Here is a 56,060-nt window from a genome sequence, read left to right on the forward strand (position 1 = left end):
CTTCTTACCCTCCCCTGGAGGGGGAGGGTCGGCTCACATGGAGCGCAACGAAATGTGAGACGGGGTGGGGTGACGGTCTTTCCGCATCCAACGCCCGAGCGGAGAGATCACCCACCCCGCTCGCCTGTGCGCGATCGACCCTCCCCCTCCCAGGGGAGGGTGAAGCAACCTACATCGGCCGATACGTGCGCACATCCGCGGGCACGTTCACACCGAGCTTGATCTGGCCGACGGAGCGGATGATGTCATCGGCGAGGAGTTGGGCGAAGCATGCGTAGCCCCAATCGTTCATGTGCAGGCCGTCGGCGATAACGAAACTCTCGACCGGGATCGCCTGCTTCTCGTGCCAGTCGCGCATCACCTCGAAGCGCGGGAAGATGCCAACGTGACGGAGCTCGGCGACCTTGCCGAGCAGCTTCACCATCTTGCCGGCGCTCTCGGCGCGCTGGTTGACCGCCGGCGAATATTGCGGATCGACCAGCACGATGTCGGCGCCACCGGCGGCCTGGATGCGGCTGATGCCGTCCTCGACCAGTTTTGCGGTATCGGCGGGATCGAGATTGCGCAGCACGGCGTTGGTGCCGACCTGCCAGATCACGAGATCCGGATGCACGTCGATGACCTGCGTCTGGAGGCGCTTCATCATCTCGGGCGCATCCTCGCCACCGACGCCGGCATTGATGACGGTGATGTCAGCGGTCGGATAGTGCCGGCGCAGCTGTGCGGCGAGACGGTTCGGATAATTGAACTCCGGCGAGCTCGCACCGAATCCTGCGGTGGACGACGAGCCGAACGCGACGATGACGACGGGCTGGCCGGCGACGAGCTTGCTTGCGACACGCGGCAGCGAGCCCATCGCCTTCGAGCCGCCCTTCGGCGGCAGGCAGGGCACGCGGCTGAAGATGTCGCCGGCGGACTTTGCGACTTCCTTCACCTTGTCGATGGCGCGCGCCGTGACGCCGCGCTGCTCGGGGGACGTCGCGGCGACGGTGGTCTGGGAGGGCGGTGCGGCAGCGGAATCAGCCGGCTGCGCGGGCGTCGCCTGAGCGGCTTGCGTCTGCGCGCGCGGCTGCGAAGCGGGCATCAGCAGCAGCAGCGCCGCCGCCGCGGGCGCCAGCCATGACGTCAGGCAAAAAGGGCGGAGAGAACTCATTAACGCTAGACCTCAATTTTGCTGCTGGGCCGGCTCCAGATGGGCAGCATCAATCACGAACTGTGCCAACGCCCGGCCAAGGCAATCATGGACCTGTTTCGCCAGTTCAGGCCCGCGGGACGGGTTGAACAAGTCGAACTGGCCCTGATCATTCCACTGTCGCATGATCGCGAAACGGTCGAACAGTGGGACGTCGTGCTCCTGCGCCACCACACGCATATTATCGAGAAAAGGCTGCGCCGAGATCATGGTTTCGGTACGCGGACTGTACTGCAAATTCATCAAGACGACGTCAGCCCCTGCCTTTTGCAACGCGGTAACCCCTTCGGTTACCGCGCCGCGAAAATCGTCGGGATCGATGGATCGGATAGCATCCACGGTCCCGGTCTGCCAGATGACCAAAGTAGGCATTTTTGCTTCCATCAGCTTAATGAAAGTGGACGCGGTCTCCCCTGCCGTTTTCTTGCTCTGTATTTCTACGGAGACGTGCACCACTTCGGACGCGGGCAGCTTCTCCTTGAGGATCGTCTCCATGCGCGCCGGATATGAGCTGCTCTCCGAGGATGGAATCGTGGTCGAGCGGCTTCCGATGACCAGAATCTCGAGCGGCTTGCCGGACTTGATGGCATCGGCGACTTTGGGAAGCTGGCTTTCGCTGGTAAGCAGATAGGACGGCAATTCGCAGGCCGGGGGCGCGGCCGAGGCAGCAGGCGCAGCATCGCCCGCGCGCGCCGTGGCCGCGGCGAGGCCACCGCATAGCAGGATCAGGCTCAGGAGAACCTTCGCCTTCATCAGCCCCCTCCCGCCAGATCGGCGTTGCCGACGGCGTTTTTGGTTTTCGCACCGCTCTTGTCAGCCACGCGCTTGTACCACGAAATCACCCACGCCACCCCCCACATGATCAGGATTCCGGAGAGACTAATCAACGCATGCATGGCTGCCCCGCCGGAAACTTCGGCCAGGATGAAATGGCCGGCGAAAGCCAGGAAGACGCCGAGACAGAAGATCTCGAGCGAATGCTGCCCGCATAGGATCAGCGGCCGCAGCCAGGGCGATTTCAGGCCCGGCCAGGTCCGCGGCAGGAAGCGCACGGTGAGCGCGGCCAGCGCCAGGAAATGTGTGAAGCGCAGCACGTCGAGATCGGTCTTGTCGATCGGATACATCCACTGCTCGATCCGCTTCGGCATGAAGTGGCCGAGCTGCGGCACGTACCAGGTCAGCGTCACGTAGAACGCCGCGGCGAGATAGGCGATCGAGATCCACATCGTCACGGGTGATGCCAGAATGCGCGACATGCGCCGCGCGCCTCCGAGCGCACACCATGCACCGAAGACGAAAAGCAATTGCCAGGCCAGCGGATTGAACGCCCAGAAGCCGTTCGGATAGGCCGAGAAGTAGAGGTCGTATTCCCACGTCACGGCGTAGAGCACGACCGAGAGGCCGAGCGTGACGTCGGGCTTCCACTTCATCGACCACAGGATCAACGGCAGCGCCAGCATCAGCACGATGTAGAGCGGCAGCACGTCCATGTTGACGGGCCGGAAGCGCAGCAGCAGCGCCTGCACGATGGTGACGTCGGGCTGCTTGAGGAAATCCATGATGCCCATCTCTTCGGTGTAGAGCGGGTTCTCGAAGCTGGTCGCCACATAGGAGATTTCGGCGAGGAAGATCGTGAACAGGAAGACGTGGGCGACGTAAATCTGCCAGACGCGGCGCAGGATGCGCGCGGTGGCGATGACGGCGCCGCTCTCCAGCATTGCCCGGCCGTAGACGAAGGCGGCGGTATAGCCGGAGATGAAGATGAAGATCTCGGTGGCGTCGCTGAAGCCGTAATTGCGAATGGTGAACCAGGTCAGCAGGCTGGTTGGCAGATGGTCGATGAAGATCAGCCACAGCGCCAGGCCGCGGAACAGATCGAGCCGGAGCTCGCGCTCGCCGATCGCCGGCAGCGTAATGGCTGGCGCGGCGGCGCGCGGCTTGGTCCCTGCGGGTTTGGCACCGGCGGTTCCCGCGATCGTCGATCCCGTCACTTGGTCGGCAATGGTCATCGGGGCCAAAAACCCTTCCGCAAATCGCGACGTTCAATGGAGTTTACCGGTCCGGCCGTCGTCTCGCAAAGCGGCCGGATCACATAAGGTTGTCTCCCCCTTGGGAGTCCCTTCCCCGCGAATTCTGGCGGGACGATGTCGCCAAAGCCGTCTCCGGCGTTTGGTTCCCCGGGCGGATTTCGCTATGATGGGCCATCATGTACCGCGCCGTGACCCGCCAGATCGAAGTGACCGTCGAGCCGAACTTTGTTCCGGAGCAGTCGTCGGCCGACCGCTCCCGCTATTTCTGGTCCTACACCATCGTCATCACCAATTCCGGTGACGAGACCGTGCAGCTGAAGACGCGGCACTGGATCATCACCGACGCCTCCGGCCGCCAGCAGGAGGTGAAGGGCGAGGGCGTCGTCGGTGAGCAGCCGATCCTGGCCCCCGGCGAGCGCTTCGAATACACCTCCGGCGTGCCGCTCACGACCGCCTCCGGCTTCATGACCGGCCGCTACCAGATGGTCAGCGAAAGCGGCGAGCGCTTCGAGATCGACGTGCCGACGTTCTCGCTGGACAGTCCGGACAACAAGCGGGTGTTGAACTAGCCTCCGATGTCATTCCCCGCGAAGGCGGAGAATCCAGCAAGCCGCGGCCTATCGGTTCAATCAGTGTTTGGCTCAATCACTGTCGTCTCGGAGTATTGGATCGCCCGATCACGGCCGGGCGATGACAGCGAGTATGTGCGAGCAGCCTCCCCAGCCTCGTCATTCCTAGCCTAGCTATGCGCGATGCCTAGGCGTCCTCCACGCCCGCCTCGTGCGGCGTGAACTGGTAGACCGACGAGCAGAACTCGCAGGTGACGACGACCTTGTCGTCCTTGACCATCGCGGCGCGATCGTCGGGCGAGAAGCTCTTGAGCATCGAGGCAACCGCATCGCGCGAGCAGGAGCACCGCGCTTCCAGAACCTGCGAATTGAACACGCGCACGCCGCGCTCGTGGAAGAGGCGAAACAGCAGCCGCTCGCCGGAGAGCTCGGGATCGATCAGCTCGACGTCCTCGACGGTCTCGATCAGCGAGCGCGCCTCGACCCAGGCGTCGTCTTCGGCGACGCTGTGCACCTCGCTGCCTTCGGGCGCATCCCCGGGATGCAGGTCCGCCTGCCGCGCGCGCTCCGGCGCCTTGGGCAGAAACTGCATCAACATGCCACCGGCGCGCCAGCGATGCTTGCCGCCGTCGCTACTGCGCCACTCCTCGCCGACCGCAAGACGCACGCGCGTCGGGATCTGCTCGGAGCGGAGGAAATATTCGTGAGCGGCCTCTTCCAGGCTGCCACCGTCGAGCGCGACCAGACCCTGGTAACGGCTCATGTCGGGGCCCTGGTCGATGGTCATGGCGAGATGACCGCGGCCGAGCAGCGTGCCGGAATCTTTGGCGTTACCGAGACGCGCGGCATCGAAACGCGCATAGGCGCGCAGGCGATCCGGCGCCATGTAGTCGACGACAAGGAACGACACCGGACCGTCGGTTTGGGCCTGGAGGATGAAGCGGCCCTCGAATTTCAGCGCCGAGCCGAGCAACGTCGTCAGCACGATGGCCTCGCCGAGCAGCTTGCCGACGGGAGCGGGATAATCGTGCTTGGTGAGAATGTCGTCGAGCGCCGGACCGAGCCGCACCAAGCGGCCGCGCACGTCGAGTGCGTCGACCTCGTAGGGCAGCACGGCGTCATCGATCGGAACCGGTGATGGCGCGCGAACCGGGCCTTCTGGCCCGGTTTTCATGTCAGGGGATTGGGAAACCATGGCCGTGTATCTGGGGTCGGAGGTGGGAAATGGAAGGGGGCGCGAGGGAGTGTTCCCGAGGCAGTTATGATCACACACGATACTGCTGGTTCGGCGTCGTCCCGGCTTCTCGCCAGGACGACGAACCAAACCCACTTCGCCTTCACCAGGCTGCGCTACTTCACCGCGTCAAAGCACCAGGCCAGAATGCCCTTCTGCGCGTGCAGGCGGTTTTCGGCCTCGTCGAACACGACCGATTGCGGGCCGTCGATCACTTCATCCGTGACCTCCTCGCCGCGATGGGCAGGCAGGCAGTGCATGAACAGCGCGTCGGGCTTGGCCAGCGACATCAGCTTGGCATTGACCTGGTAGGGCTTGAGCACGTTGTGGCGGTGCTCGCCTTCCTTGTCGCCCATCGACACCCAGGTGTCGGTGACGACGCAGTCGGCGCCCCTCACGGCGGCTTCCGGATCGGTGCCGAGCACGATCGGCGCATTGGTCATCTTGATCCAATCGCGCATCGCCTTTTTCGGCGCGAGCTCCGGCGGCGTTGCGACGTTGAGCTGGAACTTGAAGCGCTCGGCGGCGTGGGCCCAGGACGCCAGCACGTTGTTGTCGTCGCCTGTCCAGGCCACCGTCTTGCCCTCGATCGGGCCGCGATGCTCCTCATAGGTCATGAGGTCGGCCATCACCTGGCAAGGGTGCGAACGGCGCGTCAGGCCGTTGATGACGGGCACGGTCGCATGGGCCGCAAGCTCCAGCAGCGCCTCGTGATTGAGGATGCGGATCATGATGGCGTCGACATAGCGCGACAGCACGCGCGCGGTGTCGGCGATGGTCTCGCCCCGGCCGAGCTGCATTTCGGCGCCGGTGAGCATGATGGGCTCGCCGCCGAGCTGGCGCATGGCGACGTCGAACGACACCCGCGTCCGCGTCGAGGGGCGCTCGAAGATCATCGCCAGCGTCTTGCCTTCGAGCGGCCTGACCGGCTGATGCGCCTTCTGCTTCGCCTTCATGGCGGAGGATGCGGCGAGCATGCGCTTGAGCTCCGACAGCGGGAGCTCGTTGATGTCGAGGAAGTGCTTTGGCGAATTGCTCATCAGCTTGCCGCCCGCTTGGTCTGACTGCACGAGATCGCCGCGCAGGCGCGCTCGAGCCGCCCGACGCTGTCCTCGATCTCGGCTTCGGTGACGATCAGAGGCGGTAGGAAGCGCACCACATTGTCGCCGGCGCCGACGGTGAGCAGCTTTTCGTTGCGCAGGGCGGTAACGAGATCACCCGAAGGCACGACCGCCTTGATGCCGATCAGGAGCCCCTCACCACGGACTTCGCTGACGACATCAGGATAGCGATCGATCACCGAGGCGAGCTTCTGCTTGAGCAGCAGCGACATCCTCTGCACGTGATCGAAAAAGCCGGGCTCGAGCATGACGTCGAGCACGGCGTTCGCAGCGGAAATCGCGAGCGGATTGCCGCCGAAGGTCGAGCCGTGCGAGCCGGGCGTCATGCCGGAGGCCGCTTCCGCGGTGGCAAGACAAGCGCCGATCGGGAAGCCGCCACCGAGCGCTTTCGCCAGCGACATCACGTCGGGGGTGACGCCGAGACGGCGATGCGCGAACAGATCGCCGGTGCGGCCCATGCCGGTCTGCACCTCGTCGAACGCGAGCAACAGGCCCTTCTCGTCACAGAGCTGACGCAGCGCCTTGAGGAAGGCGGGTGTTGACGAACGCACACCGCCCTCGCCCTGGATCGGCTCGATCAGGATGCCGGCGGTCTGCGGACCGATCGCCTTCTTCACGGCCTCGATATCGCCATGCGGGACCTGGTCGAAGCCATCCATGGGCGGGCCGAAACCTTCAAGATATTTTGCCGAGCCCGTCGCCGCCAACGTCGCCAGCGTGCGGCCGTGGAAGGCGCCTTCGAAGGTGATCATGCGATAGCGATCGGGATGGCCTTTGGCGGCATGATAGCGCCGCACGACCTTGATCACGCATTCCAACGCTTCGGCGCCGGAATTGCAGAAGAACACGAAGTCCGCGAAACTTTCGTTGCACAAACGCGTTGCAAGCCGTTCGCCATCGGGACTCTGGAACAGGTTCGACATGTGCCAGAGCTTGGTCGCCTGCTCCTGCAATGCCTTGACCAACGCAGGATGGGCGTGGCCGAGCGCGTTCACGGCGACGCCCGAGGTGAAATCGAGATAGCGATCGCCATTGGTCGCGATCAGCCAGCAGCCTTCGCCGCGCTCGAAGCCAAGGTCCGCCCTGGCGAAAACGGGAAGCAGATGCGGCGCGGCGCTGTTGGTCATGACCATCACTTGGATGTTGCATTTGGACGTTGAGACCTGCCTGGCATGCCTTGCGCAGCGCACCATTGACCGGTCCGGAAAACGAAACGTGCCGCCTTTTAAGGGCGGCACGCGTCACCATCTTATGCCTGGCAAGACGGGTGTCAATGCCGCCCGGAAAGCCTCGCGAAACGCGAAATCCGTAGTCTTGCGGTGCCGATCTTGCGGGGTTTTCACCACGGAACATGTGGAAGCGAGTCGGCGGACTCTTGCGCGGGAGTCACGCCATATTGTAGCGTTTGGACTGTCAGATACGACATCTCGTGCAGCGGTTCTGATCCCAAGAGTCCTCATGTACCGGCGTAAACGTTCGGGCGTCAGTCACGCGCCCGGCGAGCCTTAAGGGATTCTGACGGCACGGGTTTTTCAAGGCTTAAGCATTCGCTGTGAGGCCCCAGGATGGCGGCGCGCAACGAGGGAAAGGGTGCAATGACGGTTTTGACCTGGTCCGACGATCGCGTCGAGCAGCTGAAAAAGCTCTGGGAGGCCGGACTTTCGGCCAGCCAGATCGCGGCCGAGCTCGGCAATGTGACCCGCAATGCCGTGATCGGCAAAGTGCACAGGCTCGGCCTGTCGGGCCGCGCCAAGAGCCCTTCATCGGCAGCGCCGCGGCCGCGCAAGGCGCGGCCCGCGCAGCATATGATGCGGGTGACCCGGCCGATCTCGCGCGGCAACACCGCGCTGGCGCAGGCCTTCGAGGTCGAGGTGGAGGCCGAACCGGTCACCTACGACAACGTGGTGCCGATGAGTCAGCGGCTGTCGCTGCTGGAATTGAACGAGGCGACGTGCCACTGGCCGGTCGGCGATCCCTCCAGCCCGGACTTCTTCTTCTGTGGCGGCAAGGCGCTGTCAGGCCTGCCCTACTGCGCCCAGCACTCGCGCGTCGCCTATCAGCCGGCAGCGGATCGCCGGCGGGCGGCACCGAAGCCGAGCACGCGGTGATTATTTCCTGAGATCGAACCGGCAGCCGTCACGCGGTGACGGCGCAACAAACCCGACGTCGTCCCGGACAAGCGAAGCGCCGGACCGGGACCGATAGCCACCGCAAGCCGTGGTTACGGGGACTCGGAGTTACCTTTTCGCGCAACAACCACGTCCTGTGGCTATGCGTCCGGATCGGCGCTTCGCTCCGGACAACGCTGCGCGTTGCCGGGAGCTACGCTTGTCCGGGACGACGACCGAGCTTGGTGACGCAGTTGGGCCTACGTCTGCTCCGCCTTTGCAAACCGATCATCCAGCGCATAACCCGCGCCGCGGACGGTGCGGATCGGGTCCTGCTCGCGGCCGAGATTGAGCAGCTTGCGCAGGCGGCCGATATGGACGTCGACGGTGCGCTCGTCGATGTAGATGTCGCGGCCCCAGACGCTGTCGAGCAGCTGCTCGCGCGAGAACACGCGGCCGGGATGCTCCAGGAAGAACTCCAGCAGGCGATATTCGGTCGGGCCGAGATCGATCGGCCGGCCCGAGCGCGCGACGCGGCGCTTGTCGCGATCGAGCTCGATGTCGCCATAGGCGAGCACGGTGGCGAGCCGCTCGGGGCTTGCGCGCCGCAGAAGGCCCTTCACGCGCGCGAGCAGCTCCGGCACCGAGAACGGCTTGACGATGTAGTCATCGGCGCCGGTCGCAAGACCCCGCACCCGCTCGCTTTCCTCGCCGCGCGCGGTCAGCATGATGATCGGGAGCTGCTTGGTCTCGGGACGGGTGCGCAGCCGCCGACACAACTCGATGCCGGACAGTCCCGGCAGCATCCAGTCGAGCACGATCAGATCGGGGATGTGTTCCTTGAGGCGGGTGTCGGCGTCGTCGCCGCGCATTACCGTCTCCACGTCATAGCCGTCGCCTTCGAGGTTGTAACGGAGAAGCTCGGTGAGAGCTTCCTCGTCCTCAACCACCATAATGCGTGCGCCCATGTTGTCGTCGCTCCCTAGGTATTCGGTACCGTCGTGGCGAAGGTCGTCATGTCGCCCTTCGGCCGCTTGTCGGTGATCGCCTGCCCCTCGATCATGTAGAACACGGTCTCGGCGATGTTGGTGGCGTGATCACCGATGCGCTCGATGTTCTTGGCGCAAAACATCAGATGGATGCAGAACGAGATGTTGCGCGGATCCTCCATCATATAGGTGAGGAGCTCGCGGAACAGAGAGGTGCAGATGGCGTCCACTTCCTCGTCGCCCTTCCACACCGCCATCGCCGCCGGCAAATCGTGCGCGGCATAGGCATCCAGCACCGACTTGACCTGCTGCTGCACGAGGTCGGTCATGTGCTCCAGGCCGCGGAACAGTTTCAGCGGATGGAAGTCCGTCTCCAGCGCCGCAACGCGCTTGCCCATGTTCTTGGCGAGGTCGCCGATGCGCTCGAGATCGGTGGCAACGCGCATGGCGCCGACGATCTCGCGTAAATCCACCGCCATCGGCTGGCGGCGGGCGATGGTGAGCACGGCGCGCTCCTCGATGCGCTTCTGAAGCGCGTCGAGCTCGGCATCGGTGGTGACGACGCGCTGGCCGAGCGCGACGTCGCGGCGGATCAGCGCGTCGACGGAATCGACGATCATGCGCTCGGCGATGCCGCCCATCTCGGCGACGAGGCGAGTGAGCTCCTGGAGGTCGGTATCGAAGGCCTTTGCGGTATGTTCAGTACCCATGTCCCGTCTCCTCAGCCGAACCGGCCGGTGATGTAATCCTGCGTACGCCGGTCGCTCGGCGACGTGAAGATCTTGCTGGTGTCGTCGAACTCGATCAGCTCGCCGAGATACATGAAGGCGGTTTTATCAGAGACGCGCGCCGCCTGCTGCATGTTGTGGGTGACGATCGCGATCGTGTAGTTCTCGGACAATTCCTGGATCAGCTCCTCGACCTTGGCGGTCGAGATCGGGTCGAGCGCCGAGCAGGGCTCATCGAACAAGATCACTTCGGGCCGCACCGCGACCGTGCGGGCGATGCAGAGGCGCTGCTGCTGGCCGCCGGAGAGCGACAAGCCGGACGCGTTGAGCTTATCCTTGACCTCGTTCCACAGCGCGCCGCCGCGCAGCGCCTTCTCGACGCGGTCGTCCATCTCGGACTTCGAGATCTTCTCGTAGAGGCGGATGCCGAAGGCGATGTTCTCGTAGATCGTCATCGGGAACGGCGTCGGTTTCTGGAACACCATGCCGACCCGGGCGCGCAGCAGGTTGAGGTCCAGCTTGGGATCGAGGATATTGGTCTGGTCGAGCAACAGCTGGCCGGTGGCGCGCTGGCCCGGATAGAGATCGTACATCCGGTTGAAGATGCGCAGCAGGGTCGACTTGCCGCAGCCCGACGGGCCGATGAAGGCCGTGACGCGGTTGGTGCCGAGGGCCAGATTGATGTTCTTCAGCGCGTGGTGCTCACCGTAGTAGAAATTGAGGTTGCGCGCGGTGACCTTGGCAGGCGCCTCGGGTAGCGGCTGTGAGCCGGGATGAACGGTCGGCGCACTTACGGAAACAGACATTTCACTCATTTTGCAGTCCTCTCGGCGCCAAGGATGCGCGCGCCAATGTTCAGGGCAAGCACGGTCAGGGTGATGAGCAGCGCCCCACTCCAGGCGAGCTGCTTCCAATAGGCGTAGGGGCTCTGCACGAAGTTGTTGATGGTGACAGGCAGGTTGGCCATCGTCTTGTCGAGGCCGAGGCTGAAGAACTGGTTCGACAGCGCCGTGAACAGCAGCGGCGCGGTCTCGCCGGCGACGCGCGCAGTCGCCAGCAGCACGCCGGTGATCAGGCCGGAGCGCGCGGCACGATAGGCGATCCGTTTGATCACCAGCGAGCGCGGCAGGCCGAGCGCGCTGGCAGCCTCACGCAGCGGGTTCGGCACCAGCAGCAACATGTCTTCGGTGGTGCGCACCACGACCGGGATCACGATCACGGCGAGCGCCAGCGCGCCGGCGATCGCCGAGAAGCCGCGCATCGGCACCACCACCGCGCCGTAGATGAACAGGCCGATGATGATCGAAGGCGCCGAGAGCAGGATGTCGTTGATGAAGCGGATCACCGAGGTCAGCTTGTCGTTGCGGCCGTACTCGGCGAGATAGGTGCCGGCGAACAGGCCGAGCGGCGCGCCGATGCCGACGCCGATCACGGTCATGATCAGCGAGCCGACGATGGCGTTGAGCAGGCCGCCCTCGTTCGATCCGGGCGGGGGCGTGTTCTCGGTGAAGACCTGGTAGTTGAGCCCGGCCAGGCCATTGTAAAGCAGCGTGATCAGAATCAGCGCGAGCCAAGTGACGCCGAAGGCGGCGGCTGCGATGCAGAGACCGCGGATGACGATGTCCCAGCGGCGACGGCGCGAATAGATCGGGTTCATGGCGTCACTTTCCGGCCTTGGTTTCCAGCCGCATCAGCATCAGCCGCGCGGCCGCGAGCACGAAGAACGTCAGCACGAACAGGAGCAGGCCGAGCAGGATCAGGCCGGACTGGTGCAGGCCGTCACTCTCGGCGAATTCGGAGGCGATCGCCGCCGAGATCGTGGTGCCCGGAGCGAAGATCGACGAGGAGATGCGGAACGAGTTGCCGATGATGAAGGTCACCGCCATCGTCTCGCCGAGCGCGCGACCGAGCGCCAGCATGACGCCGCCGATGATGCCGACGCGGGTGTAGGGGATCACCACGCTGCGGACGACTTCCCAGGTGGTGCAGCCGACGCCGTAGGCGGCTTCCTTCAGCACCGGCGGCACCGTCTTGAACACGTCGACCGAGATCGAGGTGATGAAGGGCAGCACCATGATGGCGAGGATCAGCGCGGCATTGAACAGGCTGAGATAGGACGGCGGACCTGCGAAGATCGCCCCCAGCACGGGGACGCCGTCGAAGACCCTGATCATGAACGGCTGGAAGGTGTTGGCCAGGAACGGGCCCAGCACGAAGAAGCCCCACATGCCGTAGATGATCGAGGGAATGCCGGCGAGCAGCTCGATCGCCATGCCGATCGGGCGGCGCAGCCATTGCGGGCAGAGCTCGGTGAGGAAGATCGCAATACCGAGACCGACCGGAATGGCGATCAGCATCGCGATGAAGGAGGTGACGAGCGTGCCGTACATCGGCCCGAGCGCGCCGAGCACGGGCGGATCGGCCGACGGCGCCCAGCGCTGCGTCCATAGGAACGAGAGGCCGTATTCCTTCATCGCGGGGAAGGCGCCAACGATCAGCGAAATGATGATGCCACCGAGGATCAGCAGCACCGAGATCGCGGAAAGTCGCGTGATCCAGTAGAAGGTGACGTCGCCGAGCTTGAACGCGCTCAAGGCCTTGGCGCGGTCATACGGTCCGGCGTCGTCGATTACGTCGCTCTGAACGGCCATCTCTGCCACGCCGATCCCCTGTACCCAGATTTATAGACGCTTGTTGCCGGTCCCGCGCCCCCGACACAGCACGACGCTGATCGGGGCCCGGTTGTTGTCCCGGCGCAGCGCAGCAGCATTTCACGCTGCTGCGCGTCCGGGACATGAGAGCCGTTCGCCTCAGCTCTTGATCTCGGCGGCCCAGGTCTTCTCGATCAGCTGGACGACGCTGTCCGGCATCGGGATGTAGTCGAGTTCTTCAGCCGCCTTGCCACCGTTCTTGAACGCCCAGCGGAAGAACTTGATGGCTTCCTGGGAGGCGGCCTTGTCGGTCGCAGACTTGTGCATCAGGATGAAGGTCGCCGCCGTGATCGGCCAGGACTTCTCGCCCGGCTGGTCGGTCAGGATGACGTAATAGCCGGGAGCCTTGGCCCAGTCGGCGTTGGAGGCGGCGGCCTGGAAGGCCTCGACGGTCGGCTGCACCGGCTTGCCGGCCTTGTTGACGAGACCGGTGTAGGTCAGCTTGTTCTGCTTGGCATAGGCGTACTCGACATAGCCGATCGAGTTCTTAGTCTGGCTGATGTTGCCCGACACGCCTTCGTTGCCCTTGGCGCCGACGCCGACCGGCCACTCCACCGCGGTGCCTTCGCCGACCTTGCTCTTCCAGTCCGCGCTGGCCTTGGAGAGATAGTTGGTGAAGTTGAAGGTGGTGCCCGAACCGTCGGAACGGCGGACCACGGTGATCGCCTCCGCCGGCAGCTTCACGTTCGGATTGAGCTTCTTGATCGCGGCGTCGTCCCATTTGGTGATCTTGCCGAGATAGATGTTGGCCAGCGTCTCGCCGTCGAACACCAGCTCGCCGGGCTTCACGCCCTCGAGGTTGACGACGGGGACGATGGCGCCCATCACCATCGGCCACTGCACGAGACCGTCCTTCTCGAGCTGCTCGGCCTTGAGCGGCGCGTCGCTGGCGCCGAAGGTCACGGTCTTAGCCAGGATCTGCTTGATACCGCCGCCCGAGCCGATCGACTGGTAATTCAGACCGTTGCCGGTCTCCTTCTTGTAGGCATCAGCCCACTTTGAATAGATCGGGAACGGGAACGTCGCACCGGCACCCGTGATATCGGCAGCAAAGGCCGCCGTCGCCGAGGCGGCGACCAAGCCGGCAGCGACGATCGTTTTGAGGAAATTCATGCTGGTCTCCATACAGGGGGAGCGAAGCGCCGTCCGCGCCCGATCGCGCTCCCCGCGCCGCCCCTTTAGGAGCGGTCGGCTGTGCTTTTACGAAGGTTTCGTGACAGCTGGATGACACCCTCAAGCAATTGGAATCGCTTGATTTTCAGGTCGCAGCCGAAGTCCTCGTCTGGGGAAAACAGGCGGTAAAAGTGGCGCCCTGCCGGGGGACGCTTTCGATCAGAAGCCGGCCGCGATGACGGTTAAGAATATGTTTCACCAGCGATAATCCGAGCCCGGTTCCGCCCTGCGCGCGGCTGTCGCCGACGTCGACCCGGTAGAAGCGCTCCGTCAGCCGGGGCAGGTGCTCCGGTGCGATGCCGGGGCCGAAATCCCGGACCATGACGCGGATTTCCTGAGCCCCATCAGTGACCGCGCTTGAGGTCAGCGACACAATGACGCGTCCGCCCGATGCGCCGTATTTGAGCGCGTTCTCGATCAGGTTCTCGAACAGGCGGAGCAGCTCCTCGCGGTCGCCCGCGATCATCACGGCGGCTTCCGGCAGATGGGTCTCGACATCGACCTGGCGCTCCCGCGCCAGCGGTTCGAGCCCGTCCGCGACCTGGCGGATGATCGGCAAGAGATCGACCAGGGTGTCGGGGCGGACATGGGCCGACAATTCGACCCGCGACAGCGACAGCAAATCGTCGATCAGGCGCGCCATGCGGGTGGCCTGGTTGTGCATGATGCCGAGGAAGCGCTCGCGCGCTTTTGGATCGTCCTTGGCCTGGCCCTGGAGTGTGTCGATGAAGCCCGACAGTGCGGCGAGCGGAGTGCGCAGCTCGTGGCTGGCATTGGCGACGAAATCGGCCCGCATCTCCTCGACCCGCCGCAGCGGCGTCTGGTCGTGGAAGGTCATCAGCATGCACTTGTCGGCGCCGCCGAAGGTGGTCGGCACCGGCACCGGCGTGATCATGAGCTCCATCCAGCGATCGACCGGAACATGATCGAGATAGGTCGCGCGCCGCGGCTCGGTGGTCGCGATCGCCTCGCGCAAGGCCGTGATAATCTCCGGCGAGCGCAACGCGAACTGGGCAAGCTCGTTCCTGCGCAGCGCCGGCGCGAGCTGGGCGGCGGCGGCATTGAGGTGGATGACGCGGCCGGCGCGGTCGAGCAGCACCGCAGGATCCGGCATGCCGGCAACGACCGCGGCCACCGCCGCGCTCTCGACCGGATTGATGCGCCTGACGTCGTCGCGCGAGGCGGCGGGATCGTGCAGGCGCCAGGGAATCAGCGCCGCGGCTGCAATGCAGAGGAATACGGTGGCAGCGTGCAGCACCGACAATTCGCCGAGCGAAACCACGACGGACAGCGCCAGCGCCGCGGCGATCAGCACGATGGTCGAGTGTCGCAGCCGGTCGGACCAGGGCTGGCTGGAGGGAGAAGATGGGGCGTCGATCGCCATCGGGGAGGGCTTCTCCTAAAAGGCCTGCGTCGGTCAGGCGCCGCTGTCGCTGCGCTCTCTCACATAGGCGGCCTCACGCGCCGGACCGGGATCGAGCTTGAGCGCCGCCTGCTGCAAGCGCTTCGAACGTGCGCCGATTATAACTTCCCGAAACGTCAGCAAGATTACAGATATGACGAAGGGGGACAGATAATAGAGGACGCGGAACAGGAGCATTCCACCCAGAAGCTCCTCCCGGTCCATCTGCCAGAGGCCGACCAGCATGGCGGCGTCGAACACGCCAAGACCTCCGGGTGAATGGCTGGCAAAGCCGAGCAGTGTCGCCGAGACGAAGATCACTGCGACCACGACGAAGCCGAGATTGGGCTCGTCCGGGACCAGCACGTACATCGCGAGCGCGCAGAAACCGAGATCGACAATGCCGATCGCGATCTGGAGCAGCGTCAGCGGGCCGCCCGGCAGCACTACGGTCCAAGGCCCCCGGCCGACCACCCGCGGCTGGGTCCAGACCCATACCACATAAGCGACCAGCCCCACGATGATCATCAGCGCCAGCGTCCGGTTCAGCCAGGCCGGCAGTTGGTCGATCGCGGCGGCGGCCTCCGGATGGTAGGAGATGCCGAGGCCGAGCACGGCGGCATTGCCGAGCCAGAAGGTCAGGCCGGCGAGGAAGCAGATCTTGGCGACGTCGATCGCGTTCAGCCCATAGGCCGAATAGATGCGGTAGCGCACCGCACCGCCAGTGAAGACGCTGGCGCCGACATTGTGGCCGATCGAATAGCTGGTGAAGGCGGCAAGCGCGTTGATCCGGTAGGGCACATGGGCGTGCCCGATCGCACGCGTGGCGAACAGGTCGTAGAAGGTCAGGGTGAAATAGCCCGCAGCCACGAACAGCGCAGCCATCGCAATCTGGCTCGGCTCGGTACTTTTGATTGCCTCGATGACCTCGTTGCGATCGATGCCTCGCAGCATGTGGTAAAGCACATAGCAAGCGATGCCGATGACCGCGACGCTGATCACAACTCCAAGCTTATGCAGGACTTGCTTCTGGCGCAGAAACGTCGTCGCTCTGCGGATGGCTTCCAGCATCTAGACCTCGAACAACGCTTCAGCGGCCAGGGTGGCCGGCGGACAGGCGGACGACGCACGGGCACTCGACGAACCGGCTCCGGCATCGCGCATGCCCCCTGCCCCTCCACTAGCGCGTTTTCGGACGAAGTGGAATTCGCCAATTCGAACAAAAACACGTGCCTTCAATGTTTTAGGCAGGTTGGGGGCTCCTGATGCAAGGTTTGGCGCCTTCGGCGGCAAGGCTTAATGCGAATCTCCTTGGCAATCCTGCGCAGACGCCATGAAGTTTTGATGATTTCAACCGCACAATGTTCCGTCACGGCTTAAGCCGACGTCAATCTATGGGGCACGCCGGCCTGTTGAAAGAGGGGCCGACCCGGACATTGTTCACGGATTCGAATGCGCCGGAAGGGTGCTGGGCGCAGAATGGACTCAAGGCGCGGTTACATAGCCGCGGCGATGGGCACCGGCCTGATCCTCGAAAATCGCCATGGCCGTGGTCATCCGCCGGAAACCCAGACGTTCGTAAAAACCCTCTTTGCCGGGGACCGCGTAGAGGATGATTTTCCGGTGGGTCCGGCATCGCACAAGCAAGCGCTCGATGATCTCGCGGCCAAGGCCCTGTCCCTGACGATCAGGGTGCACGGCAACATCGCAGAGATAGGCGCAGTCGCGACCGTCGGCCAGCACGCGCCCGGCACCGATCAGCCGCCCCTCGTCACAAGCAAAGGTGCGAAACATGCTGTTGCCGAACACGAGCGCAAGATCGGTCGGCGTCTTGTGGCCGAGCGGCGCGATGCGATAGAGCTCGGAAAGCTCGTGCCAATCCACGGCGGCGAGATCGTCGGTCCAGGCAATCGACATTGGCAAAGCCCTCCCCGCGTCAGTGCCGCGCGGCCGCGACGATATCATCGGCGCCGGGAAAGTGCCCCTTGCTGCGGCTGGCGACGATCCGGTCGCCGAGCCTGATCTGGAAGATCTTGCCCTTGCCGGGGACGAGGTCCGACTCCAGCGCCAGTTGCCGGCGGAGCGCCGCAGCCACGTCTCTGGCGCGCTTCTCGTATCCGCACGGGCGGCAACAAATGATGGTCACGGCAGACATCTCGTCCTCCTTCAGGCCGCGAGTTGCGGACGCACCGCTTCGATGCCGGCGATCCAGCCGGCGACGGAGCGGCCAATCGCTTCCGCGTGATCCTCCTGAAGATAGTGCAGGCCCGGCCCGAGACGGACAAGCGCGCAGTGCTTGAGCGAGGCAGCGAACGTCTCGGCAAATTCCGGAGCGACGAGCGCACCCGGCTCGCCTGCAAACAGCAGCTTTGGATATGACGCTTCGGCGAGCGATGCATGCGCCGATTGCAGCGCTGCGTAGACATCGGCTGGCTCGCCTGCGATCGGCAGCTCACGGGGGAAGGCGAGGACGGGACGGCGGCTCTCCCGCGTCGGAAACGGCGCGCGATAGGGCGCCATCTCCTCCTCGCTCAGCGTGCGCATGATGCCGCCGGGCAGCACGCGCTCAACGAAGGCATTCGCCTCCAGAACCATCGCCTCGCCCTCGCCCTGCGTCCTGAACTTGCGGAAGGTCTGGCGCGCCGCGTCGGTCTGGTGAAAATCCTGCCAGCTCGGCATCGGTCGGATGAACTCCATGAAGGCGAGGCCGCGCACGAAGGTCGGACGGCGCGCGGCGAGATGAAATGCGAGCGCAGTGCCCCAATCCTGGGCAACGAGATAAGCCGAGGACAAGCCGAGCTGTTCAATCAACGCATCAAGGTAGCCGGCGTGATCAACGAAGCGGTAGGCGATGTCGGGCTTGCCGGACTCGCCGAAGCCGATGAGGTCGGGCGCGATGCAATGCGCGACCGGCGCCACCAGCGGCAGGATGTTGCGCCAGATGTGCGAGGAGGTGGGATTGCCGTGCAAGAACAACGCGACCGGCTGATCGCGCCCTCCTGTCGCGCGGTAAGCCATCGTGCTCCCAAGCACGGACGCGGTGCGCATTTCCATGTTGACTGGCTTGCTCATGTTGGCTCCCTGAACACAGTTTGAAATGCGATAGTCTTGAAACGTTCGAGCGCGTCCGGATTGCGGTCGACCTTCATGCGCAGGATCGCCCCCTGCCAGGACGCAAGCAGGAAGTCGGCAAGCTCCTCGGCCTCGAAATCGGACGCGATTTCGCCGCGCGTCTGTGCCCCGGCGATGCAGGCCGCGAAGGGCATGCGCCACTCGGCAAAAATTTCGGCAAGACGGGTGCGCAGCATCTCGCTGCTGCCGGCCGCTTCGAGACTGAGGTCCCCGATCAGGCAGCCGCGACCATAGCCGTCGGCCTCGAGCCGACCGGTGATGATGTCGAGATAGCGCCTGAGCCGAGCCCGCGGCGTCAGCGAGGTGTCGTCGAGGGCTTCCGCGACCAATCCCCTGGTGATGGCGAAGTAGCGGTCGAGCACCTCGGAGGCGAACGCCTCCTTGGAACGAAAATGATTGGTGAAGGACCCCTGCGGGGCGCCCGCCGCAGCGGTGACGTCACGTACGCTGGTACCGTGATAGCCGGTCCGGAACATGACTTTGAGGCCGGCGTCGAGGATGGCGTCTTTGAGCGAGGGCTTTGGCATTAAGCGATAATACGCACGTACGTATTATTGTCAACCAGACCTCCCGTTTCGGCAATATACTTGTTTGATCAATGTGTTATCGTAATGAAAGAGGCAAGCTCCGCCGATCAGTCAGAGCTTCAGGCTTCACACTGCTGGCGGCGTGCTTCGCGAGACTACCCGGTCGCGCAGCCAGGCACCGATGGTGCAACCCACGAGATAACACGCGAACATGATCAGGCCAAGGTCGAGCCAATAGCCGAAGCGGCCGGGGACCACGTGCGCAAACGACGCCGCGACCATGGCGGCGGCAAGCGCGGCGAGCCACCGCGCGGTCACCTTCGAGGTGCCGTTGCCACGCTGGACCACGGAGATCCAGCCCATGCAAAAGCCCAGCAGCAGCGAGCCGACCAGCCAACCCATATGGAACGAAGCCAGATAGGGCATCATCACCTCACCAGAAATTCGATGCGGCGGTTCTGCGCCTTGCCGTCGTCGGTGTCGTTGCCGGCGAGGGGCTGCGTGCTGCCGTGGCCGACCGCAGTGAAGCGGCTGGCGGGCAGGCCGGCCTTGACCAGATAATCGATCACCGCCTGCGCGCGCTTCTCCGAGAGAGCCAGGTTGAAGGAATCCTCGCCGTCGGCGTCGGTATGCCCGGCGACCTCGATATTGGCGGTGGGACAGCGCAACGCCGTCTCGATCAGATGGTCGAGAATGCCGGCGGAATCCGGATCGATATCGGCGCGCTTCGCCGTGAAGCGGATCTTGCCCTTGGCCAGGAGATCCGAGAACAATTGCTGGCACACGGTGCCGTCGACGGGGCCTGCCGCAGGCTTCACCGTAATCTCCGGCTTGTATTGCCAGTTCTTCGGGAAGTCCTTGCCCGGCCCTGCGCGGATGTCACTGGCGGCACCTTCATAGAGTGCATCGCCCGACAGCTTCACCTCGCGATCCGTGACCACGAGCGTGCCGGTGGACAGCCGCGACAGCGCGCCGAGCGCTGCGACAATGGCGGTGTTGAACGAGCCGGGCGCCCCGATGCTGGCCTTGAGATTGTCCACGACCTTCTCGTTGAAGAACTTTCGCGAGGCGCTGGTTGCGATCGCCGCGTGCACATTGCTGTCCGGGACATAGCCTGTCAGCGTCAGCGTCGCGGCCACCGGATCCTTGTAGGCCTGGAAGATGTAGGGCGGCGCCTTGACGTCGTTGGCGGCGATCGAAAAACCCTCCGGCAGGTTTTTCAGTGCGGCCGCAATCGCCTCGCGACCACCGAGTTCGCGCGCCATGCCCGACAGATTGACCTTGGTGTCGGTTATCGTGATCTTGCCGTCCTTGAGCTTGCCAATCTGATCGAGCAGCAATGTCGCGGCGGCCTCGAACCGTGGCGGCGCACCGCGCGCCAAGCCCATCTGATCGGTCACCTCGACGCCGGCGACTTCCTTGCGCGCCGCCTCGGTCAGACGCGCCCGCATCGAGGGCAGCGGCGCGGAGCCCGACAGGGTCACCCGCACCACGTCACGTTCGGCATTCCAGACGAAGGGTTTGGCCTCGGGAACAAGGCGGGTCCGGTCGTCGACCAGCCGCACACCGGGGACGGCTTCGACCGCCGTCACGGCATCGCGGCGTCCTTCCTCGGAGAACGCATCCGCCGCCAGGCTGACGTCGCGGCCGTCGACCGCGATCCGGGTCTTGTCCAGAACGGTATCCTTGAGCGCCGCCGCGCTGCGGGCCGACAGGTCCGCCTCGACCGGCAACGTGTTATTCCAGGCCGCAAATCCCCACATGACGACAAGGGGGATCAGCCCTGGCCACCATTTGCTGGCCCACCTGAAAAGCTTCTGCATTCGACGACCCGAACTCTGGAACCGGAGACAAAACAAACCCTTGGCAGGCTGTCAAACCGGAAATGGTGCCCTTCTGGAGGCCCGGCGTCGACAATTGGAATAACTTTTTGTTCAAGGGTTCTCCCGTAAGTTGAAGGCGGAATGCCAGAGTCCGCCAGCCGGCCATGAAGCAACTGCGTAACAACGTCATCCGCGCCGGGCTGGAAGCACTCTATTTCAGCGGGGCGCACCATCTGTTGCGCCCGCTTTTGTCGGGCGTCGGTGCCATTTTCATGCTGCACCATGTGCGGCCGGCCCGCGAGGCCGCATTCCAGCCGAACCGTCATCTCGAGGTCACGCCCGAATTCCTGCGCGCCACGCTGTGCCATCTGCGCGCGCGCGACATCGACATCATCGGCATGGACCAGCTGCATGAGCGGCTGGTGCATGGCCGGTTCGATCGCCGCTTCGCCGCCTTCACCCTCGACGACGGCTATCGCGACAATCTCGATCATGCGCTGCCGGTGCTGCGCGAATTTGACGCGCCTCTCGCGGTCTATGTCGCGAGCGATTTCGCCGAGGGCACCGGACGTCTGTGGTGGACGGCGCTGGAAGCGGTGATCGCCAAGGCCGAGCAGATCGACGTGAAAATCGGCCATTCCACGCTGCGGCTCGATGCGACGACGCCCGCCGCCAAGCAGGCGGCATTCGACCGTTTGCACGACTGGCTGCGCGCGCTACCGGGCGAACACGATCTCAAGCGCGAGATCGAAGGCCTCTGCACGAATTACGGCGTCGACATGGAAGCGCTGTGCCGCAGCCTCTGCCTGTCGTGGGACGAGGTGAAGACATTGGCCGCCGATCCCCTGGTCACGATCGGCGCACACAGCATCAGCCATTGCAATCTCGCTAAACAGGCGGAGGGGATCGCCGCGCACGAGATGGCGGCGAGCCGCGCGCGGATCGAGCAGGCCCTCGGCCGTCCCGTGCAGCACTTCGCCTATCCCTATGGCGACCGTGAAGCGGCGGGCGCGCGTGAATTCGCGCTCGCTGCGGCAGCCGGGTTCAAGACGGCGGTGACCACGCGGCCCGGCATGCTGTTCGCCGAAAACGCCGGCCATATGACCGCGCTGCCGCGCGTTTCGCTCAACGGCAACTACCAGGACACACGAATTCTGCCGGTGCTGACCTCGGGCGCCGCGACCGCGATGTGGAACGGCTTTCGCAGGATTGCGGCGGCTTAGCATCAACCGCATCGGTCGTCCGGACGGCGGCCCATGGGCCCTAGCCGGGACGACACCGAGTGGATCAATGCGCCCAGGCGCTCCGAGACGACAAGATTGACTCCCCTCCCGGCCGCGCCCACAACGCGTGACAACCGAACGGAGGCACCATGTTCAACGATCTGTTTTCGCTCAAAAGCCGCGTTGCGCTCGTGACCGGTGGCTCGCGCGGCATCGGCAAGATGATCGCGGCGGGCTTTCTCAGTGCAGGTGCTGCGAAGGTCTACATCACCGCGCGCAAGGCAGGGCCGTGCGAGCAGACCGCCAAGGAGCTCTCCGCGCGATATGGCGGCGAATGCATCGCGCTGCCGATTGACATCTCGACGGTCGAAGGCTGCGACAGGCTGGCCTCCGAGATCATCAAGCTGGAGCCGAAGCTCGACATCCTCGTCAACAATGCGGGCGCGGCCTGGGGTGCGGATTTCGACGAGTTTCCGGAGAGCGGCTGGGACAAAGTGATGGACCTCAACGTCAAGGCGCCGTTCTTCCTGACCAAGGCGCTGGCCGGCCCCTTGCGCGCGGCAGCCTCCGCCGAACGGCCGGCGAAGGTGATCAACATCGCCTCGATCGACGGCATCTTCGTCAATCCGATGGAGACCTATTCCTATGCCGCGAGCAAGGCCGCACTGATCCATCTGACCCGGCGCATGGCGGTGAAGCTGATCTCCGACCACGTCGTGGTCACGGCGATCGCGCCGGGGCCGTTCCAGTCCGACATGAACCGCGCCGCGCGCGACCATGGCGACGAGGTCGCAACGCGGGTGCCCGCGGGGCGCATCGGCACTGACGAGGACATGGCGGGCGCCGCGATCTATCTCGCCTCGCGCGCGGGGGATTACGTCGTGGGCGCGACCATCGCCGTCGACGGCGGCATCGTCTATGCGAATCCGGGGATCAAGGGGAGCGGATGGGATAGCTGAGGGGTTGCGGGGGTTCGATGCTTTCGCCTCACGCGCGCCGTCATGCCCAGCGAAGGCGGGGCATCCAGTACGCCGCGGCTTCTCGGCAAAGCCAGGACTACCTCTGGAATGCTGGATCACCCGCTTTCGCGGGTGATGACACCGTTTGTGTTGCGCGAGCCTCAGGCCCGACGCTTACGACTCGATCTTCACATACTCGAAATCGCCGGGCTTGTTGTCGATGCCGACCTTTGGCGGCGCAATCCAGGAGGCGAACTTGCCGGTTTCGGTGACGGGCTGCATCAAGGAGGTGATGAAGTCGCCGTCGCTTGCCGACGGCAGCCATTCGTCCTTGCGCTTGGCCCAGGTCGCCTCGTCGATCAGGATGCCGTCGGGCGTAGCATGGATATCCTTGAACTCGCCGATGTGGCGATGAAAGGCGACATTTGGCAGCGTCAGCTTGTAGTCGTAGCCTGCGGTCGAGATCACCTTGTTCCAGCGTAGCATGCCCTTGACGCAGTCTTGGCTGTAATCGTCGCGCAGGCGCATGTTGAGCGCGGTCAGCGCCGGCTCATCGACCAGCTTGATCTCGCCGTTGATGAACTTGAGCACCGGATAGGTGGCGTTCTTGAGCTGGTGATCGTCCTCGATCTGGGTCTCGTGGTAGCGGCCCTTGATGCCGGCGTTGAAGGCATTGGCCGCATTGGTCGACACTTCCGAGCCGAACAGGTCGAGCGACAGCGTGTAGTGCAGATTCAGCTTCTTCTGGATGGTCGGCAGGTCGATCACCCCTAGTGCGCGGACTCTTGCGATGTCGGTGGGGTCGGTGATAGCGGCTTCGCGCATGGCATCGCAGGTGCGCTGCACGACGCGGGTGATGCCGGTCTCGCCGACGAACATGTGATGCGCCTCTTCCGTGAGCATGAAGCGGCAGGTGCGCGACAGCGGATCGAAGCCCGACTGCGCCAGCGAATGCAGCTGCATCTTGCCATCACGGTCGGTGAAATAGGTGAACATGAAGAAGGACAGCCAGTCCGGTGTCGCCTCGTTGAAGGCGCCCAGCATGCGCGGCGCATCGGCATCGCCCGAGCGGCGGCGCAGCAAATCATCGGCTTCTTCGCGGCCGTCGCGGCCAAAATATTTCTGGAGCAGATACACCATCGCCCAGAGGTGACGGCCTTCCTCGACATTGACCTGGAACAGATTGCGCATGTCATAGAGCGACGGCGCGGTCTTGCCGAGATGGCGCTGCTGCTCGACCGAGGCGGGCTCGGTGTCGCCCTGGATCACGATCAGGCGGCGCAGCATGGCGCGATGCTCGCCCGGGACTTCCTGCCAGGCCGGCTCGCCGTAATGCTCGCCGAAGGGCACGACGCGGTTCTCTTCTTGCGGCGCAAGCAAAATGCCCCAGCGATATTCGGGCATGCGGACATAGTCGAACTTGGCCCAGCCTCGCGGATCGACCGAATAAGCGGTGCGCAAGTACACCAGCGATTCCTGGAAGCCTTCTGGCCCCATGTCGTTCCACCAGTCCATGTAGCCGGGATGCCAGCCTTCCAGCGCTTTGAGCACCTGGCGGTCTTCGGCGAGATTGACGTTGTTCGGGATCTTGGTCGAGTAGTCGACGTTCATGATATTCATGTTCATGGCCGTGCTCCTTGGTCTGTCTCGTTTCCCGGACGCTGCGCAACGCGAAGCGGTGCGCTGCAGAGCCGGGACCCATTGTCTGGTCCAGCGGGGTCCCGGTTCTGCGCAGCGTCACTTCGTGCCGCAGCGCGCCCGGGACACGAAAGTTGTCACACCCGCGTCATATCGAATTTCGGCTTCTGACCGCTGCCGTAGCGGCGCAGCGCGCCTTCCTCGCCGACAGCGTTGGGGCGCTGGAAGATCCAGTTCTGCCACGCGGTGAGGCGCGCGAAAATTTTTGATTCCATCGTCTCGGGACCGACAAAGCGCAGGCTCGCTTCCATGCCGGTGAGGCTGTCGGGCGAGAAACTGGCGCGCTCCTCGAGGAACACGCGGACCTCGTCGTCCCAATCGATGTCGTCGAGCGCGAAGGTGACGAGGCCGAGTTCTTCCGCCTGCTCGGCGTCGAGCGCGGTGCCAAGCGTCGCCTCCGCGCGCTCGACATCGGACGGATCAGCCTGGAAGCGCGATTGAAGCCGCGTCAGCCCATGGCTCATCGGATACGGGCCGAAATTCATCGCGGACAATTCGATCGACGGCGGCGGGCGGTTGTCGCCCTGGCGCGTGCCGATCAGCATGTAGGAGCGGTCGGCAGCGAACACGAGCTCGGCGAGCGTGCCGGCGAAGCAGGAGCCGGGCTCGACCAGCGTCACCAGCGTGCGCGAGGTGACGTCGATGCGCTTGAGGACTCGCTTCCAGTAGTGCCTGAGTTCATTGACCAGCCAGTGCGCCTTGTTGGCTTCGAGGAAGGCGTCGCTGGCAAGCACATGAGCGCGGTCACCATGGCTCTTGAACACCAGCATGGCGATCTCGAGCTCGTTGATGCGCAGATGCAGGATGGCGTCGTCGAGCTCGCGCGCGGCCTGGAGCGGCCAGAACGAAGCCCCTTGCGCCATCATGCCGTCAATGTCGGCCGGCGGCGCCGCTTCCGGCGCCTTGATGGAGATGGTAGCGATGCGCGCGGTGCGATCGATGTCGACCGTGACGAAGCCGTAGCGGATGCTGGTCTCGTCGATCAGGCGCTTGAGCGGCGTCAGCGCGACGCCCTTGCCGCTCCCCTTGCGCTTCGAGGCGGCCGCGAATTCCTTGGCACGCTCGGCGATCTTCGCCTCCAGCTTTGAGTTCGGCGCGATCTCATCGACGAGGCGCCATTGCACGGCGCGCTTGCCCTTCACGCCCTCCTCGATGGTGCAGAAGAAATCAGCGTGGTCGCGGCGCACTTTTCGCTTGTCGACGACGCGGGTCAGTCCGCCGGTGCCGGGCAGCACGGCGAGCAAAGGCACTTCGGGCAAGGCAACGGCAGACGAACCGTCATCGGCGAGGATGATGTAGTCGGTCGCAAGCGCGAGCTCATAGCCGCCGCCGGCCGCCGAGCCGTTCACCACGGTGATGAAGCGCTGGCCGGAATTCTCCGAGGAGTCCTCCATGCCATTGCGGGTCTCGTTGGTGAACTTGCAGAAATTGACCTTGTGAGCGTGGGTGGAGCCGGCGAGCATGCGGATGTTGGCGCCGGCGCAGAACACGCGGTTTTTGGCCGAGCGCATCACGACGACCTTCACCTCGGGATGCTCGAAGCGCAGCCGCTGGATCGCATCCGCGAGCTCGATGTCGACACCGAGATCGTAGGAGTTGAGCTTGAGAAGATAGCCTTCGAACAGACCGCCATTCTCGTCGACGTCCATGATCAGCGTCGCGACGTCGCCATCGACCGCGAGCTTCCAATGCCGGTAGCGGGACGGGTCTGTCTGGAAATCGATGAACGTCGCGCCGCCTGCGAGGCGCCGATCTTCCCCGGCCATGGGTCACACCCTAAGCTTGATTATGCATTTTCGCCGTAGCGTTAGATGCACAATAATGCATCTTTTTGGATGCGTCTAGCCATTAACTGCCGCGTCATGCACTTTGTTTCATGCCGATGCCGGCCAAGACTGCCTTGATATTACGAGCCCGCTGCGGTCCTACGCGGTCTCGGACCTGTCACGCCGCCGCCATCATGCGGCGCGTCCTTGCAGGCCCCGATCGTCGCGCAGGGCCGCTTTCGCGAATTGCGCGATCGCCTCGAGCGTCGCCGCCGGCGCCTCTCGATGCGGGGAATGCCCCGCACCTGAAATGATTTTCAGATCGACCGGGCAGTAGCACTCCTCCTGCGCGATCTCGACCTGACGCAGAGTGCCGTATTGGTCGTCCACGCCCTGCAGGACCATGACGGGAACGCGGATATAGGCGAGGTATTCCGAGATGTCCCAGTCGCGGAATTTTGGATCGAGCCAGGCGCCGTTCCAGCCGTAGAACGCGTTGTCGACGTCCTGATGCCAGCGCGCGAGCTTGGCCCTAAGGTCCGTGGTCTCGAAGGCCGTCTTGATCGCGGCGATGGATTTCACCGAGACGTCCTCGACGATGAAATGCGGCGCGATCAGCACGAGGCCGCTCAGGCGATGATCCTGATGCGCGCCGGCATAGATCGTCGCGATCGAGGCGCCGTCGGAATGGCCGAGCAGGAGGCCGCGCTTGAAGCCGATCATGTCGAGCAGCTTCGGCAGCACGTCGAGCGCCTCGCGCTGCATGTAATCGAGCGGCCGCGGCAGCGCGACCTTGCTCGACTGGCCGTAGCCTGCGCGCGAATAGACGAAGATGCCGGCGCCTGTGGCTTGCTGAAGCTTGTCCGGGAAGTCGCCCCACTGCGCGAGCGAGCCGAGGCCTTCATGCAGCATGACGATGCTGGGCGCGTCTGCAGCTTGCGGCGCGAGCCATTTGTATTCGAGGCAGGCGCCATCGATGCTGAGGAAACCGGTGGGGGTGAGGTTGGTCATGGTGTTACTCTTCTCTCTCGTCGTATCGAGCGTGGGACGCAATCACGCGCGGCTCGCTCGGTCGTTCCCTCCCCCTTGTGGGGGAGGGCTAGGGAGAGGGGTGCCACACGGGAACTCCCGGTGTGACGAAGAACATCGTTGCGCGACGACAATGACCGATTGCTTGGCTACCCCTCTCCCCCGCCCTCCCCCCACAAGGGGGGAGGGAGCGCAGCGGAGTTTGCCGCGCGCGCGAGTCGCACGTCGCATAGGCCCGCTCAATTCGCCCCCTCCCGCAACTTGAACCGCTGAATCTTCCCGGTCGCCGTCTTCGGCAGCGAATCCACCACGTCGATCCAGCGCGGATATTTCCACGGGCCGATCTTCTGCTTGACGTGCTCCTTCAGCATCTCCTGCAAGTCCGTCGTCTTCGCACCCGGACGCAGCACGACGAAGGCTTTTGGCTTCAACAGCCCTTCCGGATCGGCCTCGGGCACGACAGCGGCTTCCAGCACGGCGGGGTGTGTGATCAGTGCGCTCTCGACCTCGAAGGGGGAGACCCAGATGCCGGAGACCTTGAACATGTCGTCGGCACGGCCGCAGAAGGTATAGCGGCCGTCGGCATCCCTGACATATTTGTCGCCGGTGCGGGTCCACGGGCCTTCAAAAGTGCGGCGGCTCTTATGGCGTTGATTCCAGTAACCCTCGCCAGCGGAGGGCGCATCGACCAGGAGCTCGCCGATCTCGCCATCGGCGACGTCCTCGCCGGCCTCGTTGACGAGCCGCACTGCATAGCCCGGCACCGGCTTGCCGGAGGAGCCGTACTTGATGTCGCCGGGCGCGTTCGACAGGAAGATGTGGAGCAACTCGGTCGAGCCGACACCGTCAATAATGTCGACGCCGAAGCGCGCCTTCCAGCTACGACCAACGGATTCCGGCAGCGCCTCGCCGGCCGAGGTGCAGATGCGCAACGCCTTGCCGCCGCGCTCGTTCTTCATCGACTCATCGTTGAGCATGGCCGCGAACAGCGTCGGCACGCCGTAGAAGATCGAAGGATTGTAGCGGTTCATCAGGTCGAACATGCGTGCCGGCGTCGGCCGCTCGCTGTTCAGGATCACGCTGGCGCCGACCGACATCGGGAAGGTCAGCGCATTGCCGAGGCCATAGGCGAAGAACAGCTTTGCGGCGGACAGGCAGACGTCGCTCTCGCGGATGCCGAGCACCTGCTTGGCGTAGGTATCCGCGGTCGCCTGCAAGTTCGAATGCAGATGGCGCACGCCCTTGGGCATGCCGGTGGAGCCCGACGAATAGAGCCAGAACGCCGGCTCGTCCGGATGCGTCGCCGCCGTGGTGAACTGGTCGCTCTCGCCCGCGAGCTCCTCGGCGAGCTGCCTGTGGCCATTCTGCTTGTCGCCGGAGACCACAACGTGCTCGAGATTGGGCATGCGGCCGACGACGTCCTTGATGACGGGATAGAGCGCCTCAGACACGAACAGCACGCGGGCGCGGCAATCGGCGAGAATGTAGGCGTATTGGTCCGCGGTCAGCAGCGTGTTGAGCGGCACCGGCACGATGCCGGCGCGGATCGCGCCGAGGAACACGATCGGGAAGTCGACCGTATCCAACATGATCATCGCCACGCGCTCCTCGCGACGGATGCCGAGCCGGCGCAGCATGTTGGCGGCGCGGCGCGTCTGGTGCTGCAGTTCGCCATAGGTGAGCCGCGAGACGGTGTCGTCGAAGACAGGCTTGCCTCCCCTGCCCTCTTCGACGTTACGGTCGAGCAGCCAGGTCACCGCGTTGTAGGATCCCTCGCTCACGGACGTCTCCCCAATTTAGAATTATAATTCATAGAAAGACACTGTGGCGGCTTGCTGTCAATGCCAGCAGGCATTATGTTTCATTAAAATGCGCCGCAGGACATCCGCTAAAGAAGACTCATGATCGAAAGTCCCGACGCCGAATCCCGATTTCTCGAACAGCTCGGCCAGCGCGTGCGCACCATGCGCGCGCTGCGCGGCATGTCGCGCAAAGTGCTCGCCAAAGTATCAGGGATTTCGGAGCGCTACATCGCGCAACTCGAGAGCGGCAAGGGCAATGTCTCGATCGTGCTGCTCCGACGCGTCTCCGACGCGATGGGTGCACATCTCGAAGACCTGCTTCCTAGCGCCGATCCAACGCCAGACTGGCAGATGTTCCGCGATCTCCTGCGCAAGGCGACACCGGCGCAGATTGCACAGGCCAAGGATCTGCTCGCCGGCGGCAGCGCGTCTGCACCGCGGCGCGCGCCGTTCTGCGGCATTGCGCTGATCGGCCTACGCGGCGCCGGCAAATCCACACTTGGTCGGATGCTGGCGAAGAAGATCGGCTGGAGTTTTGTCGAGCTCAACAAGGAGGTCGAGCAGCAGAACGGGCTCTCGGTCGCCGAGATCATTGCGCTGTACGGCCAGGAAGGCTTTCGCCGCATGGAGCAGGCGGCGCTGCAGCAGCTGCTCGCGCGCAACGAGCTGATGGTGCTGGCGACCGGCGGCGGCATCGTCTCCGAGCCCCTGACCTTCGACCAGATCCTGTCGTCGTTCTATACGATCTGGCTGAAGGCCGAGCCGGAGGAGCACATGGCCCGCGTCCGCCGCCAGGGCGATCTGCGTCCGATGGCGGACGATCGCTCGGCGATGGCCGAGCTGCGCAACATCCTGCTCAGCCGCGAACCGCTGTATTCGCGCGCCACCGCGGTGGTGGACACCGCGGGCCTGTCCGTCGATGCCGCGGCCGCACGGCTGATCGACGCGGTCCGCCCGGTGCTGCAGAACGAAGCGCGCAGCTTCGGCCTGCGCAGCCTCGCGCTGTAGAATCCCTTCCTCGCTGCATCTACACCCTCCAATTTCACTATATCCCAGCCCAACAGCAAGCGAAGACCGATGACCGATAGCGACGTCGCAATCTCCATGTTCGAGCGGATCGGCGGCAGTGCCACGATCGAGCGGCTGGTCGATCGCTTCTACGAGCGCATGGACACGCTGCCGGAAGCGAAAGTCATCCGCGCGATGCATGCGGCCGACCTCGGTCTGATCAGGGACGTGCTGAAGCGCTATCTGACCGAATGGACCGGCGGCCCGCGGCTCTACTCCGTCGAGAAAGGCCATCCGCGGCTGCGCCAGCGCCACATCGGCTTTGCGATCGGTGATGCCGAGCGCGACGCATGGATGGCCTGCATGCGCGGCGCGCTGGAGGAGACGGTCAGTGACACGAACGCGCGGCAGGACCTCGCCAAGGCGCTGTCCGGTCTCGCCGACTGGATGCGCAACCGGAATTGATCGGGCGTGGTGCTGCCGACCTTTAGCCCGCCCACACGAGCTGCGACGCGGCTAGACCGACCAGTAATGCGGATGCGGGTAGGACCGCGAGCGGTCGCCCCAGTCGAACGCATCGTCGTCGAACTCGCATGGGCCGCTGCTGAGCTCGTCCAGCGTCAACTCGGTCTGGAACGCCTGCCGGCTTGGATCGTATTTCAGCGCGCTCCACTGGAGAGGGTAATGGTGACGGGTGCCGAGCAGCCCGCCAGTCTTGATCACGGCATAGGCGACCATTCCGCTCATCTTGTCCAGCATCAGTCGCTCGATCGTGCCGAGCTTCGTCCCGTCGCGTCCGTACACGGCGACGTGCTCCACGCGATCGCTGGGAACCATGGTATGGTGCATGGCGTCCTCCCTGTTCTCTTGTGCTTGCCCTCATTATAGCACCGGTTTCGAGGCGACGGGAATGCAGCTACAGAAGCTGCGAGCGCACCAATTCCGCGCCCTCGCGCAACAGCGGCAGGAAACGGTCGAGCAGCTCCTGTGCCGGCACGCGGTCGACGTGAGCCCCCATGTTGATGGCGGCGACGATCACGCCGTCATAGCGCCGGACGGGAACCGAGATCGAGCGGAAATGCGGCTCCGCCTCGCGGTCGACCAGTGAATAGCCCTGCGCGCGGTCGGCAGTGATGCGCGCTAGCAGCGCTTTTGAATCAACCTCCGTCTGCGGCGTCAGCGCCTCGCGCTTCATGGTCTTCAGTCGCGCTGCAAGATCGGCGTCATCGAACTGGCCGAGCATTGCGCGACCGACAGAGGTGCAGAAGGCCGGAAGGCGGTAGCCGATCTCGAGACCGCCGGAGAAAACGCGCGCAGGGCTTCCGCGCGCGATGAATACGACGTCATCGCCATCGAGCACCGCGAGCGACGAGATCTCCTGCGCGGCGGTCGCGATGCGATCAAGGACCGGCTGAAGGACCACGACGAGCTGGTTCGAGCGCAGATAGGACGCTGCCAGCGTCAGCACATGAGGCGTCAGCGAGAACAGCTTTCCGTCACCGGAAGCGAAGCCGCCGCGCTGAAGCGTGAACAGCATGCGCCGCGCGGTGGCGCGGGGCAGATCGGCGGCGCGGGCAAGATCGCTCAGCGTCATCGGGCCGGCTGTAGTGCCGAAGCACTGGAGCAGCCGTAAACCGCGATCAAGGCTCTCGACGAAATCCGTCGCGCGCTCCTCGCTCTCGCTCCGCTTTACCTTGGGCATGGCTTCAGATGATCCTGCAAAATAGTGCTTGCTGCCGCGCCAAGGCATGTCATAATTCGCCCATTCGTTCAATAGGCGAACAAACTCCCTGCACAAGGATGTACGCGCCATGATGAGCCAGGAGCAGAACGACCTGATCACCCGCACCGGGCCCAAGGACCCCTGCGGCAGACTGATGCGGAGTTACTGGCAGCCGGCGGCGCTGGTGGACGAGCTAGAGGGTGCGCGGCCGATCCGTCCCGTAAAACTGCTCGGCGAGAGCCTGGTGCTGTTTCGCGACGAGACCGGACGGTACGGCCTGATCGACCGCCATTGCGCGCATCGCGGCGCCGACCTCGCCTTTGGTCGGCTCGAACATAGCGGCCTGCGCTGCGCCTTCCATGGCTGGCTGTTCGACGCCACCGGCCAGTGCATCGAGACGCCGGCCGAGCCGAAGGATTCCAAGCTCTGTCAGAACATTCGCCAGCGCTCTTATCCCGTCGTCGAGAAGAGCGGCATCCTCTGGGCTTATCTCGGCGAAGGTGCGCCGCCGGCCTTCCCGGAGCTCGACTGCTTTGTTGCGCCCGGCACGCACACGTTCGCCTTCAAGGGCCACATGGCCTGCAACTGGCTCCAGGCGCTGGAGGTCGGCATCGATCCCGCGCACGCCTCCTATCTGCACCGCTTCTTCGAGGACGAGGACACCTCGACCGCCTACGGCAAGCAATTCCGCGGTGCCTCCGCCGGCTCTGACTTGCCGATGACGAAGATCCTGCGCGAATACGACCGTCCAATCATCAATGTCGAGCATACCGAATACGGCCTCAGGCTGATCGCGCTGCGCGAGATCGACGAGGAGCGCACCCATGTGCGCGTCACCAATCAGCTCTTCCCACACGGCTTCGTCATCCCCATGAGCACGGAGATGACGATCACGCAGTGGCACGTGCCGCTCGATGACGAGAACTGCTATTGGTACGCGATCTTCACCAGCTACACGAACCCGGTGGACAAGGCGAAGATGCGCGAGCAGCGGCTCGAGCTCTATGAGTTGCCCGACTACAAATCGCGCAAGAACCGCAGCAACGATTACGGCTTCGATCCGCACGAACAGCAGACCGCGACCTACACCGGCATGGGCACCGACATCAACGTCCACGACCAGTGGGCGGTGGAATCGATGGGCGCGATCCAGGACCGCACCAAGGAGCATCTCGGTCAGAGCGACAAGGCGATCGTGCAATATCGCCGCCTGCTGCGGCAGGAGATCGAGAAGGTGTCGGGCGGCGAGAAGCCGATGCTGTTCCTGGACGAGGCCAACGCGCGCAGCATCCAGGGACCGGCGACCATGGACGGCATTGGTCCGACGCGGGGCTGGGAGACCTACTGGATGGAGGTCGACGTCAAGCGCCGCCGCGACGCGCCATGGACCGCGCCGGTGCCGAAGGACATCGCCGACAACGTGCACCGGCTGACGGCGGCGGAGTAGCGCGGAATGCAGGGCCCTCCTTCGTCATTGCGAGCGCAGCGAAGCAATCCAGACTGCCTCTCCGGAAAGACCCTGGATTGCTTCGCTGCGCTCGCAATGACAGGGTATGTTGCAGCGGCCTCGCGCCTTACGGCTTCAGGAGTAGCAAAGTGACTTTCGTCGCGCGCCATGCGCTGTGGTCGGATGAGCAGAGGGACGCGGCGGCGCGCATGCGCCGCATCGTCGAGGAAAAGAACCTCGAGATCATCCGCCTCGCCTTCCCGGACCAGCACGGCATCTTGCGGGGAAAGACCATCATCGCCGCTGAAGCTCTCGCCTCGCTGGAGAGCGGCTGCTCCATCACCACGACGATGCTTGCCAAGGACACCTCGCATCGCACGGTGTTTCCGGTGTTCACCTCCGGCGGCGGCTTCGGCATGAAGGAGATGGAGGGCGCAGCCGACGTGCTGATGGTCGCCGATCCCAGCACTTTTCGCGTGCTGCCGTGGGCGCCCGCCACAGGCTGGGTGCTGTGCGATCTCTATTTCAACGATGGCCGCGCCGTGCCGTTCGCAACGCGGGCGCTGTATCGCAAGGTTCTCGATGACCTCGCAAGCCGCGGCCATGATTTCGTCGCCGGGCTCGAGGTCGAATTCCACGTCTTCAAGCTCGACGACGCGCATATGCGGCCCGAGGACGCCGGCCAGCCCGGCACGCCGCCCTCGGTCAGCCTGCTCAGCCACGGCTATCAATATCTCACCGAGCAGCGCTTCGACCAGATGGAACCGGTGCTGGAGATTTTGCGGCGTGACATCGTCGCGCTCGGCTTGCCCTTGCGCTCGGTCGAGGTCGAGTTCGGCCCCAGCCAGTGTGAGTTCACCTTCGCGCCGAAGAAGGGGCTGGAGCCCGCCGACAACATGGTGCTGTTCCGCTCTGCCATAAAGCAGATCGCGCGCCGGCATGGCTATCACGCCACCTTCATGTGCCGGCCGAAACTGCCGAACGTGTTCGCGAGCGGCTGGCACTTGCACCAATCGATCGTCTCGCGCGGAAATGGCGAGAACCTGTTCATGGCCAAGGAAACGGCAAAGGACAGCGAGCCGCTCAGCGCGTTCGGCCAGGCGTACCTCGCCGGCCTGCTCGACCACGCCCGCGCCTCCACCGTGTTCACCACGCCGACCATCAACGGTTACAAGCGCTACCGCTCCTATTCGCTGGCACCGGACCGCGCGATCTGGGGCCGCGACAATCGCGGCGTGATGATCCGCGTGCTCGGCACGCCCGGCGATGCTGCGACGCGCCTGGAGAATCGCATCGGCGAGCCCGCCGCCAATCCCTATCTCTACATGGCCTCACAGATTCTCTCCGGCCTCGACGGTGTCGACCGCAAGCTCGATCCAGGCCCGTCGGCGGACACACCCTACGAGACCAAGGCGCCGCTCTTGCCGAAATCGCTGCGCGACGCCGTCGCTGCGCTGAAGGACGATCCGTTCTTCCGCGAAAAGCTTGGGCCTGAGTTCGCCGACTATTACACCCACATCAAGAACGCCGAGATCGATCGCTTCCTGTCTGAGGTAACCGACTGGGAGCACCGCGAATATTTCGAGATGTTTTAATCGAGGAGCTCACGCCTCCGTGAGGCGACTTCGTCCCACCTGTTCCGACGACATCTGACTGCCATCCGACGAAGCCATTTTCCCCATCCCTCGAAAACCGGCGGAAAGACGCCGGGTCTAGATTAGCCGTGATGAACAACGGAGTTCGATCATGTGGGACCAATTATTCAGCCTGATCTATCACCTCTCCTGCCGGACCACGCTGATTGAGATCGGGACGCATCGGCTAGCGCGTTAACTTCCCTATCGGACCGAATAGGTAACACGCATTGGCCAAATGGGCACTTACATGCGCAAGCTGATTCTGATCGCGGCCCTGTTGCTGGTTGCAACAGAAGCCTTTGCTGCTGGCCCGCGAAGCCTGAGCCTCGCCGCAACCGATGCGAGCCAGGCCGAGCAGCCCGCCGCGACGGCCGCGCCGCAGTCGACCCAGGCCCCGGCAGGGCCCGCGGCCGTTCAGGCCACAACGACGACGCCCACGCCGCCACCTGCTGCAACCGCCGCAACGGCCGCGCAGTCGACTGCCACGCCCGCGAGCAGCACGACCGGCAGCAGCAAGGCGAAGCGACGCCAGCCCTCCGTCGAAGCGCGCGTGATCCGCGAACTGCATCGCCACGGGATTTATTGGTGAGGGCAAGCTCTCACGACCGCCATTGCCAGCGAAGCGAAGCAATCCAGACTGCCGCCGAGGATCCTGGATTGCTCGCTGCGCTCGCAAGGGCGAAGTTGGGGCGGACGTCGCGCTCCTTAGGGGCCTCAGATTCCTAAATATTTATGCTGAAGGTCCGGCGCGGCCATCAGCTCGTCGGAGGTGCCGCTCCAGACCGTCTTGCCGCGCTCGATGATGGAGTGGCGGTCGCAGATGCGGGCGAGGTGATCGACATTCTTGTCGACCACCAGGATCGACTGTCCGCGGCTCTTGAGCAGCGACAGGCAGTTCCAGATCTCTTCGCGAATCAGCGGCGCGAGGCCTTCGGTCGCTTCATCCAGAATCAGAAGCTTCGGGTTGGTCATCAGTGCGCGCCCGATGGCGAGCATCTGCTGCTCTCCGCCGGAGAGCTGGTTGCCCATGTTGGAGGCACGCTCGGCGAGGCGCGGAAACAGCACGTAGATCGCGGCCAGCGTCCAGGGATTGGGGCTAGCGAAACGATCGGCGGCGGCGGCTAAGAGATTTTCGCGCACGGTGAGGTTCGGGAAGATCTGACGTCCCTCCGGCACGATGCCGACGCCGAGCTGGGCGATCCGGTATGACGGAAGCTGCCGCACCTCGACGCCCGCGAAACGGATGCTGCCTGCGCGCGCCGGCGTCAGGCCCATGATGGAGCGGATGGTGGTGGTCTTGCCCATGCCGTTGCGGCCCATCAGCGAGACCATCTCGCCCGGTTTGATCGACAGCGACAGGCCGAACAGCACCTGGGACAGGCCGTAGCAGGTCTCGATGCCCTCGACGTCCAGCAGCGTGTCAGCCATGATGCGTCACCACATGCTGATCGCCGAGATAGGCGCGCTTGACGTCCTCGTTCTGGCGGATCGCGGCCGGATCGCCGGAGGCGATGACGCGGCCATAAACCAGCACCGAAATCCGGTCGGCGAGCGCGAACACCGCCGGCATGTCGTGCTCGACGAGCACGATCGAGACCTCTTTGCGCAGCTCCTGGAGCAACTTCACCATGCGCTGCGATTCGGTGACGCCGAGACCTGCCATCGGCTCGTCGAGCAGCAGGAGCTTCGGCTTGCTCGCGAGCGCAACCGCGAGCTCGAGCTCGCGCCGCTCGCCATGGCTGAGCCTGGACACCACGACATCGGCGCGGTGCAACAGGCCGACGCGATCGAGCGCTGCATGGGCGGCATCGCGCAGGCCCTTCTCCTTGCGCGCATTGGCGAAGAAGCGGAACGACGTACCGGCATGCGCTTGGGCTGCCAGGGCGACATTATCGGCGGCGGTGAAGTCGAGCAGCAGCGAGGTGATCTGGAACGAACGGGCGAGGCCCAGCGCGCAGCGGCGATAGGCCGGCAGATAGGTGATGTCCCGCCCCGCCAGCGACACGCTGCCGGAATGCGGTTCGAGGTGCCCCGTGAGCTGGCTGATCAGCGTGGTCTTGCCGGCACCGTTCGGGCCGATAATGGCGTGCAACTCGCCGCTAGCGACCTCGAGCGAGACGTTGTCGGTCGCGATGATGCCGCCGAAGCGGCGCACCAGCTTTTCGACGCGGAGCAGGGGTTCAGCCACGGCCAGCCCTCCCGAGCGCGCCCATGATGCCGCCGCGGCCGAACAGGACGATGAGCAGCAAGAGCGGGCCCATGATCAGCGCCCAATATTCGGTGATCTGCGACAAGAACTCTTCCAGCAGCAGGAACACCACCGCGCCCATGATCGGACCGAACAGCGTGCCCATGCCCCCCAGGATCACCATCACCATGAGATCGCCGGAGCGGGTCCAGTACATCACGGCGGGACTGACGAAATCGGTGTTATTGGCGAGCAGCGCGCCGGCAAGGCCGCACATGGTGCCTGATATGACGAAGCAGACGAGCTGGTAGCGCTTGGCGGCGAAGCCGATCGCCTGCATGCGCTGCTCGTTGGAGCGCAGGCCCTGCACGACGAGGCCGAAGCGCGAATTGACGATGCGCCAGATCAGGAAAATGACACCGAGCAGGCAGGCGAGGCAGAGATAATAGAACTGCATGCGGTCGCCGAGATTGATCAGTCCGGAGAAGTCGCTGCGCTTGTAAACGGTGAGACCGTCGTCGCCGCCGTAGCGCGCCAGGCCCGAGGCGACGTAATAGGCCATCTGCGCGAAGGCCAGCGTGATCATGATGAAATAGACGCCGCGCGTGCGCAAAGAGAGCGCGCCGATCACCAGCGCGTAAGTCGCGGAGGCCGCAAGCGCGACGGGAAACTGGATGAAGCCGCTTCCGACGCCCTCCTGCGCGAGCATCCCGACTGCGTAGCCGCCGATGCCGAGATAGGCAGCGTGACCAAAACTCATCATGCCGCCGAAGCCCATGATGAGATTGAGGCTCGCCGCCGCCAGCGCCAAGATGATGATACGGGTGAACAGCGTCAGGATGAAGATGTTGCCGGTCAGGTGCGAATAGAGCGGCAGCAGCACGAGGCCCGCCAGCATCAGGGCCGTCACGGCTTTGCTCACACTGAAAGCCTTCATCGACGATTGGCCGGAAACAGCCCCTCCGGCCGCACCACCAGCACGATCGCCATTAGGAGATAGATCAGCATGGACGACAGCGCGGGCGCGGCAGTGGAGGCCGCGGCGCCGCTCAGCACCTGCCGGAGCAGGTTCGGCAGGAAAGCGCGGCCGAGCGTGTCGATCATGCCGACGAAGATTGCGGCCAGGAACGCGCCGCGGATCGAGCCAATGCCGCCGATCACGATGATGACGAAGGCGAGGATCAGGATGTTCTCGCCCATGCCGATCTGCACGGTGAGGATCGGCGCCTGCATCAGACCGGCAAGGCCTGCGAGCGCGGCACCTAAGCCAAAAACCAGCGTGTAGAGCAGCTTGATGTTGATGCCGAGCGCGCCGATCATCTCGCGGTTGGAGGCCCCGGCCCGGATCAGCATGCCGATGCGGGTGCGCATCACGCCGAGATAGAGCAAAAGCGCGACCAGCAGCGCGACCGCGATGATGGCGAGGCGATAGGCGGGATAATGAATGCCGGGCAGGATCGGGACCGGCACGGTGAGCCAGGCCGGCAGCGGCAACGCCAGGCCGGCCGGGCCCCAGATCAGCCGCACGGCTTCGTTGAAGAACAGAATCAGGCCGAAGGTCGCGAGCACGTGGTCGAGATGGTCTCGCCCGTAGAGATGCCGCAGCGCAGTCATCTCGAGCACGATGCCGAGCACGAGGGTTGCGCCAAGCGCCATCAGCGCACCGAGCAGGAAGCTGCCGGTCCACGCGGCGAAGGTCGCGGCGAAATAGGCGCCCATCATGTAGAGCGAGCCGTGCGCGAGGTTGACGAGATCCATGATCCCGAACACCAGCGTCAGGCCGGCGGCGAGCAGGAACAGCAGCAGGCCGAACTGCAATCCGTTCAAGAACTGTTCGACGACGAGCAGCATCAAGACTCTTTCAGGCGCACGCAGTGTCACGCCGATGTTCGAACACGGTCGCCATCAGTGAAAGAGCTCCCCCTGCCTGTTCAAGGCCGAAAAATGGGTAATGGCAGTATCGTTCCGAGGCAAGTGCGATTTGACACCAAACATGCACTTTGTTGCATCCCGGCGCCACGCGGCCGACACCTGCTTTGCAATGCAAGAAGATTGCCGCGCGGTATGGGGCAACCTGCCGCACCCAAACGGTCACCCTCCCCCAGGCAAGCCGAGGGAGGGTGGAATGTCGTTGAAGCTTTAGCGAGAGATGCGTCTAGTGCGACGTCATCTGGTGGGGAAGGTCGTCCGGTTCAGCGAGCACGCTATTCACCGTCGAGGCCTCCAGCGCTGCCATCCTGAACAGATAGGCCAGCGTCGTCAGTCCGGCATCGTCCGCCATCTGCGCGAGCTCGAGCGCCATGTCGGACATGTAACCGAGATTCTCGTCCTCGATCTGCGCCATGATCTGGCTGTCCCGCATCATGTTCGACATCTCAAGCGCTCTTTCGTTGCGCGGCAGCGACGCCGCGGAGGTTAGCACGGGCAATACAGTCGATCCGCGGACCGTCCTGCTGGACGATGCTCGTCATTCCGATACGGTCGCGCACGATATCGAGCGACCCCTGACTGACCTCGATCGTTGCAGCCATGGTCCAGGAATTTTCCATCAGCGCCGGCAATCCCAGCGGTGTCACGATGAATCCGATGTCGTTGAAGCGCGGCAACCACCACGTCTCCATGACGAGACAGAGACGCTCGATGCCCTGATCGAGACAGAACTCCTGCGCAGCCGCCATCAATTGCAGATTGAAGGCGCCGTCGCGGCGCTCCCGTGACACGAAGAAGCGCGACCACTCCCAGACCAGCGGGTCCGACGGGCATCCGCGCACGGCCGCGAGATGCGGGAAGACTTCGCTCATCATTGTCGGTCTGGCGGTGGGATACAGGCGGAAGCTGCCGAGCACCCGGCGGTTTTCGAGAGCCAGCAGGTAGACCGCATCGTCATTGTCGTAGCTATCGATCTCGCGGCCGTCGGGCTTGCGTAGCGACTCCCATTTCCGCTCCTCGACAAAAATCTCGTGACGGACCCGAAAATACTGTTCGAGAACGTCCTCGTTGAGGTGCCGATTGGCGGCAGAAATCACATGAATCATGCACTCCCCCTGGCTCGAAATGAAGGGAGCCTCAGCGAAAAAGGCAAAGTCGACTATTGGGAAATTTCCCAGTAGGCGAGGATTTCAGGGATTGATGATTCTGTGGCGGATCGCGATCGCGACCGCATGCGTCCGGTTGACGGCGCCGAGCTTGCGCGCGGCAGTTGCAAGATGCTCTTCCGCAGTGCGTTGCGTGATGTGCAGGATCTCGCCGATCTCCCAGGCGGACTTGCCTTGCGACGCCCAGGCAATCACCTCGCGCTCGCGCGGGGTCAGGCGCATCGACGGATGCGGCGCCGGATCGAGCAGACGGCGAATGTGATCGAAGCCGTACATCCCGATCAGGTGCAGCGCCGGCTTGCTGCGCGCATTGAGATCGAGGTGGACGCCACCGAGCGAGACGCCGGCCTCATAGCCGGTCAAGCCGTGGATCGGCACGACGAAGCCGCGCGACATGCGGAAATCGGCGGCGCGCCGCATCACCTCCACCGCACCCGGCTCCAGCTCCGGATCATACGGCGCCTCAGACCACTCGAAAGGATTCACCGTCTGCCGGCATTTGCGGATCACGGGGTCGACACGGTCGTAACTCTTTTGGACATAGAGGTTGAACCACTCCGCCGGCCATTTCTTGGCGAGCACCATCTGGGAAAAGCGCTGATCGGGATTCGGCAAGCCCGTTACGATGATATGTTCGAAACCGTATCGGCTGAACGCGGTCGCAAGCGCGTCCATGGCGTCCGGAACTTTGGTATAGGCTTCCAAGCCTTCGATGAAGTCGAGCGCCTCCCGACCATAGTCTACGGCGGACATCAGTGCGTTTCCTGACTCTCGCCCCGCCGTATAGCACGCATTGGGGAGCTGCCTCAGGTCGCCGTGGCCGTAGTTTACCGGTGCTCATCCGCTCCGAAGACTTAATCTACTTGTGGCAGAAATGACGTCACGATACACCTGAAGCGTACGAAGCGGGAAAACCACGATGGAAGACGAGGACATCGCTCTCAACAGCGTGCTCGGCCTGGAATTGAACCGCGTGTTTTTCGCCGTCCGCCAAACGGCAAACAAGCAAAAGATCATCGAGTTCGCGCGCGAGGTGCTGCAAAGCGAGCGCGCCGAGCTGGCGAACAGCCTCTTGCCCGAGGGCCCGGCGGGTTAGCCAACGCAGTTGCAGCTTCACGCGCCCCGCTTCCATTTGAACGCGCTGATTTCCGTCGAAACGATCCGACTGTTGCCGTCTCCCCTCCCGAGCGGGAAGCCTAAGGACCCGAGAGCAACTTGCCTCCTCCGCCCATGTTGACAGACACTTGCCGCTGGATGACATCTCGGCTCTCGTGAGATGATCGAGATCACGATCATCCTTCGGACGCCCGGACATGATGACGCTGCGCCAGGTTGAAGTGATACGTGCCGTGATGGTGACGGGCACCATCGGCGGCGCGGCGAAGCTGCTCAACGTCTCGGCACCGGGGATCAGCCGCCTCGTCAAATACACCGAGCGCTCGCTCGGCATCCGCTTCTTCCAGCGCCAGAACGGGCGCTATTTCCCGACGCCGGAAGCCGAGAACATCTTCGAGCAGATCAACGGCGTCTACAAGAAGGTCGACGACCTCTCCGAGATCATCTCCAAGATCGGCCGCGGCGGATTGTCGGAGCTGCGCATCGGCTCGGTGCCGAGCATCTCGCAGGTGATGGTGCCGCGCGCGATCGAGCGCGTCCGCCGCCGCTATCCGGACCTCGGCATCGACATCAACATCCTCAAGCTCGAGGAAGCCATCGATTATCTGATGCTCGGCCGCGGCGAGTGCGTGGCGATGAGCTACCGACTGGAACATTCAGGGCTCGACCTCATGCCGCTCGCCTCGGGCGAGCTCTATTGCATCGTGCCGCCGGGACATGAGCTCGCCGGCCGCAAGCAGGTCTCTGCCGCCGAGATCACCCGCTATCCGCTGATCGGGATCGATCCGAACGACCCTTACGGACGGATCATGGCCGAGATCTTTGCGCGCAACCGGCTCGACTACAACATCACCATCCGCGCGCGCTTCGGCACCACGGTCTGCGCCCTGGTCAAGGCGGGGCTCGGCATCGCCATCATCGACCAGTTCACGGTGGCCCATGGCGGCTATCCCGGAATCGAGCTCTTGAAGATCACCGAGCCGACGCGGTTCGACACCTATATCGCGGTGAAGCGCGGCGCGCCGCTGTCGCTCCATGCCGAGTATTTCATCGATGCCCTGCGCGCCGAGATGCGCGCGGTCGAGCCGTCCCGCGGCAACGGCAAGGCCGTTTCGGCACGCGGGCGGAAGAAATAACATTATGTTAGGTTTACCGGATAAAAGGGTAATTGTGTTAGGCAGGGGAAAGGCTATCGTCGCGGCTGGAATTGCGCGGATTTCCCCGCTAATGGCCGGGCCCGGACGCTCCCAACGAGACGATAGCGAACCATGTCGAAGCGCGAACACGCCGCCAGCAGGAAGCTTCTCACCGGCCTGATCGGCGCGCCGATCGCGCATTCCGCGTCCCCCGCCATGCATGAGCGCGCCGCCGAGGCGCTCGGCCTGCGCGGCCACTACCAGCTCATCGAAGTGGCCGGTGCCGATGCGGCCGGGCTCCGCATGATGCTCGAAGGCGTGCGCCGGCTCGGCTTTGCCGGCGTCAATGTGACCTATCCTTATAAGGAAGCGGTGGTCCCACTGCTCGATGCGCTGGCGCCGGACGCTGCCGCCATGGGCGCGGTCAACACCGTCGTCGTCAGGGACGGCCAGCTGACCGGCCACAACACCGACACTACAGGCTTTGCGCGTGCGGTGGCCCCGCTGCTGGCGCCATCAGCCAACTCCGTTGCCGTGATCGGCGCAGGCGGCGTCGGCAAGGCGATCGCGTTTGCGCTGGCGGGCCTGGAGGTGACCGATATCCGCATCTTCGACAGCGAGCCGGCGCGCGCCGAGAAACTCGCCTCGCTGCTTGCCAGGCAGGGCCGCGCGAGGGTGGCCGGAAACGTCGAGGACGCACTCGATGGTGCAACCGGTCTCGTCAATGGCACGCCGGTCGGCATGCTGCCGAACCGAGACACCCCGGTGCCGGCGGCGCTGCTCAGGGCAGACCTGTGGGTCGCCGATGCCGTCTATTCGCCGCTGATCACGCCGCTGCTTGCCGCAGCGCGACAGAAAGGCGCTCTGATCATGACCGGGCGGGAGCTTGCGATCTATCAGGCCGCCGACGCCTTTGAACTGTTCACCGGCCTTGCTCCATCGACCGAGATCATGGGAGAGGCTTTTGATGCCGTGATGGCTGCGCGCACCGCCGCCTATCAGGCAGCTTGAGACGAAGCGGCCGGGCACAAGGCCGCTTGCAAGATTTGAAACGGGAGGAGAGGACGATGAAATCAACGCTATTGGTGGGCGCGCTGCTCACCGCCATGACGGCAACGAGCGCCCTTGGCCAGGCGATCAAGCTCGCCGACGTCGCCGAGCTCTCCGGCGGCGGCGCCACCGTCGGCACCAACTGGAAGAACGGCATCGACCTCGCGATCGAGGAGATCAACGCCAAGGGCGGCGTGCTCGGCCGCAAGCTGGAGGTCACCCACGCCGACTCGCAGTCCAACCCCGGCGTCGCCCGCGCCCAGGTGCAGAAGGCGCTCGACGCCGAGCCCTATGTGCTGCTCGGTCCCGGCTATTCCGGCTCGGTGAAGGTCACCGCGCCGCTCGCGGCCGAAGCCGGTATCGCGCAGATCATGGGCGGCGAAGCCGCAGAGCTGACGCAGGCGGGCAACAAGTTCCTGTTCCGCACCTCGTTCGGCCAGCAATCCTCGATGCCGAAGGTCGCCAAATACATCCACGACGAGATGAAGGCGAAGACGGTTGCGGTGGTCTGGGTCAACAACGACTTCGGCCGCGGCGGCCGCGACGTCGTCGTCAAGGAGCTCGACCGGCTCGGCTCCAAGGTGGTTGCCGATCTCTCCACCGAAGCGGGCCAGGCCGATTTCGCCGCCGACGTCGGCAAGATCAAGGCTGCCAATCCCGATGCCGTGTTCGTTTATCTCAATGAGGAAGAGAGCGCGCGCATCCTGAAAGAACTGAAGCGGCAGGGCGTCACCGCACCGCTGATGGGCGAGACCACGCTGATCGGCCAGAAGGTGATCGAGCTCGCTGGCGATGCCGCCAAGGGCGCGCGCGGCCATGTCGGCCTCACCACCGATGCCCCGGTCGATCTGATCAAGGCGTTCCGCGAGAAATTTTCCAAGAAGTACAATTACGTGCCTGATCATAACGGCCTGAAGGGCTATCTCGCCGTCTACATGGTCAAGGCCACCACCGAGAAGATGGGCAAGGTCGACTCGAAGAAGTTTGCCGACACGCTGCATGGCCTGACCATCAAGGCCGCCGACGAGCCGGGCATTTTGATGGACGTCACCTTCAGCGACACCGGAGACATCGACCGTCAGAGCTTCCTGGTCGAGGTGGTCGAAGGCAAGCAGGTCGTGAAGCAGGTGCTGCCGAAAGTGAAGTGAGGTTCGTCTCTCTCCGCTTGCGGGGAGAGACCGGAATTTGCGCAGCAAATTCCGGGTGAGGGGGAGCTTCCGCGGGTCCAACTATTACCGCCCTCGCGAAGGCTCGCCCTCACCGTAGCCGATGCTTCGCATCGGCGTTCTTAAGAACGGCGGCCGTAGGCCGCCTACGCCTCTGCCCGCAAACGTGACGAACGGGAAGGCAGAACGGCGAGAGGGGAAAATGTCCAGTCTGTTCGATCTTCTGGTCGCGGGACTTGCCACCGGCGCGATCTATGCGCTGGTCGCGGTCGGCTTCACGCTGCTGTGGCAGACTTCGCAGACCATCAATTTCGCCCAGGGCGAGTTCGTGATGCTGCCGGCGTTCCTGATGCTGGCGGCGATGCATGCCGGCGCCCCGTTCTGGCTCGCGATCATCCTCGGCATCCTGCTCTCGATGATCTTGCTCGGTCTCGCCTTCAAGCTGCTGCTGGTCGATCCGATGATGCGCCACGGCGTGCTGCCGCTGGCGATCGCGACCATGGCGCTGGCCATCGGCATCAAGGAATCCGTCAAGCAGTTCTTCAGCGCCGAGGCCTCGCCCTTCCCGTCGATCGCGCCGACCGGCGATATCTCCATCCTTGGCCATGCGGTGTCGCTGCAAAGCATCGGCGTCCTCGTCGTCGCCATCCTTGCCGTCTTCGGCTTGACCGCACTGCTCAACCGCACCTCGCTCGGCCACCAGATGCAGGCGGCGGCGCAGAACCCGACGGTGGCGCGGATCATCGGCGTGCCGGTCGAGCGCATGATCCTGCTGACCTTCCTGATCAACGCCTTCCTGGTGGCGCTAGCCTCACTGCTGATCACGCCGATCTATCTCGCCAAATTCTCCTCCGGCGAGGTGCTGGGCCAGGCGGCATTCATCGCCGCGATCGTCGGCGGCTTCAACCAGGTGCGCGGCGCAATCGCCGGCGGTCTTTTGATTGGCGTGCTCGACAATCTCGCGGCCGCCTATGTCTCGACGCAGTATCGCGCCGCCGTTCCGATGATCTTCCTGATCGCCGTCATCCTGTTCCGGCCGCAGGGCTTGCTCGGCCGCGCCGAGGAGCGCACGGTATGATCAGCTTTGGCAAACCCCTGAAGATTGCGCTCGGCCTCATCGCCATCGCCGCGCTGATCATTGTCCCCATGAACTTCAACCGTTACGGTCTGTTCATCCTGAGCCAATGGGCGGTGATGAGCATCGCCGCGATGGGGCTCAACCTTACGCTCGGCTATGCCGGCCAGGTCTCGCTGGCGCAGGGCGCCTTCGTCGGCATCGGCGCTTATGCGGCGGCGATCATGACCACCCATGGCTGGCCGCTGCCGGCCGCGATTCTGGTCGCGATCGCCTTGAGCTTTGCGGTCGGCTGGGTGCTGGGTTATCCCGCGCTGCGCGTGCAGCACCACTACCTCGCCTTCGTTACCCTCGCCTTCTCCACTCTCGCCTTCCTGGTGTTCCGCAACGAGAGCTGGCTCACCGGCGGCATCTACGGCATCTCCAACATCCCGCGCCCGCACGTCTTCGGGCTAGCGACCAACAAGCCGCTGCCCTTCTATTATGTCTGCCTCGGCTCGCTCGCGATCGTGTCGCTTGCCGTGTGGTGGCTGATCCGCTCGCCCTGGGGCCGCGCCTTCATGGCGCTGCGCGAGAATCCGCTGCGTGCGCAATCGCTCGGCGTCGACACCCGGCGCTACACGCTGATGGCCTTTGCGATCGGCTCGGCGCTCGGCGGCGTCGCCGGCGCACTCTATGCGCCGCTGACGCAATATATCGATCCCGTGCCGTTCAACCTGTCGCTCTCGCTCGACCTGCTGATGATGGTGATCGTCGGCGGGGCCGGCTTCTATTTCGGTCCGTTCCTGGGCGCGATGATTGCCGTGCTGCTGCCGGAATGGCTGCGCTTCACCGAAGGCTATTATCTCATGCTCTATGCGGTTGCGGTGATGCTGCTCTTGATCTGGTCGCCGACCGGCATCCTGGGAATCCTCGATCGCGCGATGGCGGCGCGACGGACCAAGGCGGCGTCCGCGCTGCGCGCCGTCGCAAAGTCACGCCTGGAGACGGTGCAATGAGCGCAGTCCTCGAGGTTACCAATATCAAGAAAAACTTTGGCGGCATCAGCGCCGTCGATGGCGTCAGCTTCGACGTGCGCGAGGGCGAGATCCTCGGCCTGATCGGACCGAACGGCTGCGGCAAGTCGACGCTGTTCAACTGCATCCTCGGCCAGCTCACGCCGTCAGGCGGCGAGGTCAGGCTGGACGGCAAGGTGGTGACGGGCCTGCGGCCCTCCGAACTCAACAAGTTGGGGGTCAGCCGCACCTTCCAGCTCCTGCAGGTTTTTCCAAAGCTCTCGGTGCGGGAGAACCTGATTCTGGCCGGACAGGAGCACCAGGGCAACATGGCCTCGCGCCTCGTCGGCCGCTCCGATGCCGGGCTGAGCGACGCCGCCAACCAGATGATCGGCTTCTTCAAGCTCGACCATCTCGCGGACGAGCCGGCCGGCGGCCTCTCCTATGGCCAGCAAAAACTGCTCGATGCCGCCATGGCCTTCATGGGCGGACCGCGCCTGGTGCTGCTCGACGAGCCAGCCGGCGGCGTCAACCCGTCGATGCTGGCGGACCTCAAGGACCGCCTGGTTGCGATCAACCGCGAGAAGAACGCCACCTTCGTCGTGATCGAGCACAACATGGAATTCGTGATGTCGCTGTGCTCGCGGGTGATGGTGATGGCGGAAGGCAAGGTGCTGGCGATGGGACGGCCGGATGAGGTGCGGAAAAACCTCGCCGTCATCGAAGCCTATCTCGGACATTAGGGAGCGCGAGCCATGAGCGACCCGATCCTCTCTGTTCACAATCTCGTCGGCGGCTACGGCAAGATGACGATTTTGAACGGCACGACCTTCGCCGTGCCGCAAGCCACGATCACGACGATCATCGGCCCGAACGGCGCCGGCAAGTCCACCGTCTTCAAGGCAATCTTCGGCCTGCTCAAGCTGCGCGAGGGCAAGATCAGCTTTGCCGGCCGCGACGTCACGAACCTGAGCCAGCGCGCGCTGCTCAATGCCGGCATCTGCTACGTGCCGCAGGGCCGCAACATCTTTCCCGAGCTTTCGGTACGCCACAACATCGAACTCGGCGGCGTCGCTGCGGACAAGAGCCTCGATCTTCCCAAGCGGATCGAGGCGGCACTCGACCTGTTTCCGGCGCTGCGGCAAAAATCGACGCAGCAGGCTTCCACGCTGTCCGGCGGCGAGCAGAAGCAACTCGAGATCGCCCGCTCGCTGCTGCTCGAACCCAGGCTGGTGCTGATCGACGAGCCCTCGATCGGCCTGTCGCCGCTGATGGTGCAGCAGACCTTCGATATCCTCAAAAGCTTGCGCGACCGCGGCGTCACGATCCTGATGATCGAGCAGAACGCACGTTCGGCGCTGGAGATCTCGGACATCGGCATCGTGCTCGAGCTCGGCCAGACCCGGATGATCGACGACGCCAAGCGCATTCTGAACGATCCCCGCATCGGGCAATTGTTCCTGGGCGGCGCCATGGAGGAGAGCGCCGCATGAACAAGCGTTCGATCGCAACCGTGTCCCTCTCCGGCACCCTCGACGAAAAGCTGCGCGCCATCGCCTCAGCCGGCTTCGACGCGGTCGAGATCTTCGAGAACGATCTGTTGTCGTTCGGCGCGGGCCCGCGCGAGGTGGCACAGCTCTGCAAGGACCTCAATCTCGAGATCTGCGCGTTCCAGCCGTTCCGCGATTTCGAAGGCATGCCGGAGCCGCAGCGTTCGCGCAACTTTGCCCGTGCGATGCGCAAGTTCGATTTGATGCAAGAGCTCGGCACCGATCTCTTGCTGATCTGCTCCAACGTTTCGCCCACCTCGCTTGGCGGCATCGACCGTGCCGCGGACGATTTTCGCGAGCTCGGCGAACGTGCGGTGAAACGTGGTTTGCGCGTCGGATACGAGGCGCTGGCTTGGGGACGACACGTCAACGACTACCGCGACGCCTGGGAGATCGTGCGCCGCGCCGATCATCCGGCAATCGGCATCATCCTCGACAGCTTTCATGCGCTGGCGCCCGGCTTTCCGACCCGCGCGATGGCTTCGATTCCCGGCGACAAGATCTTTCTGGTGCAGCTTGCTGACGCGCCGAAGCTCGAGCTCGACATCCTCTCCTGGAGCCGGCACTTCCGCTCCTTCCCGGGCCAGGGTGACCTCCCGGTCCGCGAGTTCATGGCGGCGGTGGCGGCGACCGGCTATGCCGGGCCGCTGTCGCTGGAGATCTTCAACGACCAGTTCCGCGCCGGCTCGGCGGCCCAGACGGCGGTCGACGGCCTGCGCTCGCTGATCCTGCTGGAGGACCAGCTCGCACCGGACTGGCCAAAGCTTGTCCGCGAGCCGCTGGCGCCGAAATCCAGAAGCCACGGTACCGGCTTCGTCGAGTTCGCCGTCAACGAGACCAAGGCCGGCGAGCTTGCCCGACTGTTCGCGCAGCTCGGTTTTCGCAGGACCGGCAAGCACCGCAGCAAGGCGGTGGAGCGTTGGTCGCAAGGCAAGGTCGAGCTCGTCATCAATTCCGAGACGGACGGCTTTGCGCATTCGCATTACGTCACCCATGGCCCCGGCGTCTGTGCGATCGCACTCGACGTCGACAATGCGGGCCTTTCCATGCAGCGCGCCGAAGCGCTGAAGGCGCGCACCTTCTACCAGCCGGTCGGGCCGGGCGAACTCGAGATCCCGGCGATCCACGGCGTCGGCGGCAGCCTGCTCTATTTTCTGGATCAGGCCGGCAAGAACTGGGACACCGATTTCGAGCCGGTACCGAGCGAGGCGAGCGAGGACGCGCTGCTGGCGGTCGATCACATCGCGCAGTCGATGCCCTATGACGAGATGCTGTCCTGGCTGTTGTTCTACACCGGCATCCTCGACCTGACGCGACTGCCGCAGATGGAGATCGTCGACCCGAGAGGCTTGGTGCAGAGCCAGGCCATCATCAACGCCGACCAGAGCCTGTGCTTCGTGCTCAACGGCTCCTCTGCCAACCGCACGCTGCCGTCGCGCTTCATCTCCGAGTTCTTCGGCTCCGGCGTGCAGCACGTCGCGTTCTCGTGCCGCAACATCTTTGCGACGGTCGCGGAGATGCGCAAGCGCGGCGCGGATTTCCTCGACATCCCTGATAATTACTACGACGACATCGAAGCCAAATACGACCTTTCGCCCGAGCTGATGGCGCAACTGCGCGCCAATCACATCCTCTACGACCGCGAGGGTGACGGCGAATTCTTCCAGGTCTACACCCACATCTTCGACGAGCGCTTCTTCTTCGAGATCGTCGAACGGCGGCGCTATCAGGGCTTTGGCGCGGCCAATGCCGGCATCAGGCTCGCAGCGCAGGCCCGCGAGGTGCGGCCTGCGAGCATGCCAAGGATGTAGGCTCCTCCGGGTGAGGGGGTCTCCGCGAGTCACAACGCAGCGACGAGCAAGGCTCCCTCAACACGTCATTGCGAGCGTAGCGAAGCAATCCAGAATCCCTCTGCGGAAAGACTCTGGATTGCTTCGCTACGCTCGCAATGACGGTGCGGCGACTATCGAATAAACGTCTCTCTCCGTCCCAACGGAGACTTCTCCTCACCCAGCCCCTCTCCCCGCATCCGCGTACGCTAAAGCTTCGGCGGGCAAGCGCGGGAAGAGGGGAAGATCAAGACCTCACTTCATCTTGCACTTGTCGTGGAAACGATCCTGGTCGTTCTCGACGATGGTGGCGACGGTCTTCAGCGCGAGCTGGCCTTCGGCGTCCTTGACCACGTCCTGGAGATAGAAGCTCTGGATCGGGATGTGATTGTTGCCGTACTTGAAGGAGCCGCGCAGCGACTTGAAGTTGGCCTTTTCCATCTCGGCCTTCATCGCATCCTTCTTGCTGGTGTCGCCCTTCACCGCGACCACGGCGCTGTTGATGAGCTGGGCGGCATCATACGATTGTGCGCCGTAGTAGGTCGGCCGCAGGCCGGGATACTTCTTGCGATAATCGGCGACGAAGCGCTTGTTCTGCTCGTTGGGGAGGTCATTGACCCATTCCTGCGCGCCGGGCACTCCGAGCGCATTCTCCTTCTGGAGCGGCAGCGACAGCTCGTCGATGGTGAAGACGGTGTAGAGCGGCATGGTGCTCTTGAGGCCGGCTTGGGCATATTGATTGAGGAACTGCACGCCGGCGGCACCGGGGTAGAACACGAAGATCGACTCGGCGCCGGAGGCGCGCGCCTTGGAGAGCTCGGCGGAGAAGTCGAGCTGGCTCGGCCAGACCGTGTACTCCTCGCCCTTGATCTCGCCCTTGAACGTGCTCTTCAAACCGGCGAGCATGTCCTTGCCGGCGGCGTAGTTCGGCCCGATCAGGAACACGCTCTTGACGCCCTTCTGGTTCATGTAGAGGCCCATCGCCTGCGGCGTCTGGTCGTTCTGCCAGGAGGTCGAGAACACATAAGGCGAGCACAGCTCGCCCGCGAGCTGCGAGGGACCGGCATTGGCCGAGATCAGGAAGGTCTGCGAGTCCACCGCGGTCTTGAGCGAGGCCAGGAGCACGTTCGACCAGATGTAGCCGACGATGAAATCGACCTTGTCGGACTGCACCAGCTTCTCGGTCTTCTGCTTGCCGACATCCGGCTTCTGCCCGTCGTCCTCGTAGATCACCTCGACCGGCTTGCCGTCCATCTTGCGGCCGAGATGATCGAGCGCGAGCTCGAAGGAATTGCGCATGTCATTGCCGATCACGGCGGTCGGGCCGCTGAAGGTCGACACGAAGCCGATCTTGATGGTGTCGCCGGCGCATGCCGGATTTGCCAGCACCAGCGCCGCTGCGCCCGCCAGCCAGAATGCCGTCCTCATAACCACTCCCCTCCTTGATTATCGGTCCCGAGGCGGGGTGATCGCCGCCCCCGGGCCAGTCTCTATTGAACGCAAAATCTGTCGAGCCGCCAATGGCTCAGGGCCCGTCCCTGCACCATATTTCGCCCCAATTGGAGATGGCAAGAAATATAGTTCTACTCACTTCGGCCAGCCATGATCAACGCTGCGGCGCTTTTTCGCGCCACATCGATACACTTGGCCTATTCGACGATTGATGACGCCTATTGGACCGCGGCCCCAGAACCGCACTTAAATGAACAAATAGAGCAGCGCGATTCGAGGGGCGCATCATGACCACGACACCGCACCGCGTCGTCATCGTCGGAGCCGGCTTTGGCGGGCTGGAGACGACCTATCGGCTCGCGGGCGCGCCGGTCGAGATCACGCTGATCGACCGCCGCAACCATCATCTGTTCCAGCCGCTGCTCTACCAGGTCGCGACCGCCTCGCTGGCGACCAGCGAGATCGCCTGGCCAATTCGCCATCTCATGCGCGATCGCCGTGAGGTGACGACGCTGTTTGCCACAGTGAGCGGCGTCGACACGGCACGTCGCTGCGTTCTGATCGACGACGGCAGCGAGGTGCCCTACGACACGCTGGTGCTAGCCACCGGTGCGCGACACGCCTATTTCGGCCACGACGAATGGGAGCAATTCGCGCCGGGCCTGAAGACGCTGGAGGACGCGACAACGCTGCGCCGGCACATCCTGGTGGCATTCGAGCGCGCCGAGCGCGAAACGGATCAGGAGAGGCGCGCGGCGCGGCTGACCTTCGTCATCGTCGGCGCCGGCCCGACTGGCGTCGAGCTCGCCGGCACCATCGCCGAGATGGCGCACCACACTCTGCCCGGCGATTTCCGCAACATCGACACGACCAAGGCGCGTGTCGTGCTGATCGAGGCCGGCCCGCGCGTGCTCGCCGGCTTTGCCGACGACCTCTCGGCTTACGCGCAGGCGTCGCTGGAAAAGATCGGCGTTGAGGTCGTGCTGGGGCAACCCGTGACCGAGATCGACCGCGATGGCGTGGTGTTCGGCGGCACGCGGCTCAACGCCAAGACCAGGATCTGGGCCGCCGGCGTGCGCGCTTCGCCCGCTGCCGAATGGCTGGGCGCACCAAGCGATCGCGCCGGGCGGGTGCAGGTCGAGGCGGACCTGACCATTCCGGGGCATCCCGAGATCTTCGCGATCGGCGATACCGTCAGCATCAATGCCTGGGAGGGCAAGCCGGTGCCCGGCATCGCGCCGGCGGCGAAGCAGCAGGGCCGCCATGTCGCCGAGACCATCAAGGCTCGGCTACGCGGGCAGGCGAAGGGCGCCTTCCGCTACAAGCACGCCGGCAGCCTCGCGCAGATCGGCAAGCGGCTCGCGGTAATCGATTTCGGCCGCATCAAGCTGCGCGGCACCATCGCGTGGTGGATCTGGGGCATCGCCCACATCTACTTCCTGATCGGCCTCCGCCACCGCCTCAGCGTCGCGCTGAGCTGGCTCTGGATCTACGCCCGCGACCAGCGGGCGGCGCGACTGATCACGCAAGGGAGTAGCAAGGTGGTGTAGTTCTCCTTCTCCCCTTGTGGGAGAAGGTGGCGCGAAGCGCCGGATGAGGGGTTCTCTCAACTCGAAAGGGAGTTCGTGAGGAGACAACCCCTCACCCGGCTCCGCTTTGCGAAGCCACCCTCTCCCACAAGGGGAGAGGGTGCAGCAGCGCGCGCAGCTCCACCTACTTCACCAACTCACACCCGCCCTCCGCCAGCGGGCGGAACGCCTGGTCCGCGGGAATCGTCGAGACCAGCTTGTAATAGTCGTAGGGGTATTTCGACTCCTCGGGCTTCTTCACCTCGAACAGGTACATTGGGTGCACGACCCGGCCATCCTGACGAATCGTGGTGTCGCCGAACAGCTTGTCCTTGTCCCTGAACTTCTTCATCTCGGGCACGACGTTCTTGGCATTATCGCTGCCCGTGGCGGCGACGGCGTTGAGATAGGCGAGCGTGGAGGCGTAGACGCCGGCCTGATTGCCGCTTGGCATCTTGCCGTTCATGCCGGGCCGCGCGGCGAAGCGCTTGGCGAAAGCGCGCGTGTCGTCGTTCATGTCCCAGTAGAAGGCTTCCATCAGCTGGAGCCCTTGCGCGACCTTGATGCCCATGCCGTGGACGTCGTTGATGAAGAGCAGGAAGGCAACCAGCTTCTGGCCGCTCTGCTGGATGCCGAATTCGGCGGCCTGCTTCACTGCGTTGATGGTATCTCCGCCGGCATTGGCGAGGCCGATAACCTGCGCTTTCGAGCTTTGCGCCTGCAACAGGAAGGACGCGAAATCGGAGGTCCCGAGCGGATGCTTGGACGAACCCACCACCTTGCCGCCATGCGCCTCGATGTATTTCTGTGCCTCAGCCTCGATTCCCTTGCCGAGCGCGTAGTCGACCGTGAGGAAATACCACTCCTTGCCGCCACGCGACATCATCGCGGCCGCCGTGGTGTTACCGGTCGCCCAGGCGTCGTTGACCCATTGAATGGTGTTGGGCGAGCAGGCCTTGCCGGTGAGATCGGAGCTTGCCGTCGAGGACGCCAGGAACGTCATGCGGCTATCGCGCAAGAGCGAGTTGATGGAGAGGCCGACCGCCGAGTTCGGCACGTCGACGATGGCATCAACGCCTTCGACGTCGAGCCATTTGCGCGCGATGGCGCGGCCGACATCGGCCTTGTTCTGATGGTCGGCATAGACGATCTCGACCTTGATGCCCTTGCCGCCACCGTTGAAATCCTCGGCCGCCATGCGCGCGGCCTCGACTGAGCCCATGCCGTTGGTGTCCTGGAAGATGCCGGAGATGTCGTTGAGCACGCCGACGCGCACGACATTGTCGGATATCTCGGCGCTTGCCGCGCCGACCATCAGGCTCGCAGCCAGTGCGAGCGTCCACTTCAGATGCTTCATCGTTCCCTCTCCTGTTGAATGTGTTGCCACGCCGACCGTTGCCGGCGCGGCACAGATTTCAGACCTGCCGCTCCGGCAGCCTCACGATGAGCCCGTCGAGCGCGGGCGTGATGTGGATCTGGCAGGACAGCCGACTGTTCGGGAGCCGCTCGCTTGCGGTGCCCTCGAGCAGCGCATCCTCCTCGTCGGCCATTGCTGGCAGGCGCGCGAGCCAGCTCTCGTCGACATAGACGTGACAGGTCGCACACATGGCGTTGCCGCCGCATTCGGCCAGAATGCCGTCGACGCCGTGGCGGGTCGCGGCCTGCATGGCGCTTTCGCCATCGCTGGTCTCGACACGATCAGACCTGCCGTTGGGATGGATGAAAGTGATGGCGGGCATGAAGCTCCTCGTCAGGCCGGGGTGATGGTGACAGGCAGGCTGTCGAGCCCGCGCAGCGTGTTGTTGAAGCGGCGCTTCGGCTCACCCGCGATCTCGATTTTCGCGATACGGCGCGCCAGAGCCGTCAGCATCACCTCGCCTTCGAGGCGGGCGACGAGCTGACCGACGCACATATGGATGCCGGAGCCGAACCCGACATGGCCCGAGGTGCGGCGGGTGATGTCGTAGCTGTCGGGCTTGTCCCAGCGCCGCGGATCGCGGTTGGCGGCGGCGAGGAACATCAGCACCTTCTCACCTTCGCCGATCTTCGCGCCGGACAGCTCGACCTCCCGCGTGGTGGTGCGGAAGAAGGTCTGCACCGGGCTTTCGAACCGCACGGCCTCCTCGAAAGCGCCACGCGCGAGCGAGAGATCCTCGCGCAGGCGCTGCCATTGATCCGGGAAGCGCGCGAGGCAATAGACCGCGGCGCCGATGCCGTTGACAGTGGTGTCGAGGCCGGCCGACAGCAGCGAGCGCACCAGCAGCGGCGCTTCGGTCGCGGTGATCTCGCCGTCATCGACGCGGTCATGAATGCAGGCGCCGAATCCGCCGGGTGCCAGATTCTCGCGCTGGCACTGCTCGGCGACATAAGCCTGATGCGGCGCCGAACGTTCGATCGCCTCCTGGCGCAACTGGTTGGGCGGGCCGAAGGCGTTGAACACGACGCTCGCATAGGGAATCAAATGCTCGCGGCCTTCCGGCTTAAGCCCGAGCGCATCCGGAAAAATCGAGAGTGGATAGGCCTCGGCAAGATCCGCGATCGCATCGAAGCTGCGCTTCTCCAGCAGCGCATCGACCCGCACCTCGGCCGCTGCGGCAAAGCGGTCGCGCACCTGCTTCATCACGGTGGGGGAAAGCACCTTTGACAGCACGGCGCGGGTGCGGGTGTGCGCGGGCGGATCGGCCTCCAGGATCAGGCTCGGCGGCCGCCACGGCGTCTCCTTCTTGAAATCACTGAGGCCGACACCGCGGCTGGAGCAGAAGGTCGCCGGATCATTCAGCACGGCATGGACCTCGGCATAGCGCGCCAC

Annotated in this window: 56 protein-coding genes (1 of these 56 running past the window's edge); 19 read left to right on the forward strand and 37 right to left on the reverse strand. The window is 64.2% G+C overall.

The window, feature by feature from the left end:
• Positions 1–169: 169 nt before the first annotated feature.
• The 3 genes from IVB01_RS06180 to IVB01_RS06190 are packed head-to-tail and all read right to left on the reverse strand — an operon-like array spanning position 170 to position 3,201.
• Positions 170–1,153, reverse strand: coding sequence for an SGNH/GDSL hydrolase family protein (locus IVB01_RS06180; RefSeq protein ID WP_247281825.1), 984 nt, complete (start codon positions 1,151–1,153; stop codon positions 170–172).
• Positions 1,154–1,165: 12 nt separating this feature from the next.
• On the reverse strand, positions 1,166–1,945 hold the full coding sequence (locus IVB01_RS06185) for an SGNH/GDSL hydrolase family protein (protein WP_247281826.1): 780 nt from the start codon (positions 1,943–1,945) through the stop codon (positions 1,166–1,168).
• Positions 1,945–3,201 carry an OpgC domain-containing protein gene (locus IVB01_RS06190; protein WP_247281827.1) on the reverse strand — a complete coding sequence of 419 codons (1,257 nt, stop codon included), beginning with the start codon at positions 3,199–3,201 and terminating at the stop codon, positions 1,945–1,947. Before IVB01_RS06190 ends, IVB01_RS06185 begins: the two co-directional genes overlap by 1 nt.
• Positions 3,202–3,398: 197 nt before the next feature.
• Here IVB01_RS06190 and apaG point away from each other — a divergent pair, with 197 nt between their 5' ends.
• Positions 3,399–3,791 (forward strand): Co2+/Mg2+ efflux protein ApaG, encoded by a 393-nt coding sequence (apaG, locus tag IVB01_RS06195; protein WP_176945497.1) that lies wholly within the window; start codon positions 3,399–3,401, stop codon positions 3,789–3,791.
• 187 nt (positions 3,792–3,978) lie between these two features.
• On the opposite strand, the gene IVB01_RS06200 is transcribed toward apaG, so the two are convergent.
• The 3 genes from IVB01_RS06200 to IVB01_RS06210 form a co-directional block, all read right to left on the reverse strand.
• Positions 3,979–4,986, reverse strand: coding sequence for an Hsp33 family molecular chaperone (locus tag IVB01_RS06200; protein WP_247281828.1), 1,008 nt, complete (start codon positions 4,984–4,986; stop codon positions 3,979–3,981).
• A gap of 155 nt (positions 4,987–5,141) precedes the next feature.
• Entirely contained in the window at positions 5,142–6,065 is a 924-nt protein-coding gene (argF, locus tag IVB01_RS06205; protein ID WP_247281829.1) for an ornithine carbamoyltransferase, read from the reverse strand.
• Positions 6,065–7,273, reverse strand: coding sequence for an aspartate aminotransferase family protein (locus IVB01_RS06210; protein ID WP_247281830.1), 1,209 nt, complete (start codon positions 7,271–7,273; stop codon positions 6,065–6,067). Before IVB01_RS06210 ends, argF begins: the two co-directional genes overlap by 1 nt.
• Before the next feature lie 468 nt (positions 7,274–7,741).
• Between IVB01_RS06210 and IVB01_RS06215 the strand changes: the two genes are divergently transcribed.
• Positions 7,742–8,254 (forward strand): GcrA family cell cycle regulator, encoded by a 513-nt coding sequence (locus tag IVB01_RS06215; protein WP_247281831.1) that lies wholly within the window; start codon positions 7,742–7,744, stop codon positions 8,252–8,254.
• Positions 8,255–8,514: 260 nt separating this feature from the next.
• On the opposite strand, the gene phoB is transcribed toward IVB01_RS06215, so the two are convergent.
• The 14 genes from phoB to IVB01_RS06285 form a co-directional block, all read right to left on the reverse strand.
• A complete protein-coding gene (gene phoB, locus IVB01_RS06220; protein WP_008143479.1) occupies positions 8,515–9,222 on the reverse strand; it encodes a phosphate regulon transcriptional regulator PhoB in 708 nt (235 codons plus the stop codon).
• 14 nt (positions 9,223–9,236) lie between these two features.
• Positions 9,237–9,953, reverse strand: a complete 717-nt coding sequence (phoU, locus tag IVB01_RS06225) for a phosphate signaling complex protein PhoU (RefSeq protein WP_091884957.1) — start codon at positions 9,951–9,953, stop codon at positions 9,237–9,239.
• A gap of 11 nt (positions 9,954–9,964) precedes the next feature.
• Positions 9,965–10,786: a phosphate ABC transporter ATP-binding protein PstB gene (gene pstB, locus IVB01_RS06230; RefSeq protein ID WP_008541003.1), complete on the reverse strand. Its 822-nt coding sequence runs from the start codon at positions 10,784–10,786 to the stop codon at positions 9,965–9,967.
• Positions 10,783–11,628, reverse strand: a complete 846-nt coding sequence (gene pstA, locus IVB01_RS06235) for a phosphate ABC transporter permease PstA (protein ID WP_247281832.1) — start codon at positions 11,626–11,628, stop codon at positions 10,783–10,785. The genes pstB and pstA overlap by 4 nt, the downstream gene beginning before the upstream one ends.
• 4 nt (positions 11,629–11,632) lie before the next feature.
• Positions 11,633–12,622, reverse strand: coding sequence for a phosphate ABC transporter permease subunit PstC (pstC, locus tag IVB01_RS06240; RefSeq protein ID WP_247282048.1), 990 nt, complete (start codon positions 12,620–12,622; stop codon positions 11,633–11,635).
• A gap of 159 nt (positions 12,623–12,781) precedes the next feature.
• Positions 12,782–13,795: a phosphate ABC transporter substrate-binding protein PstS gene (gene pstS / locus IVB01_RS06245; protein ID WP_247281833.1), complete on the reverse strand. Its 1,014-nt coding sequence runs from the start codon at positions 13,793–13,795 to the stop codon at positions 12,782–12,784.
• Positions 13,796–13,940: 145 nt separating this feature from the next.
• Entirely contained in the window at positions 13,941–15,239 is a 1,299-nt protein-coding gene (locus IVB01_RS06250; protein WP_247281834.1) for an ATP-binding protein, read from the reverse strand.
• Positions 15,240–15,272: 33 nt separating this feature from the next.
• On the reverse strand, positions 15,273–16,328 hold the full coding sequence (locus IVB01_RS06255; RefSeq protein ID WP_247281835.1) for a lysylphosphatidylglycerol synthase domain-containing protein: 1,056 nt from the start codon (positions 16,326–16,328) through the stop codon (positions 15,273–15,275).
• Positions 16,329–16,742: 414 nt separating this feature from the next.
• Entirely contained in the window at positions 16,743–17,174 is a 432-nt protein-coding gene (locus tag IVB01_RS06260; RefSeq protein WP_247281836.1) for a GNAT family N-acetyltransferase, read from the reverse strand.
• A 19-nt stretch (positions 17,175–17,193) separates the two neighbouring features.
• Positions 17,194–17,412, reverse strand: coding sequence for an Rdx family protein (locus tag IVB01_RS06265; RefSeq protein WP_247281837.1), 219 nt, complete (start codon positions 17,410–17,412; stop codon positions 17,194–17,196).
• Between the two features lie 11 nt (positions 17,413–17,423).
• The gene (locus IVB01_RS06270) at positions 17,424–18,329 is read right to left on the reverse strand and encodes a haloalkane dehalogenase (RefSeq protein WP_247281838.1); all 906 of its coding nucleotides are present in this window, start codon (positions 18,327–18,329) and stop codon (positions 17,424–17,426) included.
• On the reverse strand, positions 18,326–18,916 hold the full coding sequence (locus tag IVB01_RS06275) for a TetR/AcrR family transcriptional regulator (protein WP_247281839.1): 591 nt from the start codon (positions 18,914–18,916) through the stop codon (positions 18,326–18,328). Before IVB01_RS06275 ends, IVB01_RS06270 begins: the two co-directional genes overlap by 4 nt.
• Before the next feature lie 126 nt (positions 18,917–19,042).
• Positions 19,043–19,342 (reverse strand): hypothetical protein, encoded by a 300-nt coding sequence (locus IVB01_RS06280; RefSeq protein WP_247282049.1) that lies wholly within the window; start codon positions 19,340–19,342, stop codon positions 19,043–19,045.
• A gap of 2 nt (positions 19,343–19,344) precedes the next feature.
• On the reverse strand, positions 19,345–20,739 hold the full coding sequence (locus IVB01_RS06285; protein ID WP_247281840.1) for an OmpA family protein: 1,395 nt from the start codon (positions 20,737–20,739) through the stop codon (positions 19,345–19,347).
• Between the two features lie 164 nt (positions 20,740–20,903).
• On the opposite strand from IVB01_RS06285, the gene IVB01_RS06290 reads away from it, so the two are divergent.
• Both IVB01_RS06290 and IVB01_RS06295 read left to right on the forward strand, forming a co-directional pair.
• A complete protein-coding gene (locus tag IVB01_RS06290) occupies positions 20,904–21,962 on the forward strand; it encodes a polysaccharide deacetylase family protein (protein WP_247281841.1) in 1,059 nt (352 codons plus the stop codon).
• A gap of 149 nt (positions 21,963–22,111) precedes the next feature.
• The gene (locus IVB01_RS06295; RefSeq protein ID WP_247281842.1) at positions 22,112–22,921 is read left to right on the forward strand and encodes an SDR family oxidoreductase; all 810 of its coding nucleotides are present in this window, start codon (positions 22,112–22,114) and stop codon (positions 22,919–22,921) included.
• A 174-nt stretch (positions 22,922–23,095) separates the two neighbouring features.
• Here the strand turns inward: IVB01_RS06295 and boxB are convergent, their stop codons facing one another.
• The 4 genes from boxB to IVB01_RS06315 all read right to left on the reverse strand — a co-directional run bounded on the left by boxB (position 23,096) and on the right by IVB01_RS06315 (position 29,195).
• Positions 23,096–24,547, reverse strand: coding sequence for a benzoyl-CoA 2,3-epoxidase subunit BoxB (gene boxB, locus IVB01_RS06300; RefSeq protein WP_247281843.1), 1,452 nt, complete (start codon positions 24,545–24,547; stop codon positions 23,096–23,098).
• A 149-nt stretch (positions 24,548–24,696) separates the two neighbouring features.
• The gene (gene boxC / locus IVB01_RS06305) at positions 24,697–26,385 is read right to left on the reverse strand and encodes a 2,3-epoxybenzoyl-CoA dihydrolase (RefSeq protein WP_247281844.1); all 1,689 of its coding nucleotides are present in this window, start codon (positions 26,383–26,385) and stop codon (positions 24,697–24,699) included.
• Positions 26,386–26,577: 192 nt separating this feature from the next.
• Positions 26,578–27,396, reverse strand: a complete 819-nt coding sequence (locus IVB01_RS06310) for an alpha/beta hydrolase (protein ID WP_247281845.1) — start codon at positions 27,394–27,396, stop codon at positions 26,578–26,580.
• Positions 27,397–27,653: 257 nt separating this feature from the next.
• Positions 27,654–29,195 (reverse strand): benzoate-CoA ligase family protein, encoded by a 1,542-nt coding sequence (locus IVB01_RS06315; protein WP_247281846.1) that lies wholly within the window; start codon positions 29,193–29,195, stop codon positions 27,654–27,656.
• Positions 29,196–29,315: 120 nt separating this feature from the next.
• On the opposite strand from IVB01_RS06315, the gene IVB01_RS06320 reads away from it, so the two are divergent.
• Positions 29,316–30,224 (forward strand): helix-turn-helix transcriptional regulator, encoded by a 909-nt coding sequence (locus IVB01_RS06320; RefSeq protein WP_247418663.1) that lies wholly within the window; start codon positions 29,316–29,318, stop codon positions 30,222–30,224.
• Positions 30,225–30,293: 69 nt separating this feature from the next.
• Positions 30,294–30,689 carry a group II truncated hemoglobin gene (locus IVB01_RS06325; protein ID WP_247281848.1) on the forward strand — a complete coding sequence of 132 codons (396 nt, stop codon included), beginning with the start codon at positions 30,294–30,296 and terminating at the stop codon, positions 30,687–30,689.
• Between the two features lie 51 nt (positions 30,690–30,740).
• Here the strand turns inward: IVB01_RS06325 and IVB01_RS06330 are convergent, their stop codons facing one another.
• Both IVB01_RS06330 and IVB01_RS06335 read right to left on the reverse strand, forming a co-directional pair.
• Entirely contained in the window at positions 30,741–31,073 is a 333-nt protein-coding gene (locus tag IVB01_RS06330) for a PRC-barrel domain-containing protein (RefSeq protein WP_247281849.1), read from the reverse strand.
• A 67-nt stretch (positions 31,074–31,140) separates the two neighbouring features.
• The gene (locus tag IVB01_RS06335) at positions 31,141–31,926 is read right to left on the reverse strand and encodes an IclR family transcriptional regulator C-terminal domain-containing protein (RefSeq protein ID WP_247281850.1); all 786 of its coding nucleotides are present in this window, start codon (positions 31,924–31,926) and stop codon (positions 31,141–31,143) included.
• Between the two features lie 109 nt (positions 31,927–32,035).
• On the opposite strand from IVB01_RS06335, the gene IVB01_RS06340 reads away from it, so the two are divergent.
• From IVB01_RS06340 to IVB01_RS06350, 3 genes are all read left to right on the forward strand, one after another.
• Positions 32,036–33,394 (forward strand): aromatic ring-hydroxylating dioxygenase subunit alpha, encoded by a 1,359-nt coding sequence (locus tag IVB01_RS06340; protein WP_247281851.1) that lies wholly within the window; start codon positions 32,036–32,038, stop codon positions 33,392–33,394.
• A 149-nt stretch (positions 33,395–33,543) separates the two neighbouring features.
• Positions 33,544–34,989 (forward strand): glutamine synthetase family protein, encoded by a 1,446-nt coding sequence (locus IVB01_RS06345; RefSeq protein ID WP_247281852.1) that lies wholly within the window; start codon positions 33,544–33,546, stop codon positions 34,987–34,989.
• Between the two features lie 289 nt (positions 34,990–35,278).
• On the forward strand, positions 35,279–35,620 hold the full coding sequence (locus IVB01_RS06350) for a hypothetical protein (RefSeq protein WP_247281853.1): 342 nt from the start codon (positions 35,279–35,281) through the stop codon (positions 35,618–35,620).
• A gap of 125 nt (positions 35,621–35,745) precedes the next feature.
• On the opposite strand, the gene IVB01_RS06355 is transcribed toward IVB01_RS06350, so the two are convergent.
• The 7 genes from IVB01_RS06355 to IVB01_RS06385 form a co-directional block, all read right to left on the reverse strand.
• A complete protein-coding gene (locus IVB01_RS06355) occupies positions 35,746–36,459 on the reverse strand; it encodes an ABC transporter ATP-binding protein (protein ID WP_247494316.1) in 714 nt (237 codons plus the stop codon).
• Complete coding sequence (locus IVB01_RS06360) at positions 36,452–37,219, reverse strand: ABC transporter ATP-binding protein (RefSeq protein ID WP_247281855.1); 768 nt, start codon at positions 37,217–37,219, stop codon at positions 36,452–36,454. Before IVB01_RS06360 ends, IVB01_RS06355 begins: the two co-directional genes overlap by 8 nt.
• The gene (locus tag IVB01_RS06365) at positions 37,212–38,156 is read right to left on the reverse strand and encodes a branched-chain amino acid ABC transporter permease (protein ID WP_247281856.1); all 945 of its coding nucleotides are present in this window, start codon (positions 38,154–38,156) and stop codon (positions 37,212–37,214) included. The genes IVB01_RS06360 and IVB01_RS06365 overlap by 8 nt, the downstream gene beginning before the upstream one ends.
• A complete protein-coding gene (locus tag IVB01_RS06370) occupies positions 38,153–39,070 on the reverse strand; it encodes a branched-chain amino acid ABC transporter permease (RefSeq protein ID WP_247281857.1) in 918 nt (305 codons plus the stop codon). The genes IVB01_RS06365 and IVB01_RS06370 overlap by 4 nt, the downstream gene beginning before the upstream one ends.
• 304 nt (positions 39,071–39,374) lie before the next feature.
• Positions 39,375–39,593, reverse strand: coding sequence for a hypothetical protein (locus IVB01_RS06375; RefSeq protein WP_247281858.1), 219 nt, complete (start codon positions 39,591–39,593; stop codon positions 39,375–39,377).
• Between the two features lies 1 nt (position 39,594).
• A complete protein-coding gene (locus IVB01_RS06380) occupies positions 39,595–40,254 on the reverse strand; it encodes an acyl-homoserine-lactone synthase (RefSeq protein ID WP_247494317.1) in 660 nt (219 codons plus the stop codon).
• Positions 40,255–40,338: 84 nt separating this feature from the next.
• Positions 40,339–41,067: a LuxR family transcriptional regulator gene (locus IVB01_RS06385; protein WP_247281860.1), complete on the reverse strand. Its 729-nt coding sequence runs from the start codon at positions 41,065–41,067 to the stop codon at positions 40,339–40,341.
• Positions 41,068–41,233: 166 nt separating this feature from the next.
• On the opposite strand from IVB01_RS06385, the gene IVB01_RS06390 reads away from it, so the two are divergent.
• From IVB01_RS06390 to IVB01_RS06430, 9 genes are all read left to right on the forward strand, one after another.
• Positions 41,234–41,410, forward strand: a complete 177-nt coding sequence (locus IVB01_RS06390; protein WP_247281861.1) for a hypothetical protein — start codon at positions 41,234–41,236, stop codon at positions 41,408–41,410.
• A gap of 217 nt (positions 41,411–41,627) precedes the next feature.
• Positions 41,628–42,566: a LysR family transcriptional regulator gene (locus IVB01_RS06395; protein ID WP_247281862.1), complete on the forward strand. Its 939-nt coding sequence runs from the start codon at positions 41,628–41,630 to the stop codon at positions 42,564–42,566.
• 132 nt (positions 42,567–42,698) lie between these two features.
• The gene (locus IVB01_RS06400) at positions 42,699–43,577 is read left to right on the forward strand and encodes a shikimate dehydrogenase (protein WP_247281863.1); all 879 of its coding nucleotides are present in this window, start codon (positions 42,699–42,701) and stop codon (positions 43,575–43,577) included.
• Positions 43,578–43,633: 56 nt separating this feature from the next.
• Positions 43,634–44,764, forward strand: coding sequence for an ABC transporter substrate-binding protein (locus IVB01_RS06405; RefSeq protein WP_247281864.1), 1,131 nt, complete (start codon positions 43,634–43,636; stop codon positions 44,762–44,764).
• Positions 44,765–44,984: 220 nt separating this feature from the next.
• Positions 44,985–45,860: a branched-chain amino acid ABC transporter permease gene (locus tag IVB01_RS06410; protein WP_247450611.1), complete on the forward strand. Its 876-nt coding sequence runs from the start codon at positions 44,985–44,987 to the stop codon at positions 45,858–45,860.
• Complete coding sequence (locus tag IVB01_RS06415; protein WP_247281866.1) at positions 45,857–46,855, forward strand: branched-chain amino acid ABC transporter permease; 999 nt, start codon at positions 45,857–45,859, stop codon at positions 46,853–46,855. The genes IVB01_RS06410 and IVB01_RS06415 overlap by 4 nt, the downstream gene beginning before the upstream one ends.
• The gene (locus IVB01_RS06420) at positions 46,852–47,595 is read left to right on the forward strand and encodes an ABC transporter ATP-binding protein (protein ID WP_247281867.1); all 744 of its coding nucleotides are present in this window, start codon (positions 46,852–46,854) and stop codon (positions 47,593–47,595) included. The genes IVB01_RS06415 and IVB01_RS06420 overlap by 4 nt, the downstream gene beginning before the upstream one ends.
• Positions 47,596–47,607: 12 nt before the next feature.
• Positions 47,608–48,345, forward strand: coding sequence for an ABC transporter ATP-binding protein (locus IVB01_RS06425; protein WP_247281868.1), 738 nt, complete (start codon positions 47,608–47,610; stop codon positions 48,343–48,345).
• On the forward strand, positions 48,342–50,213 hold the full coding sequence (locus IVB01_RS06430; RefSeq protein WP_247281869.1) for a sugar phosphate isomerase/epimerase and 4-hydroxyphenylpyruvate domain-containing protein: 1,872 nt from the start codon (positions 48,342–48,344) through the stop codon (positions 50,211–50,213). The genes IVB01_RS06425 and IVB01_RS06430 overlap by 4 nt, the downstream gene beginning before the upstream one ends.
• Positions 50,214–50,486: 273 nt before the next feature.
• Here IVB01_RS06430 and IVB01_RS06435 read toward each other — a convergent pair whose 3' ends face one another.
• Positions 50,487–51,659: an ABC transporter substrate-binding protein gene (locus IVB01_RS06435; protein ID WP_247281870.1), complete on the reverse strand. Its 1,173-nt coding sequence runs from the start codon at positions 51,657–51,659 to the stop codon at positions 50,487–50,489.
• Between the two features lie 311 nt (positions 51,660–51,970).
• Between IVB01_RS06435 and IVB01_RS06440 the strand changes: the two genes are divergently transcribed.
• Entirely contained in the window at positions 51,971–53,233 is a 1,263-nt protein-coding gene (locus IVB01_RS06440; RefSeq protein WP_247281871.1) for an NAD(P)/FAD-dependent oxidoreductase, read from the forward strand.
• A gap of 163 nt (positions 53,234–53,396) precedes the next feature.
• Here IVB01_RS06440 and IVB01_RS06445 read toward each other — a convergent pair whose 3' ends face one another.
• The 3 genes in view from IVB01_RS06445 to IVB01_RS06455 are tightly spaced (at most 58 nt apart) and all read right to left on the reverse strand, a layout consistent with a single transcriptional unit that may run on beyond the window.
• A complete protein-coding gene (locus IVB01_RS06445) occupies positions 53,397–54,608 on the reverse strand; it encodes an ABC transporter substrate-binding protein (RefSeq protein ID WP_247281872.1) in 1,212 nt (403 codons plus the stop codon).
• A gap of 58 nt (positions 54,609–54,666) precedes the next feature.
• Positions 54,667–54,990, reverse strand: a complete 324-nt coding sequence (locus tag IVB01_RS06450; RefSeq protein WP_247281873.1) for a 2Fe-2S iron-sulfur cluster-binding protein — start codon at positions 54,988–54,990, stop codon at positions 54,667–54,669.
• An 11-nt stretch (positions 54,991–55,001) separates the two neighbouring features.
• Positions 55,002–56,060, reverse strand: the 3' portion of a protein-coding gene (locus tag IVB01_RS06455; RefSeq protein WP_247281874.1) for a cytochrome P450. 162 nt of this gene lie beyond the right edge of the window; 1,059 of the gene's 1,221 nt are visible here — the last part of the coding sequence; its start codon lies off the right edge, out of view — the gene reads right to left on this strand; its stop codon occupies positions 55,002–55,004.

The organism is Bradyrhizobium sp. 164 (assembly GCF_023073715.1).
GTDB lineage: Bacteria > Pseudomonadota > Alphaproteobacteria > Rhizobiales > Xanthobacteraceae > Bradyrhizobium.

Bases quoted from the DNA above. Each gene is read 5' to 3' on its own strand.
- IVB01_RS06180 (WP_247281825.1), bottom strand. From the start codon at position 1,153: ATGAGTTCTCTCCGCCCTTTTTGCCTGACGTCATGGCTGGCGCCCGCG.
- IVB01_RS06185 (WP_247281826.1), bottom strand. From the start codon at position 1,945: ATGAAGGCGAAGGTTCTCCTGAGCCTGATCCTGCTATGCGGTGGCCTC.
- IVB01_RS06190 (WP_247281827.1), bottom strand. From the start codon at position 3,201: ATGACCATTGCCGACCAAGTGACGGGATCGACGATCGCGGGAACCGCC.
- apaG (WP_176945497.1), top strand. From the start codon at position 3,399: ATGTACCGCGCCGTGACCCGCCAGATCGAAGTGACCGTCGAGCCGAAC.
- IVB01_RS06200 (WP_247281828.1), bottom strand. From the start codon at position 4,986: ATGGTTTCCCAATCCCCTGACATGAAAACCGGGCCAGAAGGCCCGGTT.
- argF (WP_247281829.1), bottom strand. From the start codon at position 6,065: ATGAGCAATTCGCCAAAGCACTTCCTCGACATCAACGAGCTCCCGCTG.
- IVB01_RS06210 (WP_247281830.1), bottom strand. From the start codon at position 7,273: ATGACCAACAGCGCCGCGCCGCATCTGCTTCCCGTTTTCGCCAGGGCG.
- IVB01_RS06215 (WP_247281831.1), top strand. From the start codon at position 7,742: ATGACGGTTTTGACCTGGTCCGACGATCGCGTCGAGCAGCTGAAAAAG.
- phoB (WP_008143479.1), bottom strand. From the start codon at position 9,222: ATGGGCGCACGCATTATGGTGGTTGAGGACGAGGAAGCTCTCACCGAG.
- phoU (WP_091884957.1), bottom strand. From the start codon at position 9,953: ATGGGTACTGAACATACCGCAAAGGCCTTCGATACCGACCTCCAGGAG.
- pstB (WP_008541003.1), bottom strand. From the start codon at position 10,786: ATGAGTGAAATGTCTGTTTCCGTAAGTGCGCCGACCGTTCATCCCGGC.
- pstA (WP_247281832.1), bottom strand. From the start codon at position 11,628: ATGAACCCGATCTATTCGCGCCGTCGCCGCTGGGACATCGTCATCCGC.
- pstC (WP_247282048.1), bottom strand. From the start codon at position 12,622: ATGGCCGTTCAGAGCGACGTAATCGACGACGCCGGACCGTATGACCGC.
- pstS (WP_247281833.1), bottom strand. From the start codon at position 13,795: ATGAATTTCCTCAAAACGATCGTCGCTGCCGGCTTGGTCGCCGCCTCG.
- IVB01_RS06250 (WP_247281834.1), bottom strand. From the start codon at position 15,239: ATGGCGATCGACGCCCCATCTTCTCCCTCCAGCCAGCCCTGGTCCGAC.
- IVB01_RS06255 (WP_247281835.1), bottom strand. From the start codon at position 16,328: ATGCTGGAAGCCATCCGCAGAGCGACGACGTTTCTGCGCCAGAAGCAA.
- IVB01_RS06260 (WP_247281836.1), bottom strand. From the start codon at position 17,174: ATGTCGATTGCCTGGACCGACGATCTCGCCGCCGTGGATTGGCACGAG.
- IVB01_RS06265 (WP_247281837.1), bottom strand. From the start codon at position 17,412: ATGTCTGCCGTGACCATCATTTGTTGCCGCCCGTGCGGATACGAGAAG.
- IVB01_RS06270 (WP_247281838.1), bottom strand. From the start codon at position 18,329: ATGAGCAAGCCAGTCAACATGGAAATGCGCACCGCGTCCGTGCTTGGG.
- IVB01_RS06275 (WP_247281839.1), bottom strand. From the start codon at position 18,916: ATGCCAAAGCCCTCGCTCAAAGACGCCATCCTCGACGCCGGCCTCAAA.
- IVB01_RS06280 (WP_247282049.1), bottom strand. From the start codon at position 19,342: ATGCCCTATCTGGCTTCGTTCCATATGGGTTGGCTGGTCGGCTCGCTG.
- IVB01_RS06285 (WP_247281840.1), bottom strand. From the start codon at position 20,739: ATGCAGAAGCTTTTCAGGTGGGCCAGCAAATGGTGGCCAGGGCTGATC.
- IVB01_RS06290 (WP_247281841.1), top strand. From the start codon at position 20,904: ATGAAGCAACTGCGTAACAACGTCATCCGCGCCGGGCTGGAAGCACTC.
- IVB01_RS06295 (WP_247281842.1), top strand. From the start codon at position 22,112: ATGTTCAACGATCTGTTTTCGCTCAAAAGCCGCGTTGCGCTCGTGACC.
- boxB (WP_247281843.1), bottom strand. From the start codon at position 24,547: ATGAACATGAATATCATGAACGTCGACTACTCGACCAAGATCCCGAAC.
- boxC (WP_247281844.1), bottom strand. From the start codon at position 26,385: ATGGCCGGGGAAGATCGGCGCCTCGCAGGCGGCGCGACGTTCATCGAT.
- IVB01_RS06310 (WP_247281845.1), bottom strand. From the start codon at position 27,396: ATGACCAACCTCACCCCCACCGGTTTCCTCAGCATCGATGGCGCCTGC.
- IVB01_RS06320 (WP_247418663.1), top strand. From the start codon at position 29,316: ATGATCGAAAGTCCCGACGCCGAATCCCGATTTCTCGAACAGCTCGGC.
- IVB01_RS06325 (WP_247281848.1), top strand. From the start codon at position 30,294: ATGACCGATAGCGACGTCGCAATCTCCATGTTCGAGCGGATCGGCGGC.
- IVB01_RS06330 (WP_247281849.1), bottom strand. From the start codon at position 31,073: ATGCACCATACCATGGTTCCCAGCGATCGCGTGGAGCACGTCGCCGTG.
- IVB01_RS06335 (WP_247281850.1), bottom strand. From the start codon at position 31,926: ATGCCCAAGGTAAAGCGGAGCGAGAGCGAGGAGCGCGCGACGGATTTC.
- IVB01_RS06340 (WP_247281851.1), top strand. From the start codon at position 32,036: ATGATGAGCCAGGAGCAGAACGACCTGATCACCCGCACCGGGCCCAAG.
- IVB01_RS06350 (WP_247281853.1), top strand. From the start codon at position 35,279: ATGCGCAAGCTGATTCTGATCGCGGCCCTGTTGCTGGTTGCAACAGAA.
- IVB01_RS06355 (WP_247494316.1), bottom strand. From the start codon at position 36,459: ATGGCTGACACGCTGCTGGACGTCGAGGGCATCGAGACCTGCTACGGC.
- IVB01_RS06365 (WP_247281856.1), bottom strand. From the start codon at position 38,156: ATGAAGGCTTTCAGTGTGAGCAAAGCCGTGACGGCCCTGATGCTGGCG.
- IVB01_RS06370 (WP_247281857.1), bottom strand. From the start codon at position 39,070: ATGCTGCTCGTCGTCGAACAGTTCTTGAACGGATTGCAGTTCGGCCTG.
- IVB01_RS06375 (WP_247281858.1), bottom strand. From the start codon at position 39,593: ATGTCGAACATGATGCGGGACAGCCAGATCATGGCGCAGATCGAGGAC.
- IVB01_RS06380 (WP_247494317.1), bottom strand. From the start codon at position 40,254: ATGATTCATGTGATTTCTGCCGCCAATCGGCACCTCAACGAGGACGTT.
- IVB01_RS06385 (WP_247281860.1), bottom strand. From the start codon at position 41,067: ATGTCCGCCGTAGACTATGGTCGGGAGGCGCTCGACTTCATCGAAGGC.
- IVB01_RS06390 (WP_247281861.1), top strand. From the start codon at position 41,234: ATGGAAGACGAGGACATCGCTCTCAACAGCGTGCTCGGCCTGGAATTG.
- IVB01_RS06395 (WP_247281862.1), top strand. From the start codon at position 41,628: ATGATGACGCTGCGCCAGGTTGAAGTGATACGTGCCGTGATGGTGACG.
- IVB01_RS06400 (WP_247281863.1), top strand. From the start codon at position 42,699: ATGTCGAAGCGCGAACACGCCGCCAGCAGGAAGCTTCTCACCGGCCTG.
- IVB01_RS06405 (WP_247281864.1), top strand. From the start codon at position 43,634: ATGAAATCAACGCTATTGGTGGGCGCGCTGCTCACCGCCATGACGGCA.
- IVB01_RS06410 (WP_247450611.1), top strand. From the start codon at position 44,985: ATGTCCAGTCTGTTCGATCTTCTGGTCGCGGGACTTGCCACCGGCGCG.
- IVB01_RS06415 (WP_247281866.1), top strand. From the start codon at position 45,857: ATGATCAGCTTTGGCAAACCCCTGAAGATTGCGCTCGGCCTCATCGCC.
- IVB01_RS06420 (WP_247281867.1), top strand. From the start codon at position 46,852: ATGAGCGCAGTCCTCGAGGTTACCAATATCAAGAAAAACTTTGGCGGC.
- IVB01_RS06425 (WP_247281868.1), top strand. From the start codon at position 47,608: ATGAGCGACCCGATCCTCTCTGTTCACAATCTCGTCGGCGGCTACGGC.
- IVB01_RS06430 (WP_247281869.1), top strand. From the start codon at position 48,342: ATGAACAAGCGTTCGATCGCAACCGTGTCCCTCTCCGGCACCCTCGAC.
- IVB01_RS06435 (WP_247281870.1), bottom strand. From the start codon at position 51,659: ATGAGGACGGCATTCTGGCTGGCGGGCGCAGCGGCGCTGGTGCTGGCA.
- IVB01_RS06440 (WP_247281871.1), top strand. From the start codon at position 51,971: ATGACCACGACACCGCACCGCGTCGTCATCGTCGGAGCCGGCTTTGGC.
- IVB01_RS06445 (WP_247281872.1), bottom strand. From the start codon at position 54,608: ATGAAGCATCTGAAGTGGACGCTCGCACTGGCTGCGAGCCTGATGGTC.
- IVB01_RS06450 (WP_247281873.1), bottom strand. From the start codon at position 54,990: ATGCCCGCCATCACTTTCATCCATCCCAACGGCAGGTCTGATCGTGTC.